Below are 47,026 nucleotides of genomic sequence, written 5' to 3' on the forward strand. Positions count from 1 at the left end.
GAGCATTGGAACCACCTGATCCCATCCCGAACTCAGCAGTGAAACGATGCATCGCCGATGGTAGTGTGGGGTTTCCCCATGTGAGAGTAGGTCATCGTCAAGATTAAATTCCGAAACCCCAATTGCGTAAGCAGTTGGGGTTTTGTTTTGCCCGCAGGAAAGTTGCCGCATCGGTTTTCTATGCAACGGCTCGGGCCATGGCTATCATGCGGGCCTCATTGTGAGGCGAGACTTGCATGCTGACGTTGTTAAAGCTTCTTAAAGATGGCCGGTTCCATTCGGGTCAGGCCTTGGGCAATGCCTTGGGCGTCAGTCGTAGTGCTGTATGGAAGCAGCTTCAGCACTTGGAAGCTGAGCTGGGCTTATCTATTCACAAGGTGCGGGGGCGCGGCTATCAGCTGGCTGCACCGCTCACGTTGCTTGATCCGGCGCAAATAAGGGCGCAGGAGTCTTCTTGTGAGTGGCCCATTTTGGTCTTTGACTCCATTGACTCCACGAATGCTGAGGCGTTACGTGCAATAGATCGGGGCCAAGCTGCGCCATTTCTGGTGCTGGCCGAGCGCCAGACTGCAGGTCGTGGTCGGCGGGGGCGGAAGTGGGTAAGCCCCTTCGCGGAAAACATCTATTACAGCTTGGTTCTGCGCATTGACGGTGGTATGCGCCAGCTGGAAGGCTTGAGTCTTGTTGTCGGGCTCGCTGTGATGCAGGCCATGAGAGCCTGTGGCGTATCAGGCGCTGGTTTAAAGTGGCCTAATGACGTTTTGGTCGGGCAGAAAAAAATCGCTGGCATATTACTTGAGCTGGTCGGGGACCCTGCTGACGTTTGTCATGTGGTCCTGGGTGTTGGAATAAACGTAAACATGCAGATGACCGACGAAGTTGATCAGCAGTGGACTTCCATGCGGCTAGAGTCAGGCAAGGTGTTTGATCGCAATCATCTTGTCGCAGAGCTAGGCGCGATGCTCGAGAAATATTTGAAACGTCATCAGGTCGAGGGGTTTTCCGCTATCCACAAGGAGTGGGAGCAAAACCATCTATGGCAGGGGCGTGCTGTGTCGTTGATTGCTGGAGTTAACCAGATTGATGGCGAAGTGCTGGGTATTGATAGTCAGGGTGCGCTGCGTCTGAAGGTGGGTGGTGTGGAGAAAGTCTTTAGTGGTGGCGAGCTGAGCTTGAGGTTGCGCGATGATTCTTGAGCTCGACTGCGGAAACAGTTTTATCAAGTGGCGTGTGCTGGGTGCGGATGTCCGACGGGTGATCGGTGAGGGGGTTGTAGATTCCGATCTCGCGTTGCTGGAGAGTTTGAACGCACTCAAGGGCTTGGCGCTCAGGTTTTGCCGTTTGGTCAGTGTCAGAACCACTGAAGAAACCAGTACGTTGACTTCAATGCTTGAAAACACTTTCGGTGTCTCGGCGGTGTGCGCCGCTCCAGCTCGTGAAATGTCTGGCGTTCGTAATGGCTATGAAGAATTTGAGCGTCTGGGGTTGGATCGCTGGCTGGCGATGCTTGGCGGTTTTCATCTCTCATCAGGCGCGTGTCTTGTTCTCGATTTTGGCACCGCTGTTACAGCGGACTTCATCTCGGCTGACGGGGAGCATCTCGGCGGGTTTATCTGTCCTGGTATGCCCCTGATGCGAAACCAGTTGCGTACTCATACTCGTAAAATTCGGTATGGGGATGTTGCTGCTGAGCGCGCCCTGGAAAGCCTCGTCCCTGGTCGTTCAACCGTTGAGGCGGTGGAGCGCGGGTGTCTGCTGATGATGAGGGGCTTTGTCCTGACTCAATTGGAATTGGCGCACAGTTACTGGGGGGATGACTTTGATGTTTTTCTTACCGGCGGAGATGCGGAAATGGTCTCTGAAATCGTGCCGAGGCCCAGGATGGTTCCTGATTTGGTGTTTGTAGGTTTGGCTATGGCGTGTCCACTGCCCTGAGGTCTCTATGCGTTGGTTGTTCCTGCTCCTGCTTGTTCTTAACGTGTTCTATTACGTCTGGCACCAACAAGAAGCTCCTCTGCGTGCCAAGGATGTGACGCCTTTGAGTTTGTATCGCGGCTCGCAGCAAGATATCCGCTTGTTGAGCGAAACCACCGACCCGGCTCGCGATAAAGGAAAGGCTGCGCCGCAAGTGGATAGTGGTTGCCTCTATCTCGGTGGGTTTACTCGTCAAGAGGTCTCTCAGGCTGTTGAGCGGCGATTGACCGGTATGGATATCAAGTTTCAATCCTTGCCCAAGGATTCAGCTGAATCGGCTGCTTACTGGGTGCGAGTAGCCCCGGAAAGTCGGCGTTGGCTGGATGATGCGCAGCTGAAAAACCTTTCCAGAGAATTCAATGAGTTAAAACATAAAATAATGCCGTGCGAGGGGGTTGCACCCACTGAATAGTTTGAATAGAATGGCGCCCGCTCCGCAGTGAACACCTTTAACGGTAAGCGCTACGAAGCGAAGTCAACGCAGCTAACCTCAGGTTTTTAATGAGAAAAATGCTTGACAGAAGGCTGGCATGATGTAGAATGCCGGCTCGCTTAGGAGGGGTTCCCGAGCGGCCAAAGGGATCAGACTGTAAATCTGACGTCTACGACTTCGAAGGTTCGAATCCTTCCCCCTCCACCATTTTTAGCGAGAGCTGCAAGCCTCGCGGGTATAGTTTAGTGGTAGAACCTCAGCCTTCCAAGCTGATGATGCGGGTTCGATTCCCGCTACCCGCTCCACGTTTGCAGGTCAAGCGCAGTGTTACGCTCTTGTAGCTCAGTTGGTAGAGCACACCCTTGGTAAGGGTGAGGTCAGCGGTTCAAATCCGCTCAAGAGCTCCATATAACAAGGCAGATATGAAAATATCTGCCTTTGTTTTAAGGGTTGCGATCATGCTTTGTCGTGTTTTGTTGGCTGATCGTGCGGATAGCTTTGGTGTTAGCGCTAAGGCTGTCGAGTAAGGTGTTGTAATGTCTTTTTCGGGTCGGCATAATGGTCGGCCTGATTTTGTTTTAGGTCAGTAGCTCAATTGGCAGAGCGACGGTCTCCAAAACCGTAGGTTGGGGGTTCGATTCCCTCCTGACCTGCCAGATTCACTCGGTGTGTCTGGCTTTCTTTTCACAGGATCTTCATAGATGACTCCTAAAGCTGAAGCTCAAGGCTCTCGCTTCGATCTGCTCAAGTGGCTAGTAGTAGTCGCTTTGGTGGTTGTTGGCGTTGTTGGTAATCAGTATTACTCTGCTTCGCCGATCCTGTACCGCGTACTTGCATTGCTCGTCATTGCTGCTGTAGCTGCCTTTGTAGGTCTGCAGACGGTTAAGGGCAAGTCTTTCTTTGCGCTGGTTAAGGAAGCTCGCACCGAGATTCGTAAAGTCGTATGGCCAACTCGCCAAGAAACCACGCAGACCACGCTGATTGTTGTGGCTGTTGTTCTGGTTATGGCGTTGCTGTTGTGGGGACTTGATTCCCTGCTCGGCTGGCTTGTCTCCTTGATTGTCGGCTAAGGGTGTCCCGTGGCTAAGCGTTGGTACGTTGTGCATGCTTACTCCGGTTACGAGAAGCATGTCATGCGCTCGTTGGTAGAGCGCGTAAAGCTGGCTGGCATGGAAGATGGCTTTGGCGAAATTCTGGTTCCCACTGAAGAAGTGGTTGAAATGCGTAATGGCCAGAAACGCAAAAGCGAACGTAAATTCTTCCCAGGTTACGTGCTGGTGCAGATGGACATGAATGAGGGTACTTGGCACTTGGTCAAGGATACTCCTCGGGTGATGGGTTTCATTGGCGGTACTGCCGACAAGCCTGCGCCAATCACTGATAAAGAGGCAGAAGCGATTCTGCGTCGTGTTGCTGATGGTAGCGACAAGCCGAAGCCGAAGACATTGTTCGAGCCTGGTGAGTCGGTGCGTGTCAACGATGGACCGTTCGCGGATTTCACTGGCACGGTCGAAGAAGTTAACTACGAAAAGAGCCGGATCCAAGTGGCAGTGCTCATTTTCGGTCGCTCTACTCCGGTAGAGCTTGAGTTCAGCCAGGTCGAAAAAGTCTAGCTGAGCAAGCATCCCAACCCCGCAGCCCTAGGCTGTGGGGTTTTGTCGTCACTGGGATAAACGCGCAAGTAACCGGGGAGCCTTTCGAGGCGTTCGAACCCGTAATTGGAGTGCCTCATGGCCAAGAAGATTACCGCTTACATCAAGCTGCAAGTGAAGGCCGCTCAGGCTAACCCAAGCCCACCTGTTGGTCCTGCTCTGGGTCAGCACGGCGTGAACATCATGGAGTTCTGCAAGGCTTTCAACGCCCGTACTCAGGGTATTGAGCCAGGTCTGCCGACTCCAGTGATCATCACTGTCTACAGCGACCGTAGCTTCACTTTCGAAACCAAATCCACACCTGCTTCGGTTCTGCTGAAGAAGGCGGCTGGTCTGACTAGCGGTTCCGCTCGTCCGAACACCGTTAAGGTTGGCACCGTGACTCGTGCTCAGCTGGAAGATATCGCGAAAGTCAAAAACGCGGATCTGACTGCAGCTGATATGGAAGCAGCCGTGCGTACCATCGCCGGTTCTGCTCGTAGCATGGGCCTTAACGTGGAGGGTGTGTAATGGCTAAGTTGACCAAGCGTCAAAAGGCTATCGCCGGCAAAATCGAAGCAGGCAAGTCCTACAATTTTGTAGACGCTGCTGCTCTGCTGGCTGAGCTGTCGACCGTCAAGTTCAGCGAGTCGTTCGACGTTGCTGTGAACCTGGGTGTTGACCCACGTAAATCCGACCAGGTTGTTCGTAGCGCTACTGTGCTGCCACACGGCACTGGCAAGACCGTTCGTGTTGCTGTGTTCACCCAGGGTCCAGCTGCTGAGGCCGCTCTGGCTGCCGGCGCTGACCGTGTAGGTATGGACGACCTGGCTGCCGAAATGAAAGGCGGCGACCTGAACTATGACGTAGTTATCGCATCCCCGGATGCAATGCGCGTTGTAGGTCAGTTGGGTCAGATCCTCGGTCCACGTGGCCTGATGCCTAACCCTAAAGTCGGCACCGTAACTCCAGACGTAGCTACAGCGGTTAAAAACGCCAAGGCTGGTCAGGTTCGTTATCGCACCGACAAAAACGGCATCATCCACACTTCCGTTGGCAAGATCGGCTTCGATGCCGTCAAGCTGAAGGAAAACGTTGAAGCCCTGATCGCTGATCTGAAGCGTATCAAACCAGCTTCCTCGAAAGGCATTTACGTCAAGCGCGTTACCCTGAGCACCACTATGGGCCCAGGTCTGGTCATCGACCAAAGCTCGCTCGACGCGTAAGACACAAGTTGGCGCAAGCGATTGCGCCAATTGAAAGATTGGGGTCCCTGCCTGGCGGGGGCTATCCAAGACCGTAGGCGACGCAAGTCTTAAACCTCAAGCCTACGCAGATGGTGCTCCCGGTTCCTTACCGAATCAGACACCAAAACGACATCAGGTTTCGACCCGATGAAACGGTAACAAGCAGGAGTTAAACCCGTGGCAATTAAACTCGAAGACAAGAAGGCCATCGTCGCTGAAGTCAACGAGGCTGCCAAAGTCGCTCTGTCCGCTGTCGTGGCTGATGCCCGTGGCGTAACAGTAGGCGCAATGACCGGACTCCGTAAAGAGGCTCGTGAAGCTGGCGTTTACGTACGCGTTGTACGTAATACCCTGCTCAAGCGCGCTGTTGCCGACACTGAATACAGTGTCCTCAACGACGTGTTCACCGGCCCGACCTTGATTGCATTCTCCAAAGAACATCCGGGCGCTGCTGCTCGTATCTTCAAAGAGTTCGCAAAGGGTCAGGACAAGTTCGAGATCAAGGCAGCTGCGTTCGAGGGCAAGTTCCTCGCAGCTAACCAAATCGACGTACTGGCAACTCTGCCGACCCGTGACGAAGCAATTTCTCAGCTGATGAGCGTGATTCAAGGCGCTACCAGCAAATTGGCTCGTACTCTGGCGGCAATTCGCGACCAGAAAGAAGCTGCTGCAGCCTAAGGCTCGTCAACTTCTCGCGTTTTTTGTTTTTTTCGATGGTCGCGTAGGCCGTCCCCAATATCAGGAATTAGATTCATGTCTATCTCTCAGAACGATATCCTTGAAGCAGTTGGCAACATGTCCGTAATGGAAGTTGTTGAGCTGATCAAAGCTTTCGAAGAAAAATTCGGTGTTACCGCTGCTGCTGCATCGGCTGGTCCAGCTGCTGCTGCCGCTGTTGTTGAAGAGCAAACTGAATTCAACGTCATGCTGACCGAAGCTGGCGAGAAGAAAGTTAACGTGATCAAGGCAGTACGTGAACTGACCGGTCTGGGCCTGAAAGAAGCCAAGGCTGTAGTTGACGGCGCTCCTGCCATGGTTCTGGAAGCTGTTGCCAAAGACGCAGCTGACAAAGCCAAAGCAACACTGGAAGAAGCAGGCGCTAAAGTCGAGCTGAAGTAAGCATCGACTTTGCTCCTCCAGCCCGAGCGTAAAGCGAAAGGCTGATGGCTGGTGGCTCTTGCCACCGGCCTTTTTCCGTTATTGGCAACCGACTGGGTCGGTGCTGGTAGCGAGCTGTAACCACCCGATGCGGTGGCGCAAACCATGGGGTTTGCACGATTTTCTGGCTGCTCCCGTCGGGAGGGGCCAAACAAGCAGGTGACCAAGCTGGGGAACGCTGATGGCTTACTCATATACTGAGAAAAAACGTATCCGCAAGGACTTTAGCAAGTTGCCGGACGTCATGGATGTGCCGTACCTCCTGGCCATCCAGCTGGATTCGTATCGTGAATTCTTGCAAGCGGGAGCGACTAAAGATCAGTTCCGCGACGTGGGCCTGCATGCGGCCTTCAAATCCGTTTTCCCGATCATCAGCTACTCCGGCAATGCTGCGCTGGAGTACGTCGGTTATCGCCTGGGCGAACCGGCATTTGATGTCAAAGAATGCGTATTGCGCGGTGTAACTTACGCCGTACCTTTGCGGGTAAAAGTGCGCCTGATCATTTTCGACAAAGAATCGTCGAACAAAGCGATCAAGGACATCAAAGAGCAAGAAGTCTACATGGGTGAAATCCCCCTGATGACTGAGAACGGTACCTTCGTAATCAACGGTACCGAGCGTGTAATCGTTTCCCAGCTGCACCGTTCCCCGGGCGTGTTCTTCGACCACGACCGTGGCAAGACGCACAGCTCCGGCAAACTGCTGTACTCCGCGCGCATCATTCCTTACCGCGGTTCGTGGCTGGACTTCGAGTTCGACCCAAAAGACTGCGTGTTCGTGCGTATCGACCGTCGTCGCAAGCTGCCTGCATCGGTATTGCTGCGCGCGCTGGGTTATACCACTGAAGAAGTGCTGGACGCGTTCTACACTACCAACGTTTTCCATCTGAGCGGCGAAACCCTCAGTCTGGAACTGATTGCTTCGCGTCTGCGTGGTGAAATTGCTGTTCTGGATATTCAGGACGAGAAAGGCAAGGTCATCGTTGAGGCTGGTCGTCGTATTACTGCCCGCCACATCAACCAGATCGAAAAAGCCGGTCTCAAGACCCTGGAAGTTCCTCTGGACTACGTCCTGGGTCGCACTACTGCCAAGGCCATCGTGCATCCGGCAACCGGTGAAATCCTGGCAGAGTGCAACACCGAGCTGAACACCGAGATCCTGGCAAAAATCGCCAAGGCTCAGGTCGTTCGCATCGAAACTCTGTACACCAACGATATCGACTGCGGTCCGTTCGTCTCCGACACGCTGAAGATCGACTCCACCAGCAACCAATTGGAAGCGCTGGTAGAGATCTATCGCATGATGCGTCCAGGCGAGCCGCCAACAAAAGACGCTGCCGAGACTCTGTTCAACAACCTGTTCTTCAGCCCTGAGCGCTATGACCTGTCTGCGGTCGGCCGGATGAAGTTCAATCGTCGTATCGGTCGTACCGAGATCGAAGGTTCGGGCGTGTTGTGCAAAGAAGACATCGTCGCGGTACTGAAGACTCTGGTCGACATCCGTAACGGTAAAGGCATTGTCGATGACATCGACCACCTGGGTAACCGTCGTGTTCGCTGTGTAGGCGAAATGGCCGAGAACCAGTTCCGCGTTGGCCTGGTACGTGTTGAGCGTGCGGTCAAAGAGCGTCTGTCGATGGCTGAAAGCGAAGGCCTGATGCCGCAAGACCTGATCAACGCCAAGCCAGTGGCTGCGGCGGTGAAAGAGTTCTTCGGTTCCAGCCAGCTTTCCCAGTTCATGGACCAGAACAACCCGCTGTCCGAGATCACTCACAAGCGTCGTGTGTCTGCACTCGGCCCTGGCGGTTTGACCCGTGAGCGTGCAGGCTTCGAAGTCCGTGACGTACACCCGACTCACTACGGTCGTGTATGCCCGATTGAAACGCCGGAAGGTCCGAACATCGGTCTGATCAACTCCTTGGCCGCGTATGCGCGCACCAACCAGTACGGCTTCCTCGAGAGCCCGTACCGTGTGGTGAAAGACGCCCTGGTCACCGACGAGATCGTGTTCCTGTCCGCCATCGAAGAAGCTGATCACGTGATCGCTCAGGCTTCGGCCACGATGAACGACAAGAAAGTCCTGATCGACGAACTGGTAGCTGTTCGTCACTTGAACGAGTTCACCGTCAAGGCGCCGGAAGACGTCACCTTGATGGACGTATCGCCGAAGCAGGTAGTTTCGGTTGCTGCGTCGCTGATCCCGTTCCTCGAGCACGACGACGCCAACCGTGCGTTGATGGGTTCGAACATGCAGCGTCAAGCTGTACCAACCCTGCGCGCTGACAAGCCGCTGGTAGGTACTGGCATGGAGCGTAACGTAGCCCGTGACTCCGGCGTTTGCGTCGTGGCTCGTCGTGGCGGTGTTATCGATTCTGTCGACGCCAGCCGTATCGTGGTTCGTGTTGCGGATGACGAAGTTGAAACCGGCGAAGCTGGTGTCGACATCTACAACCTGACCAAGTACACCCGCTCCAACCAGAACACCTGCATCAACCAGCGTCCGCTGGTGCGTAAAGGTGATCGGGTTCAGCGTAGCGACATCATGGCTGACGGTCCGTCCACCGATATGGGTGAGCTGGCTTTGGGTCAGAACATGCGCATCGCGTTCATGGCATGGAACGGCTTCAACTTCGAAGACTCCATCTGCCTGTCCGAGCGTGTGGTTCAGGAAGACCGTTTTACCACGATCCACATTCAGGAACTGACCTGTGTGGCGCGTGACACCAAGCTTGGGCCAGAGGAAATCACTGCAGACATCCCGAACGTGGGTGAAGCTGCACTGAACAAGCTGGACGAAGCCGGTATCGTTTACGTAGGTGCTGAAGTAGGCGCAGGCGACATCCTGGTGGGTAAGGTCACTCCGAAAGGCGAGACCCAACTGACTCCGGAAGAAAAACTGCTGCGTGCGATCTTCGGCGAAAAAGCCAGCGACGTTAAAGACACTTCCCTGCGTGTACCTACCGGTACCAAAGGTACTGTCATCGACGTACAAGTCTTTACCCGCGACGGCGTTGAGCGTGATGCTCGTGCACTGTCGATCGAGAAGACTCAACTCGACGAGATCCGCAAGGACCTGAACGAAGAGTTCCGTATCGTTGAAGGCGCCACTTTCGAACGTCTGCGTTCCGCTCTGGTCGGCCACAAAGCCGAAGGCGGCGCCGGTCTGAAGAAAGGTCAGGACATCACCGACGAAGTTCTCGACGGTCTTGAGCATGGTCAGTGGTTCAAGCTGCGCATGGCTGAAGATGCTCTGAACGAGCAGCTCGAGAAGGCTCAGGCCTACATCGTTGATCGTCGCCGTCTGCTGGACGACAAGTTCGAAGACAAGAAGCGCAAACTGCAGCAGGGCGATGACCTGGCTCCAGGCGTGCTGAAAATCGTCAAGGTTTACCTGGCAATCCGTCGCCGCATCCAGCCGGGCGACAAGATGGCCGGTCGTCACGGTAACAAGGGTGTGGTCTCCGTGATCATGCCGGTTGAAGACATGCCGCACGATGCCAATGGCACCCCGGTCGACGTTGTCCTCAACCCGTTGGGCGTACCTTCGCGTATGAACGTTGGTCAGATCCTTGAAACCCACCTGGGCCTCGCGGCCAAAGGTCTGGGCGAGAAGATCAACCGGATGATCGAAGAGCAGCGCAAAGTCGCCGAGCTTCGCAAGTTCCTGCACGAGATCTACAACGAGATCGGCGGTCGCAACGAAGATCTGGACAGCTTCTCCGACCAGGAAATCCTGGACCTGGCGAAGAACCTGCGTGGCGGTGTCCCAATGGCCACTCCAGTGTTCGACGGCGCGAAGGAAAGCGAAATCAAGGCCATGCTGAAACTGGCAGACCTGCCGGAAAGCGGCCAGATGCAGCTGACTGACGGCCGTACCGGCAACAAGTTCGAGCGCCCGGTTACTGTTGGCTACATGTACATGCTGAAGCTGAACCACTTGGTAGACGACAAGATGCACGCTCGTTCTACCGGTTCGTACAGCCTGGTTACCCAGCAGCCGCTGGGTGGTAAGGCGCAGTTCGGTGGTCAGCGTTTCGGGGAGATGGAGGTCTGGGCACTGGAAGCATACGGTGCTGCTTACACTCTGCAAGAAATGCTCACAGTGAAGTCGGACGATGTGAACGGCCGTACCAAGATGTACAAAAACATCGTGGATGGCGATCACCGTATGGAGCCGGGCATGCCCGAGTCCTTCAACGTGTTGATCAAGGAAATTCGTTCCCTCGGCATCGATATCGATCTGGAAACCGAATAACACGTGACGCGAATCGAGAGCGGGGCAGGATTGCCCGCTCTCTGCTCCGCCAGGAGGAAAGGCCTTGAAAGACCTACTGAATTTGCTGAAAAACCAGGGTCAAGTCGAAGAGTTCGACGCCATCCGTATTGGATTGGCATCGCCTGAGATGATCCGTTCGTGGTCGTTCGGTGAAGTTAAAAAGCCGGAAACCATCAACTACCGTACGTTCAAACCTGAGCGTGACGGCCTGTTCTGCGCCAAGATCTTTGGCCCGGTAAAGGATTACGAGTGCCTGTGCGGTAAGTACAAGCGCTTGAAGCACCGTGGTGTGATCTGCGAGAAGTGCGGCGTTGAAGTCGCGCTGGCCAAAGTTCGTCGTGAGCGCATGGCGCACATCGAACTGGCTTCGCCAGTTGCCCACATCTGGTTCCTGAAATCGCTGCCGTCGCGTATCGGCTTGCTGATGGACATGACCCTGCGTGATATCGAACGCGTTCTCTACTTCGAGAGCTACGTCGTTATCGATCCAGGCATGACCACCCTTGAAAAAGGTCAGCTGCTGAACGACGAGCAGTACTTCGAAGCGCTGGAAGAGTTCGGCGACGATTTCGATGCCCGCATGGGTGCCGAAGCTGTCCGTGAACTGCTGCACGCTATCGACCTGGAACACGAGATTGGCCGTCTGCGTGAAGAAATTCCGCAAACCAACTCCGAAACCAAAATCAAGAAGCTGTCCAAGCGTCTGAAGTTGATGGAAGCCTTCCAGGGTTCCGGCAACCTTCCAGAATGGATGGTGCTGACCGTTCTGCCGGTTCTGCCGCCAGATCTGCGTCCACTGGTCCCGCTGGATGGCGGTCGCTTCGCGACTTCCGACCTCAACGATCTGTATCGTCGAGTGATCAACCGTAACAACCGCTTGAAGCGTCTGCTCGATCTGTCCGCTCCGGACATCATCGTGCGCAACGAAAAGCGTATGTTGCAGGAAGCTGTCGATGCACTGCTCGACAACGGTCGTCGTGGCCGCGCTATCACCGGTTCGAACAAGCGCCCTCTGAAATCCCTGGCTGACATGATCAAGGGTAAGCAGGGTCGTTTCCGTCAGAACTTGCTCGGTAAGCGTGTTGACTACTCGGGTCGTTCGGTAATTACCGTAGGTCCGACCTTGCGTCTGCACCAGTGCGGTCTGCCGAAGAAAATGGCTCTCGAGCTGTTCAAGCCGTTCATTTTCGGCAAGCTGGAAATGCGTGGTCTCGCTACCACCATCAAAGCTGCGAAGAAGATGGTTGAGCGCGAACTGCCGGAAGTTTGGGACGTTCTCGCTGAAGTTATCCGCGAACACCCAGTGCTCCTCAACCGTGCACCGACCCTTCACCGTCTGGGTATCCAGGCGTTTGAACCGGTTCTGATCGAAGGTAAGGCTATCCAGCTGCACCCGTTGGTCTGTGCTGCGTACAACGCCGACTTCGACGGCGACCAAATGGCCGTGCACGTACCGCTGACACTGGAAGCCCAGTTGGAAGCGCGTGCGTTGATGATGTCGACCAACAACATTCTGTCGCCAGCCAACGGTGAGCCAATCATCGTTCCGTCGCAGGACGTTGTATTGGGTCTGTACTACATGACTCGTGAAGCGATCAACGCCAAGGGCGAAGGTCGTGTGTTCGCGGACCTGCAAGAAGTTGACCGTGTGTTCCGTGCCGGCGAAGCCGCACTGCACGCCAAAGTTAAAGTGCGGATCAACGAAACCGTTAACGATCGTGATGGCGGCAGCGTGACCAACACCCGTATCGTCGACACTACTGTCGGCCGTGCGCTGTTGTTCCAGGTTGTGCCAAAAGGCCTGTCCTTTGACGTCGTTAACCTGCCAATGAAGAAAAAGGCGATCTCCAAGCTGATCAACCAGTGCTACCGCGTGGTTGGTTTGAAAGAGACGGTGATCTTCGCTGACCAGTTGATGTACACCGGTTTTGCTTACTCGACCATTTCCGGCGTTTCCATCGGTGTTAACGACTTCGTTATCCCGGATGAAAAAGCCCGCATCATCGGTGCTGCTACCGACGAAGTGAAAGAGATCGAAAGTCAGTACGCCTCCGGCCTGGTAACCCAGGGCGAGAAGTACAACAAAGTGATCGACCTTTGGTCCAAGGCGAACGACGAAGTTTCCAAGGCAATGATGGCCAACCTCTCGAAAGAGAAAGTCATCGACCGTCATGGCGTCGAAGTCGACCAGGAATCGTTCAACTCGATGTACATGATGGCCGACTCGGGCGCACGGGGTTCTGCTGCGCAGATCCGTCAGCTCGCCGGTATGCGTGGTCTGATGGCCAAGCCGGACGGTTCCATCATCGAAACGCCGATTACTGCGAACTTCCGTGAAGGTTTGAGCGTACTTCAGTACTTCATCTCCACTCACGGTGCTCGTAAAGGTTTGGCGGATACCGCGTTGAAAACTGCGAACTCCGGTTACCTGACTCGTCGTCTGGTAGACGTGGCGCAGGATCTGGTTGTGACCGAGATCGATTGCGGCACCGAGCATGGCTTGGTTATGACTCCGCACATTGAAGGCGGTGACGTTGTTGAGCCGTTGGGTGAGCGCGTATTGGGTCGTGTCATTGCCCGTGACGTGTTCAAGCCAGGTACCGAAGAAATCATCGTTCCTGCCGGCACGCTGGTAGACGAGAAGTGGGTCGAGTTCATCGAGCTGAACAGCATCGACGAAGTGATCGTGCGTTCGCCGATCAGCTGCGAAACCCGCTATGGCATTTGCGCCAAGTGCTACGGCCGTGACTTGGCTCGTGGTCACCAGGTGAACATCGGTGAAGCGGTCGGCGTAATCGCTGCCCAGTCCATCGGTGAGCCGGGTACCCAGCTGACCATGCGTACGTTCCACATTGGTGGTGCGGCAAGCCGGACCTCCGCAGCCGATAGCGTTCAGGTGAAGAATGGCGGTACCGTCCGTCTGCATAACCTGAAGCACGTTGAGCGAGTGGATGGTTGCCTGGTTGCTGTGTCCCGTTCCGGTGAGCTGGCAATCGCTGATGACTTCGGTCGTGAGCGCGAGCGTTACAAGCTGCCGTACGGTGCTGTGATTTCGGTTAAAGAAGGTGACAAGGTCGACGCTGGCGCAATCGTGGCCAAGTGGGATCCGCACACTCACCCAATCGTTACCGAAATGAAAGGTACCGTGACCTACGTGGGCATGGAAGAAGGCATCACGATCAAGCGTCAGACTGACGAATTGACCGGTATGACCAACATTGAAGTACTCGACGCCAAAGACCGTCCAGCTGCCGGTAAAGATATCCGTCCTGCAGTGAAGATGGTTGATGACAACGGCAAGGATCTCTTGCTGCCGGGTACTGACGTAATCGCTCAGTACTTCCTGCCTGCCAACGCCCTGGTCGGTGTAGCGGACGGTGCGAAAATCGCGATCGGTGATGTTATCGCTCGTATTCCGCAAGAGACTTCGAAGACCCGTGACATCACCGGTGGTCTGCCGCGTGTTGCCGACTTGTTCGAAGCACGTCGTCCGAAAGAAGCTTCGATTCTGGCTGAAGTCAGCGGCACCATCGCGTTCGGTAAAGAGACCAAAGGCAAGCGCCGTCTGGTCATTACTCCGAACGACGGTAGCGATCCGTACGAAGAGCTGATTCCGAAGTGGCGTCACCTGAACGTCTTCGAAGGCGAACAGGTAAACCGCGGCGAAGTTATCTCCGACGGCCCGAGCGATCCACACGACATCTTGCGTCTGCTGGGTGTGAGTGCGCTGGCGAAGTACATCGTGAACGAGATCCAGGACGTTTACCGTCTGCAAGGCGTGAAGATCAACGACAAGCACATCGAGACCATCCTGCGTCAGATGCTGCGTAAAGTTGAAATCGCTGAATCCGGCGATTCCAGTTTCATCAAGGGCGACCAGATGGAATTGACTCACGTTCTGGTAGAGAACGAGCGTCTGGCTGGTGACGAGAAATTCGTTTCCAAGTTCACTCGCGTGCTGTTGGGTATCACTAAGGCGTCGTTGTCCACCGAATCGTTCATCTCGGCGGCTTCCTTCCAGGAAACCACTCGCGTACTGACCGAAGCGGCGGTAACCGGCAAGCGCGATTACCTGCGCGGCCTGAAAGAAAACGTAGTCGTGGGTCGTCTGATCCCGGCAGGTACCGGTCTGGCTTATCACAGCGAGCGTAAGCGCCGCCGTGATGCTGACAAACCGTTGCGCGTAAGCGCCAGTGAAGTGGAAGCTGCACTGACCGAAGCGCTGAACTCTAGCGGTAACTGAGTTCTGCGATAAATGAGCGTGAGGCCTCGATCGTTCCGTTCATCGAATCAAGACACTATGTCGAGGTTCGATGAGCGGGAAGGTCGGGGCCTTGCCTTGACTGGGGACAAGATCCTCTTTAGACTCTTGTACCCCTAAATTTGGCGGGAATTCGTTCCTGCCATTTTGCTTTTCTTGCAAGACAATAGCGTCGCAAGACAACAGTGGAGCTAGTAGATGGCAACTATCAACCAGCTGGTACGTCAGCCGCGTAAGCGTATCGTCGAGAAATCCGACGTACCTGCGCTGCAGAACTGCCCGCAACGTCGTGGCGTATGCACCCGTGTGTATACCACCACGCCGAAAAAACCTAACTCGGCACTGCGTAAAGTATGCCGTGTGCGCCTGACCAACGGTTTCGAGGTTTCCTCGTACATCGGCGGTGAAGGCCACAACCTGCAAGAGCACAGCGTCGTACTGATTCGTGGCGGCCGTGTAAAAGACTTGCCAGGTGTTCGTTACCACACCGTTCGCGGCTCTTTGGATACTTCCGGCGTTAAAGGTCGTAACCAAGGTCGTTCGAAGTACGGTACCAAGAAGCCTAAGTAGTAGTGGCTTTTTGTAAAACTGATTTTCTATTTTTCTGAGTCGATAAGAGTAAGGTCGGAGGCGTCCCGAAAGGGCACCGATTCCGAGCGAACCTGAAGACCGTTTGAGGGCTTATCCATGCCAAGAAGACGCGTAGCAGCCAAGCGCGAAGTGCTTGACGATCCAAAATACGGCAGCCAGATCCTGGCCAAGTTCATGAACCACGTGATGGAAAGCGGCAAGAAAGCCGTTGCCGAGCGTATCGTTTATGGCGCGCTGGAAAAGGTTAAAGAACGCAAGAACAGCGATCCCCTGGAAATCTTCGAGAAAGCTCTCGACGCCATCGCTCCGCTGGTCGAAGTAAAGTCGCGCCGTGTAGGCGGTGCTACTTACCAGGTTCCGGTCGAAGTTCGTCCGTCCCGTCGTAACGCTCTGGCAATGCGCTGGTTGGTAGACTTCGCCCGTAAGCGCGGCGAGAAGTCTATGGCTCTGCGTTTGGCTGGCGAACTGTTGGACGCCGCTGAAGGCAAAGGTGCTGCAGTTAAGAAGCGTGAAGACGTGCACCGTATGGCTGAGGCCAACAAGGCTTTCTCGCACTACCGCTTCTAATTTTAGCGTCACTCATTTTGCGAGGGCTTTATGGCTCGTACAACACCGATTAACCGCTACCGTAACATTGGTATCGTTGCTCACGTGGATGCTGGTAAGACCACCACCACCGAGCGCGTCCTTTTTTACACTGGCAAAAGTCACAAAATGGGCGAGGTGCATGACGGCGCCGCGACCACAGACTGGATGGTTCAGGAGCAGGAGCGTGGTATTACCATTACTTCTGCTGCCATTACCGCCTTCTGGCAGGGTTCCGAGAAGCAGCACAAGGACCAATACCGCTTCAACGTCATCGACACCCCGGGCCACGTTGACTTCACTATTGAAGTTGAGCGTTCCCTGCGTGTTCTCGACGGCGCGGTTGTTGTGTTCTGCGGCACCTCGGGTGTTGAGCCTCAGTCGGAAACCGTATGGCGTCAAGCCAACAAGTACGGCGTTCCACGTCTTGTTTACGTAAACAAGATGGACCGTGCTGGTGCGAACTTCCTGCGCGTGATCGGTCAGATCAAGCAGCGTCTGGGTCACACCCCGGTGCCAATCCAGTTGGCTATCGGTTCCGAAGACAATTTCCAGGGTCAGATCGATCTGATGGCCATGGAAGCTGTTTACTGGAACGATGCTGACAAAGGCATGACTCCTCGTCGCGAGCCTATCCCTGCTGAATTGCAGGATCTGGCTGACGAGTGGCGCGCCAACATGGTTGAGGCTGCGGCCGAGGCCAGCGAAGAGCTGATGAACAAGTACCTCGAAGGTGAAGAACTCACCAACGCGGAAATCAAGGCCGCTCTGCGTCAGCGTACTATCGCTGGTGAGATCGTTCTGGCTGTTTGTGGTTCTTCCTTCAAGAACAAGGGTGTTCCCCTGGTTCTCGACGCCGTTATCGATTACCTGCCTGCTCCAACTGATATTCCTGCCATCAAGGGTACTGACCCGGATGACGAGGAAAAACAAATGGAGCGTCACGCAGATGACAGCGAGCCGTTCTCGGCTCTGGCGTTCAAAATCGCTACCGACCCATTCGTGGGTACCTTGACCTTTGTTCGAGTTTACTCGGGCGTGTTGGCCTCCGGCGACGGCGTGATCAACTCGGTTAAGGGCAAGAAAGAGCGCGTGGGCCGTATGGTGCAAATGCACGCAAACGCCCGTGAAGAAATCAAGGAAGTACGCGCTGGTGACATCGCGGCCTTGATCGGCATGAAGGACGTCACCACTGGCGAAACCTTGTGCAGCGCTGACAAGCCAATCATCCTGGTTCGCATGGACTTCCCGGAGCCGGTTATTTCGGTTGCCGTTGAACCTAAGACCAAGGATGACCAGGAAAAAATGGGTATCGCTCTGGGCAAACTTGCTCAGGAAGATCCATCTTTCCGCGTCAAAACTGATGAAGAGACTGGTCAAACGATCATCTCCGGCATGGGCGAGTTGCACTTGGACATCCTGGTTGACCGGATGCGCCGTGAGTTCAACGTCGAAGCCAACATCGGTAAGCCTCAGGTTTCCTATCGTGAGCGAATCACGAAGAACTGTGAGATTGAAGGCAAGTTCGTTCGTCAATCCGGCGGTCGTGGTCAGTTCGGCCACTGCTGGATCCGTTTTGCTCCTGCTGACGAAGGTCAGGAAGGTCTGCAATTCGTGAACGAAGTAGTGGGTGGTGTGGTTCCTAAGGAATACATCCCGGCTATCCAGAAGGGCATCGAAGAGCAGATGAAGAACGGCGTTGTTGCCGGCTATCCGCTGATCGGCCTCAAGGCTACCGTGTTTGATGGTTCTTACCACGACGTCGACTCTAACGAGATGGCGTTTAAGGTGGCTGCTTCCATGGCGACCAAGCAACTGGCCCAGAAGGGCGGTGGTGAGTTGCTTGAGCCGATCATGGCTGTAGAGGTTGTTACACCTGAAGACTATATGGGTGACGTGATGGGCGACCTTAACCGTCGTCGCGGCATGATCCTGGGTATGGAAGATACGGTTTCCGGTAAAGTAATTCGTGCCGAGGTTCCGTTGGGCGAGATGTTCGGTTATGCGACCGACGTTCGTTCCATGTCCCAAGGTCGCGCAAGCTACTCTATGGAATTCAAAAAATACAATACAGCTCCGTCGCACATCGTCGAAACTGTAACCAAAAAACAAGGCTGATTCAGTCCTTTAGGCTAGGAGTTAATTGTCGTGGCTAAAGAAAAATTTGATCGTTCCCTTCCGCACGTCAACGTTGGCACCATTGGTCACGTTGACCACGGTAAAACCACTCTGACTGCTGCTCTGACTCGTGTTTGCTCCGAAGTTTTCGGTTCGGCTCGTGTTGACTTCGACAAGATCGACAGCGCACCAGAAGAGAAAGCTCGTGGTATCACCATCAACACCGCGCACGTTGAATACAACTCGCTGATCCGTCACTACGCTCACGTTGACTGCCCAGGTCACGCTGACTATGTGAAGAACATGATCACCGGTGCTGCTCAGATGGACGGCGCTATCCTGGTTTGCTCGGCCGCTGATGGTCCGATGCCACAAACCCGTGAGCACATCCTGCTGTCCCGTCAGGTAGGCGTTCCGTACATCGTGGTTTTCCTGAACAAGGCTGACCTGGTAGACGACGCTGAGCTGCTGGAACTGGTTGAGATGGAAGTGCGCGATCTGCTGAGCACTTACGACTTCCCAGGTGACGACACTCCGATCATCATCGGTTCTGCTCGTATGGCTCTGGAAGGCAACGACGAAAACGAAATGGGCACCACTGCCGTTCGTAAACTGGTTGAAACTCTGGACAGCTACATCCCAGAACCAGTTCGTCTGACCGACAAGCCGTTCCTGATGCCAATCGAAGACGTATTCTCGATCTCCGGTCGCGGTACTGTTGTGACTGGTCGTATCGAGCGCGGTATCGTTCGCGTTCAAGACCCACTGGAAATCGTTGGTCTGCGTGACACCACCGTCACCACCTGCACCGGTGTTGAAATGTTCCGCAAGCTGCTCGACGAAGGTCGTGCTGGCGAGAACTGCGGCGTTCTGCTGCGTGGTACCAAGCGTGACGACGTTGAGCGTGGCCAGGTTCTGGTTAAGCCAGGTTCGGTTAAGCCGCACACCAAGTTCACCGCAGAAGTTTACGTTCTGAGCAAGGAAGAAGGCGGTCGTCACACTCCGTTCTTCAAAGGCTACCGTCCACAGTTCTACTTCCGTACTACTGACGTGACTGGTAACTGCGAGCTGCCAGAAGGCGTTGAAATGGTAATGCCAGGTGACAACATTCAGATGACTGTTACCCTGATCAAAACCATCGCAATGGAAGACGGTCTGCGCTTCGCTATTCGTGAAGGCGGCCGTACCGTTGGTGCTGGCGTTGTAGCTAAAATCATCGAGTAAGCATCTCTTTTGAGATAGCTTCGATGCTTTGAAAAGGCCCCCGCTCAGCGGGGGCCTTTTTTATTGGGTTGACACCTATATGGGGCGTCTATAGAATTGCGCCTCCTTTTAACGGGCGTATTGCGCTCGGTGGGAATAGCAGCCGGAGTCTGAAATCCAATGCAAAATCAGCAAATCCGTATCAGGTTGAAGGCTTTTGACCATCGCCTGATCGACCAATCCACCCAGGAAATCGTGGAAACCGCGAAACGTACTGGTGCTCAAGTGCGTGGTCCAATTCCACTGCCTACCCGTAAAGAGCGGTTCACCGTTCTGGTCTCCCCGCACGTCAACAAAGACGCGCGTGACCAGTATGAGATCCGTACTCATAAGCGCGTTCTGGACATCGTCCAGCCAACGGATAAAACCGTTGATGCTCTTATGAAGCTTGATCTTGCGGCCGGTGTGGAAGTGCAGATCAGCCTCGGCTAAGACTCGGTCTTAGTCGTGTAACGCTCTGAAATGGGCGGCCATAGCGGGTGAAAGCCCCGTACACTCATGAGGTTTACAACATGACTATTGGTGTAGTCGGTCGTAAATGCGGTATGACCCGTATTTTCACCGAAGAAGGTGTCTCCATTCCGGTCACGGTCATTGAGATCGAGCCGAATCGCGTCACCCAGTTCAAAACTGAAGAAACCGATGGCTATCGTGCAGTGCAAGTCACTGTAGGCGAGCGTCGTGCTTCGCGTGTTACAGCTGCTCAGGCTGGCCACTTCGCTAAGGCGAACGTAGCCGCTGGTCGTACCGTAATGGAATTCCGTCTTGAAGAAGGCGAGTACCAGGCCGGCGATCTGATCAACGCTGAAATCTTCGCCGCTGGTCAACTGGTTGATGTAACCGGTCAGTCCAAAGGTAAAGGCTTCCAGGGTACGATCAAGCGTTGGAACTTCCGCGGGCAAGATAACACCCACGGTAACTCCGTGTCCCACCGCGTTCCAGGCTCTATCGGCCAGTGCCAGACTCCTGGTCGTGTATTCAAGGGCAAAAAAATGTCCGGTCATATGGGCGCTGAGCGCGTGACCGTGCAGTCCCTCGAAGTAGTGCGCGTGGACGCTGAACGCAATCTGTTGTTGGTCAAGGGCGCTGTTCCTGGCGCTACTGGCGGCAACTTGGTTGTACGTCCAGCAGCCAAGGCTCGCGGTTAAGGGGAAGCTGACATGCAATTAAATGTAAATGACGCTCAAGCGATCGAAGTTTCCGAACTGACATTTGGCGGCGAATTCAACGAGACGCTGGTTCACCAAGCAGTCGTGGCCTACATGGCCGGCGGCCGTCAAGGTAGCAAGCAGCAAAAGACCCGTTCCGACGTTCGTGGTGGCGGTAAGCGCCCATGGCGTCAGAAAGGTACTGGCCGTGCTCGTGCCGGTACTATCCGTAGCCCAATCTGGCGTGGCGGCGGTACCACTTTCGCAGCTCGTCCTCAGGATCACTCCCAGAAGCTGAACAAGAAGATGTATCGCGCAGCAATGCGTTCCATCCTTGCTGAGCTGGTGCGTACTGATCGTCTGGTAGTAGTTCAGGATTTCGCTGTTGAAACGCCGAAAACCAAAGATCTGCTGGGCAAGCTGAACAACATGAGTCTGACCGACGTTCTGATCGTGTCCGACGCTGTTGATCAGAACCTGTACCTGGCTGCTCGTAACCTGCCACACGTTGATGTACGTGACGTGCAAGGTTCCGATCCAGTTAGTCTGATCGCATACGACAAGGTGTTGATCACCGTGTCGGCCGTGAAGAAATTCGAGGAGCTGCTGGGATGAACCAGGAACGCGTATTTAAAGTTCTGCTTGGCCCGCACGTTTCCGAGAAGGCTACGGTTCTGGCTGACAAGAAAGGCCAGTTCGTTTTCAAGGTTGCCACTGACGCAACCAAGCTGGAAATCAAGAAGGCCGTCGAAAGCCTGTTCAGCGTGAAAGTAGAGCGTGTTACTACCCTGAATGTTCTGGGTAAGAGCAAGCGCACTGCTCGCGGTCTGGGCAAGCGTAATGACTGGAAGAAGGCAGTTATCTCCCTTCAGCCAGGCCAAGATCTCGATTTCAGCAGCAGTGCTGAGTAAGGAAGGGGTGCATCATGGCAATCGTTAAATGCAAACCGACTTCCCCTGGCCGCCGTTTTGTGGTCAAGGTGGTCAACCAGGAGCTGCATAAAGGCGCTCCTCACGCACCGCTGCTCGAGAAAAAATCGAAGACTGGTGGTCGTAACAACAATGGTCGTATTACCACTCGTCACATTGGTGGTGGCCATAAGCAGCATTATCGTCTGGTCGATTTCCGTCGCAACGACAAAGATGGCATCTCTGCCACTGTCGAGCGTATCGAATACGATCCAAACCGTACTGCTCACATCGCTCTGCTGCTGTACGCAGATGGCGAGCGTCGCTACATCATCGCCCCTAAAGGCGTGAGCGCTGGCGACCAGCTGATCGCAGGTGCTTTGGCGCCGATCAAGCCGGGCAACGCTCTGCAACTGCGTAACATTCCAGTTGGTAGCACCGTACACGGCATCGAATTGAAGCCAGGTAAAGGCGCGCAAATCGCTCGTTCCGCTGGTGCTTCGGCTCAGCTGATCGCTCGTGAAGGTGTCTACGTGACCCTGCGTCTGCGTTCTGGTGAGATGCGTAAAGTGCTGGCTGAATGCCGCGCGACCCTGGGTGAAGTCTCGAACTCCGAGCACAGCCTGCGTTCGCTGGGTAAAGCTGGTGCCAAACGCTGGCGTGGCGTTCGCCCAACCGTTCGTGGTGTTGCCATGAACCCGGTTGACCACCCGCATGGTGGTGGTGAAGGTCGTACCTCTGGTGGTCGTCATCCGGTATCGCCATGGGGCTTCCCGACTAAGGGCGCGAAGACTCGTGGTAATAAGCGTACCGACAAAATGATCGTCCGTCGTCGCAAGTAAATAGAGGGATACGACAGTGCCACGTTCTCTGAAAAAAGGTCCTTTTATCGATCTTCACCTACTGAAGAAGATCGAAGTGGCGGCGGAAAAGAATGATCGCAAACCGGTGAAAACCTGGTCGCGTCGTTCGATGATCCTGCCACAAATGGTCGGTTTGACCATCGCAGTACACAACGGTCGTCAACACGTCCCAGTTCTCGTTAACGAAGACATGGTCGGCCACAAACTGGGCGAGTTCGCCGGTACCCGCACTTATCGCGGGCACGTGGCAGACAAGAAAGCCAAGCGTTAAGGGGTTAGGAAATGGAAGTAGCCGCTAAGTTGTCGGGCGCTCGAATCTCCGCCCAGAAAGCCCGCTTGGTCGCCGACCAGATCCGCGGGAAGAAGGTGGGCGAAGCGCTCAACTTGTTGGCTTTCAGCAGTAAGAAAGCCGCCGAGATCATGAAGAAAGTGCTGGAGTCGGCCGTAGCCAACGCCGAGCATAACGAAGGCGCAGACGTTGATGACCTTAAAGTCAGCACCGTTTTCGTTAACGAAGGGCGTTCGCTGAAGCGCATCATGCCACGTGCCAAAGGCCGTGCTGATCGCATCGTCAAGCGGTCTTGCCATATCACTGTCAAGGTTGCTGACAAGTAACGGAGTCGAAGAGATGGGTCAGAAAGTACATCCCATTGGCATTCGCCTGGGAATCGTCAAGGAGCACACCTCCGTCTGGTACGCAGACGGTCGGACTTATGCGGACTATTTGTTCGCTGATCTGAAGGTGCGCGAGTATCTCCAAGACAAACTAAAAAGCGCGTCCGTAAGCCGTATCGATATCCATCGTCCGGCCCAAACTGCACGTATCACCATCCACACCGCTCGTCCAGGTATCGTTATCGGGAAGAAAGGTGAAGATGTTGAGAAACTGCGTCAGGACCTGACCAAGCAAATGGGTGTGCCTGTGCACATCAATATCGAAGAGATCCGCAAGCCGGAGCTCGACGGTATGCTGGTTGCGCAGAGCGTAGCTCAGCAGCTGGAGCGTCGCGTAATGTTCCGTCGCGCTATGAAGCGCGCTGTTCAGAACGCCATGCGCATTGGTGCCAAAGGCATCAAAATCCAAGTGAGCGGTCGTCTCGGCGGTGCTGAAATCGCACGTACTGAATGGTATCGCGAAGGTCGTGTGCCATTGCACACCCTGCGTGCCGACATCGACTATGCCAACTACGAAGCTCACACCACTTACGGTGTGATCGGTGTAAAGGTTTGGATCTTCAAAGGCGAAGTAATTGGTGGTCGCCAAGAAGAACTGAAACCACAAGCACCAGCGCCTCGTAAAAAAGCTGCTAAGTAAGGGGTACGCCAAATGTTGCAACCAAAGCGTACGAAGTTCCGCAAGCAGATGACAGGCCACAACCGTGGTCTGGCACAGCGCGGTAGCAAAGTCAGCTTCGGCGAATATGCGCTGAAGTCTGTAGCTCGTGGTCGTCTCACCGCTCGTCAGATCGAGTCAGCGCGTCGTGCACTGACCCGTCACGTTAAACGTGGCGGCAAGATCTGGATCCGTGTATTCCCGGACAAGCCTATTTCCAAAAAGCCCCTCGAAGTTCGGATGGGTAAAGGTAAGGGTAGTGTGGAGTACTGGGTTGCCCAGATTCAGCCAGGCAAAGTCCTGTATGAAATCGAGGGTGTTACTGAAGAGCTGGCGCGTGAGGCTTTTGCCCTGGCTGCTGCAAAGCTGCCGCTCGCCACCGCCTTTGTTAAACGGACGGTGATGTGATGAAAGCGAATGAACTTCGTGAAAAATCCGCACAGCAGCTGAACGAGCAACTGCTCGGCCTGCTGCGCGACCAGTTCAATCTGCGTATGCAGAAAGCAACTGGCCAGTTGGGGCAGTCTCATCTGCTCTCGCAAGTTAAACGTGACATCGCTCGCGTGAAGACTGTGCTCAACCAGCAGGCAGGTAAGTAATCATGGCTGAAGCCGAAAAAACTGTCCGTACGCTGACTGGCCGTGTTGTCAGCGACAAGATGGACAAAACCATCACCGTTCTGATCGAGCGTCGCGTTAAGCACCCGATCTACGGTAAATACGTTAAGCGTTCGACTAAGCTGCACGCGCACGACGAAACCAATCAGTGCCACATCGGCGACAAAGTCACTATTCGTGAAACTCGTCCTTTGGCCAAGACTAAGTCTTGGGCGCTGGTTGATGTTCTCGAACGCGCTGTGGAAGTCTAAGGACTAGGGGTCGGAGAAATTATATGATTCAGACTCAATCCATGCTCGATGTGGCCGATAACAGCGGCGCTCGCCGTGTTATGTGCATCAAGGTGCTGGGTGGCTCCCATCGTCGTTACGCTGGTATCGGTGACATCATCAAAGTTACCGTCAAGGAAGCAATTCCTCGCGGTAAAGTGAAAAAAGGCCAAGTGATGACTGCTGTTGTAGTCCGCACTCGTCACGGCGTACGTCGTGCTGATGGCTCCATTATCCGCTTTGATGGCAACGCTGCTGTTCTTCTGAACAACAAGCAAGAGCCGATCGGCACCCGTATCTTTGGGCCAGTGACCCGTGAACTTCGTACTGAGAAGTTCATGAAGATCGTCTCGCTCGCCCCAGAAGTGCTGTAAGGAGATCCGACATGCAAAAGATTCGTCGTGACGACGAGATCATCGTGATCGCCGGCAAAGACAAAGGTAAGCGCGGTAAGGTGCTTAAGGTTCTCGCTAATAACCGTCTGGTTATCGGCGGTCTGAACCTGGTCAAGCGTCATACCAAGCCTAACCCGATGTCGGGCGTACAAGGCGGTATCGTCGAGAAAGAAGCTCCACTGGACGCTTCTAACGTAGCCATTTTCAACGGCGAAACCAACAAGGCTGATCGCGTTGGTTTCAAAGTAGAAGACGGCAAGAAAATTCGTGTCTTCAAGTCGACCCAAAAAGCGGTTGATGCTTGAACACTGCTAGGTAGATGAGACCATGGCACGACTAAAAGAGATTTACTGGAAAGAAATCGCACCGAAGCTTAAGGAAGAACTTAAGCTCTCGAACGTGATGGAAGTTCCACGCGTTACCAAAATCACCCTGAACATGGGTCTGGGCGAAGCGGTCGGTGACAAAAAAGTCATCGAGCACGCTGTTGCCGACCTGGAAAAGATCACCGGCCAGAAAGTCGTTGTGACCTACGCTCGGAAATCCATCGCTGGCTTTAAAGTCCGTGAAGGTTGGCCGATCGGCGTCAAAGTGACCCTGCGCCGTGAGCGTATGTACGAGTTCCTGGATCGTCTGCTGTCGATCTCCCTGCCTCGGGTTCGCGACTTCCGCGGCCTGAATGCCAAGTCCTTCGATGGTCGTGGTAACTACAGCATGGGCGTTAAAGAGCAGATCATCTTCCCGGAAATCGACTACGACAAGATCGATGCTCTCCGCGGTCTGGACATTACCCTGACCACCACTGCCAAGAACGATGATGAAGGTCGCGCCCTGTTGCGTGCTTTCAAATTCCCGTTCCGCAACTGATTGGAGTAGGAAAATGGCCAAGATGAGCATGAAAAACCGCGAGCTGAAGCGTCAGCTCACGGTTGCCAAGTACGCCAAAAAGCGTGCAGCACTGAAAGCTATCATCGTTGATCTGAACGCAAGTCCAGAAGCGCGTTGGGAAGCTACAGTAGCTCTGCAAAAGCAGCCACGTGACGCAAGCGCTTCCCGCATGCGTAACCGCTGCCGCCTGACCGGTCGTCCACACGGCGTTTACCGCAAGTTCGGCCTCGGCCGTAACAAATTGCGTGAAGCTGCAATGCGTGGTGACGTACCTGGTCTGGTTAAAGCCAGCTGGTAAGCACTGTCAAAGTCTCGGTGGCCAGGATCGCAAGATCCTGACCGCCGGTGACCTTGAACTTGAATCAAGCCCCTTTTGGGGCTTGATTCATTTGTGGGGTGTGTCTAGAATACCCGGCTCGCCTGAGCCCGTGCTTTTTTCGCATGGATGACCTCGGCGACACGTAGTAGCCGCAAGGCTAATTTTTTTGTATTAGGAGCGTCTAGCCCATGAGTATGCAGGACCCGTTAGCGGACATGCTAACTCGAATCCGTAATGCCCAGATGGCTGAAAAGTCCGTCGTAAGCATGCCATCTTCTACTTTGAAGGTAGCTGTTGCCAAAGTCCTGAAGGACGAAGGTTACATTGCGGGTTATCAGATCAGCAGCGAAATCAAACCACTGCTGTCCATCGAGCTGAAGTACTTCGAAGGCCGTCCGGTCATCGAGGAAGTGAAGCGCGTTAGCCGTCCAGGCCTGCGTCAGTACAAGTCCGTCGATGATCTGCCAAAAGTTCGTGGCGGTCTCGGTGTGTCTATCGTCTCCACCAACAAAGGTGTGATGACGGATCGTGCTGCGCGCGCTGCCGGTGTCGGCGGCGAAGTTCTTTGCACTGTGTTCTAAGGGGGGATAAGCATGTCACGCGTCGCTAAGAACCCCGTTAAGCTGCCAGCCGGTGTCGAAGTCAAATTCGCAGGCCAACAGCTTTCGGTGAAGGGTGCCAAGGGCACTCTCGAACTGAACATCCATTCGTCCGTTGAGATCGTTGAAGAAGCTGGTGAGCTGCGTTTCGCTGCTCGCAATGGCGATCAACAAACTCGCGCAATGGCTGGTACCACTCGTGCGTTGGTAAACAACATGGTCCAAGGCGTAAGCCAAGGCTTCGAGCGCAAGCTCCAGCTGGTCGGTGTTGGTTACAAAGCGCAAGCAAAAGGCACAGTGCTGAACCTGGCTCTTGGCTTCTCGCACCCAGTGGATTATGAACTGCCGGAAGGCATCACCGCTGAGACTCCTAGCCAGACCGATATCCTGATCAAGGGCATCGATAAGCAGCTGGTAGGTCAAGTGGCCGCCGAGATCCGCGACTTCCGTCCACCAGAGCCGTACAAAGGCAAAGGTGTGCGCTACGCGGACGAAGTCGTCCGTCGTAAAGAAGCCAAGAAGAAGTAGGGCATAGCAAATGACCGACAAAAAAGTTACTCGACTGCGTCGCGCTCGCAAAGCACGCCTGAAAATGCACGAACTCGAAGTCGTGCGTCTCTGCGTGTTCCGCTCGTCGCAGCACATCTACGCCCAGGTCATTTCGGCCGACGGCAACAAAGTCCTGGCATCTGCCTCGACTTTGGATAAAGAACTGCGTGATGGCGCCACTGGCAACATCGACGCGGCCACTAAGGTTGGCCAGCTGGTCGCTACGCGTGCAAAAGCCGCTGGCGTCTCGCAGGTGGCTTTCGACCGCTCTGGCTTCAAGTACCACGGCCGCGTCAAGGCGCTGGCTGATGCTGCTCGTGAAGCTGGGCTGGAGTTCTAAGTTATGTCAAATAACGACCAAAAGCGCGACGAAGGCTACATCGAGAAGCTGGTTCAAGTTAACCGCGTAGCCAAAACCGTAAAAGGCGGCCGTATCTTCACTTTCACCGCGTTGACCGTGGTTGGTGATGGTAAAGGGCGTGTTGGCTTCGGCCGTGGCAAGTCACGTGAAGTGCCTGCTGCGATCCAGAAGGCAATGGAAGCTGCTCGTCGCAACATGATCCAAGTTGATCTGAACGGCACCACTCTGCAGTACGCAATGAAGTCCGGTCACGGCGCTTCGAAGGTGTACATGCAGCCTGCTTCTGAAGGTACCGGTATCATCGCTGGCGGCGCTATGCGTGCTGTCCTCGAAGTTGCTGGCGTTCAGAACGTTCTGGCCAAGTGCTACGGCTCGACTAACCCGGTAAACGTGGTTCACGCCACTTTCAAAGGTTTGAAAGCTATGCAGTCTCCTGAATCCATTGCCGCCAAGCGTGGCAAAAGCGTCAAGGAGATCTTCTGATCATGGCTACCGTTAAAGTTACGCTGATCAAAAGCATGACCGGCCGCATCCCTAACCACAAATTGTGTGTTAAGGGTCTGGGTCTGCGTCGCATCGGTCACACTGTAGAAGTCCAGGATACTCCCGAGAATCGCGGGATGATCAACAAGGCTTACTACATGCTGCGTGTCGAGGGTTAATCGATGAAACTCAATGATCTGAGTCCAGCGCCGGGTTCCCGTCGCGAAAAGCATCGTCCGGGCCGTGGTATCGGTAGTGGTTTGGGCAAGACCGGTGGCCGTGGCCACAAAGGTCAGTCCTCCCGCTCTGGTGGCACCATTGCTCCAGGCTTTGAAGGCGGTCAACAGCCGCTGCATCGTCGCCTGCCGAAGTTCGGTTTCGTTTCCCTGAAAGCCATGGACCGCGCAGAAGTGCGTTTGTCCGAGCTGGCTAAAGTGGAAGGCGACATCGTCACCGTGCAGTCCCTGAAAGATGCCAACGTGATCAACGTCAACGTTCAGCGTGTGAAAATCATGCTGTCCGGCGAAGTTACTCGCGCTGTTACCATCGGAAAGGGAATCGGCGCCACCAAAGGTGCGCGTGCGGCTATCGAAGCAGCTGGCGGCAAGTTCGAGGAATAAATGGCTAAGCAAGGTGCTCTCTCTGCGCTCGGCAAAGGCGGTATGTCTGAACTCTGGGCTCGTCTGCGTTTTCTGTTCCTGGCGATTATCGTCTACCGAATAGGCGCACACATCCCGGTTCCAGGTATCAACCCGGACCGACTCGCGGACCTGTTTCGACAGAATGAGGGGACCATTCTTAGCTTGTTCAACATGTTTTCCGGCGGCGCGCTGGAACGGATGAGCATCTTTGCACTGGGGATCATGCCGTACATTTCGGCATCGATCATCATGCAACTGATGACCGCCGTCAGCCCGCAGCTGGAGCAGTTGAAGAAGGAAGGTGAAGCTGGCCGTCGCAAGATCAGCCAGTACACCCGCTACGGCACTGTCGTCCTCGCTCTCGTTCAGGCAATTGGCATGTCCATTGGTCTGGCGGGGCAGGGCGTTGCGTTCACTGGTGACTTTGGCTTCCATTTCGTCGCGGTATCCACTTTTGTGGCTGGTGCGATGTTCATGATGTGGCTGGGTGAGCAGATTACTGAGCGTGGTGTTGGCAACGGTATCTCGATGTTGATTTTTTCGGGTATCGTCGCCGGTCTTCCGAGAGCGATCGGGCAGTCTTTCGAGTCTGCACGTCAGGGTGATATCAACATCTTCGCCCTGGTTGCCATCGGTTTGCTGGCAGTAGCGATTATCGGTTTTGTGGTGTTCATTGAGCGTGGTCAGCGTCGTATCGCTGTTCACTACGCCAAGCGTCAGCAGGGCCGCAAGGTCTTCGCTGCGCAGACTAGCCACTTGCCGCTGAAGGTGAACATGGCCGGTGTTATTCCGGCCATTTTCGCGAGCAGCATTTTGCTGTTCCCGGCTTCGTTGGGTGCCTGGTTCGGCCAGTCTGAAGGTATGGGCTGGTTGCAGGACATCTCGCAGTCGATCGCTCCTGGTCAGCCGTTGAATATTCTGCTGTTTAGTGCAGGGATTATTTTCTTCTGCTTCTTCTATACGGCGTTGATGTTCAATCCGAAAGACGTAGCGGAAAACCTGAAGAAGTCCGGTGCCTTTATTCCGGGTATCCGTCCAGGTGAGCAGTCTGCGCGCTACATTGATGGCGTTCTGACTCGCTTGACCATGTTCGGTGCTCTTTACATGACGGCCGTGTGCCTGCTTCCCCAGTTCCTGGTGGTTGCGGCAAACGTACCGTTCTACCTTGGCGGGACCTCGTTGCTGATCGTCGTCGTGGTTGTGATGGACTTCATGTCCCAAGTACAATCGCACCTCGTTTCGCACCAGTACGAATCCCTGATGAAGAAAGCCAACCTGAAGGGTTACGGCAGCGGCATGTTGCGCTGAGTACCCATAAGGTTCGAGGAGTTGGTGATGAAAGTTCGTGCATCGGTGAAAAAGCTGTGCCGTAACTGCAAGATTATTCGCCGCGAAGGTGTTGTTCGAGTAATTTGCAGCGCGGAACCGCGTCACAAACAGCGCCAAGGCTGAGTGTGATTGTGCTTCAAGCCCGGTAGCTAGTGCGCTACCGGGTTGATTATTTGTTATTACAGCGATATTATCTCGCGCCCTATTTCTTGGCTTCCGGGGCGTAGGTAGCTGTCAATTGGAGTCCCACTGAATGGCCCGTATTGCAGGCGTTAACATTCCAGATAACAAGCATACTGTTATCTCGCTGACCTACATCTATGGTGTTGGTCGCACTACTGCGCAGAAGATCTGTGCAGTGACTGGGGTAAACCCAGCCGCAAAGATCAAGGATCTGAGCGACGAGCAGATTGAACAGCTGCGTGGCGAAGTGGCGAAGTTCACCACTGAAGGTGACCTGCGTCGCGAAATCAACATGAAAATCAAGCGTTTGATGGACCTCGGTTGCTATCGCGGTCTGCGTCATCGTCGTGGTCTTCCAGTACGCGGTCAGCGTACCAAGACTAACGCGCGTACCCGTAAAGGTCCGCGTAAGCCGATCCGCAAGTAATCGCCCCAGCGAATCGACAGGAAATTAATCATGGCTAAACCTGCTGCTCGTCCTCGTAAAAAAGTCAAAAAGACAGTGGTTGATGGCATCGCCCACATCCACGCGTCTTTTAACAACACAATCGTGACCATCACCGACCGTCAAGGCAACGCTCTTTCCTGGGCTACCTCCGGTGGTTCGGGTTTCCGCGGTTCCCGCAAGTCCACCCCGTTTGCTGCTCAAGTAGCTGCTGAACGTGCTGGTCAAGCTGCGCTGGAATACGGTCTGAAAAACCTCGACGTCAACGTCAAAGGTCCAGGCCCAGGTCGTGAATCCGCAGTCCGCGCTTTGAACGGCTGTGGCTACAAGATCGCCAGCATCACCGACGTGACGCCAATCCCGCACAACGGGTGCCGTCCGCCGAAGAAGCGCCGCGTGTAATCCAGGAGATTGTAAAGAATGGCTCGTTACATTGGTCCAAAATGCAAACTCGCTCGTCGTGAAGGCACCGATCTCTTTCTGAAGAGCGGCGTGCGCGCGATCGAATCGAAGTGCAACATTGAAGCAGCACCTGGTATCCACGGCCAACGCCGCGGTCGCCAGTCCGATTACGGCACCCAATTGCGTGAAAAGCAGAAGGTCCGTCGTATCTACGGCGTTCTCGAGCGTCAATTCAGCGGCTACTACAAAGAAGCTGCTGGCAAGAAAGGTGCAACCGGTGAAAACCTGCTGCAACTGCTCGAATGCCGTCTGGACAACGTTGTATACCGTATGGGCTTTGGTTCGACTCGTGCCGAATCCCGTCAGCTGGTATCGCACAAATCCGTAAGCGTTAACGGTCAAACCGTAAACGTGCCGTCGTACCAGGTTCGTGCTGGTGACGTGGTCGCGATTCGCGAGAAAGCAAAGAACCAACTTCGCATTGTCCAAGCTCTCGATCTGTGTGCCCAACGTGGCCGCGTAGAATGGGTAGAAGTAGACACTGAGAAGAAGTCGGGCGTTTTCAAGAACGTTCCAGCTCGCAGTGATCTGTCCGCCGACATCAACGAAAGCCTGATTGTCGAGCTCTACTCCAAGTAAGGGCTAGAAAATAGGTGCATCCATGCAGATTTCGGTAAATGAGTTCCTGACACCCCGCCATATTGATGTGCAGGTTGTCAGTCCAACCCGCGCCAAGATCACTCTCGAGCCTCTCGAGCGTGGTTTCGGCCACACCCTGGGCAACGCGCTGCGCCGCATCCTGTTGTCCTCAATGCCCGGCTGTGCAGTAGTCGAGGCCGAGATTGACGGTGTACTCCATGAGTACAGCGCCATCGAAGGCGTACAGGAAGACGTAATTGAAATCCTGTTGAACCTTAAAGGTCTGGCTATCAAGCTGCACGGTCGTGACGAAGTTACGCTGACCTTGTCGAAGAAGGGTTCGGGGGTGGTTACCGCTGCCGATATTCAGCTGGATCATGATGTCGAGATCGTTAATCCCGATCACGTAATCGCTAACCTGGCGTCTAACGGCGCCCTGAACATGAAGCTCACCGTAGCTCGTGGTCGTGGTTATGAACCGGCAGACTCGCGTCAGAGCGATGAAGACGAAAGCCGCAGCATCGGTCGCTTGCAGCTTGACTCTTCGTTCAGCCCGGTTCGCCGTATCGCATACGTGGTGGAAAACGCCCGTGTCGAGCAGCGTACTAACCTGGACAAGCTGGTTATTGATCTGGAAACCAACGGTACTCTGGATCCTGAAGAGGCTATTCGCCGCGCTGCAACCATTCTGCAACAGCAGTTGGCTGCGTTCGTCGACCTCAAAGGTGACAGCGAACCAGTGGTTGTCGAGCAGGAAGACGAGATCGATCCGATCCTGCTTCGCCCGGTTGACGATCTGGAACTGACTGTACGTTCGGCTAACTGCCTTAAGGCGGAAAACATCTACTACATCGGTGACCTGATTCAGCGTACCGAAGTAGAGCTGTTGAAGACTCCGAACCTTGGCAAGAAATCCTTGACTGAAATCAAGGACGTTCTGGCCTCCCGCGGTCTGTCCCTCGGCATGCGCCTCGACAACTGGCCGCCTGCAAGTCTTAAGAAGGACGACAAGGCGACTGCCTGATCGTCGTAATCACCGAACGTTGTGTTTGGTAAGGAATGAACCATGCGTCATCGTAAAAGTGGTCGTCACCTGAGCCGCACCAGCTCGCACCGCAAGGCCATGTTTCAAAACATGGCGGTGTCGCTGTTCGAGCACGAGCTGATCAAAACTACACTGCCAAAAGCTAAAGAACTGCGTCGCGTTGCTGAGCCGCTGATCACTTTGGCCAAGACAGACAGCCTGGCTAACCGCCGTCTGGCTTTCGACCGTACTCGTTCGAAAGCTATCGTTGGTAAGCTCTTCAACGACCTGGGCAAGCGTTACGCTACCCGTGAGGGTGGCTACCTGCGCATCCTCAAGTGCGGTTTCCGCGCTGGCGACAACGCGCCTATGGCGTACGTCGAGTTGGTTGATCGTGCTACTGCTGGCGAAGCTGTATCCGCCGAGTAAGACGTCAGTCTGAAACAAGGAACCGGGCCTAGTGCCCGGTTTTTTGTGCCTGTAAGAAACGCGCTGTTCATACAAGCATCTCTTCGGTGTATGCCGTCAGTATGTGAACGGGATTGCTGTTAGTAATTTTCTATTGATCATCGCAATTTAATAAATTTGTCGATGCTCCGATCAATGGTCAATACTCGTCCCAAGCCGATTAGCCGGCAGTTCCAAAACTGACAGAGGAAGAAGATCGCATGAGCCAAAATAAAACGCTTACTACCGCCAGTGGCGCTCCTGTCGCAGATAACCAGAATTCCCGCTCCGCCGGCCCTCGAGGCCCGCTGCTGCTCGACGACTTCCACCTGATCGAGAAGCTTGCCCACTTCAACCGTGAAAACATCCCTGAGCGCCGCGTGCATGCCAAAGGCTCCGGTGCTTACGGTACGTTCACCGTCACTCGTGATATCACCGAGTACACCAGCGCCAAACTGTTTGATTCGGTCGGCAAACAAACACCAACCTTCCTGCGATTTTCCACGGTGGGCGGTGAGCGAGGCTCGGCCGACACCGAGCGCGATCCACGCGGCTTTGCCCTGAAGTTCTATACCGAAGAAGGTAACTGGGACATCGTCGGAAACAACACGCCGGTTTTCTTCATCCGTGATCCGCTCAAGTTTCCGGACTTTATCCACACCCAAAAGCGCCTGCCGCAGAGCAACCTGAAAAGCGCGCAGATGATGTGGGACTTCTGGTCGCACTCGCCTGAGGCACTCCATCAGGTCACCATCCTGTTTTCGGACCGAGGCATTCCTGACGGCTACCGTCACATGCACGGCTTCGGCAGCCACACCTACAGTCTGATTAACGCAAGCGGCGAGCGTCACTGGGTGAAGTGGCACTACAAGACCCAGCAGGGGATCAAGAACCTCGCGCCAGCCGATGCTGCACGCCTGGCCGGTACCGACCCGGATTACGCCCAGCGCGACCTGTTCGGTGCGATTGAGCGCGGTGACTTCCCGAAATGGCGCGTGTGCATCCAGATCATGACTGAGGCACAAGCCGCGGCGCACTACGAGAACCCGTTCGACGTGACCAAGACCTGGTCGCAGAAGGAATTTCCGCTAATTGAAGTGGGTGAGCTGGAACTCAACCGTAATCCGCAGAACTACTTTGCTGAGGTCGAGCAAGCGGCGTTCGGCCCAAGCAACATGGTTCCGGGTGTCGGTCTCTCGCCTGATCGCATGCTGCAAGGTCGCGTGTTTGCCTACGCGGATGCGCACCGCTATCGCATTGGGACCAATCACCAGCAACTGCCGGTGAATGCGCCTCGCAGCCCGGTGAACAGCTACCAGCGAGATGGCTCGATGGCATTCGGCACAAACGGCGGTGCAGCTCCCAACTATGAGCCGAACAGCTACGTTGAGTCGCCGAAGCAAGCACCCCGCTATGCGGAGCCGCCGTTGGCATTGAGTGGTGCGGCTGATCGTTACGATCATCGCGAAGACACCGATTACTACAGCCACGCCGGTGCTCTGTTCCGGCTCATGAGTGACGAGCAGAAAGCGCTGCTGGTTAACAACATTGCCGGGGCGATGGCGGGTGTTTCCAGCGATGTGGTTGACCGCCAATTGCAGCATTTCTACAAGGCCGATTCAGCGTATGGAGAAGCAATCGCAAAGCTGCTCAACGTACAGCTTAACGAAGTCTAAATGAGAAGCAGAACCGCCCTTATTTTGGCGGTTTTTGCGTTATTTAAACCACTTTTCTCAGAATATCTTCGCTTTTATCGCGCAAACAAAGTGACCAAACAGTCGCCTTGGTTCAAACTACAGACTTTCAAGCAGGGAGATGTAGGGCGATGCAAGGCCACCCAGACGTAATCGATTACCTCAACACGTTGCTGACCGGCGAACTGGCTGCACGTGATCAATATTTCGTCCATTCGCGGATGTATGAGGACTGGGGTTTCACCAAGCTCTACGAACGTATCAGCCACGAAATGGAAGAAGAAGCTGGGCACGCTGATGCCCTGATGCGTCGCATTCTGATGCTCGAAGGCACCCCTCGCATGCGTCCGGACGACCTTGATGTCGGCACCACTGTGCCGGACATGCTCGCCGCTGACCTGCGACTTGAATACAAAGTGCGCGCTGCGCTCTGCAAGGGCATCAAACTCTGTGAGCAGCACAAGGACTATGTCAGCCGCGAAATGCTGCGGGTTCAATTGCATGACACCGAAGAAGACCACACCTATTGGCTTGAAAAGCAGATGGGTCTGATCAAGTTGATCGGCCTCGAGAACTATCTGCAATCTCACGCGTGATGACACCGATAAAAAAGCCCCTGTCACTCAGAAAGTGACAGGGGCTTTTTCATGGGCGCGATTCAGGCCTTGTCGCGTTCCAACAGCGGCTTGAGGTAGAAACCCGTGTGAGATTGCTTCATCTCGGACACTTCCTCCGGTGTACCGACCGCAATGATCTGTCCACCCTTGGAACCACCTTCCGGCCCGAGATCCACCAGCCAGTCGGCAGTCTTGATCACGTCGAGGTTGTGCTCGATCACCACCACCGTGTTGCCGTGGTCACGCAGGCGATGCAACACATCGAGCAATTGCTGAATATCCGCGAAGTGCAGACCCGTGGTCGGCTCATCAAGGATATACAGCGTCTTGCCGGTGTCGCGCTTGGACAGTTCGCGGGACAGCTTGACCCGCTGCGCTTCACCGCCGGACAGCGTGGTCGCCGATTGCCCCAGCTTGATGTACGACAAACCGACATCCATCAACGTCTGGAGCTTGCGCGCCAGTGCCGGCACCGCATCAAAGAACTCCCGGGCTTCCTCGATCGTCATCTCGAGGGTTTCGTGGATGCTCTTGCCCTTGTACTTGATCTCCAGGGTTTCGCGGTTGTAGCGCTTGCTCTTGCAGACGTCGCACGGGACATAGATGTCCGGCAGGAAGTGCATTTCGACCTTGATAAGGCCATCGCCCTGGCACGCTTCGCAGCGCCCGCCCTTCACGTTGAAGGAGAAGCGTCCCGGACCGTAGCCGCGTGAACGGGATTCGGGCACGCCGGCGAACAACTCGCGAATCGGCGTGAACAACCCGGTGTAAGTCGCCGGGTTGGAGCGCGGCGTACGACCGATCGGGCTTTGGTCGATGTCGACGACTTTATCCAGATGCTCAAGGCCTTTGATGCTGTCGTGCGCGGCAGCCTCAAGGGTCGTTGCGCCGTTGAGTGCCGTCGCGCTCAAAGGGAACAGCGTGTTGTTGATCAGCGTCGATTTGCCCGAGCCGGAAACGCCGGTCACGCAAGTCAGCAAGCCAATCGGAATCTCCAGATCGACGTTGCGCAAGTTGTTGCCGCGGGCGCCCTTCAGGGACAGCGACAGCTTCTTGTTTCGCGGCGTGCGTTTGGCCGGAACCGCGATTTTTACGCGGCCCGACAAGTACTTGCCAGTCAACGAATCTGGATGTGCCATGACCTCGGCCGGTGTGCCTTCAGCGACGATACGCCCGCCGTGAACGCCCGCACCCGGACCAATATCCACTACATAGTCCGCCAGGCGAATGGCGTCTTCATCGTGCTCGACCACGATCACCGTGTTGCCGATGTCCCGCAAATGCTTGAGCGTGCCGAGCAAACGGTCGTTATCGCGCTGGTGCAAGCCAATAGACGGCTCGTCGAGGATGTACAGGACACCCACCAGGCCCGCACCGATCTGGCTGGCCAGACGAATCCGCTGGGCCTCGCCGCCAGACAGCGTGTCGGCACTGCGATCCAGCGACAGATAGTCGAGGCCCACGTTGACCAGGAACTGCAGGCGCTCACGGATTTCCTTGAGAATCTTGTCGGCGATTTCGCCACGACGGCCCGTCAGTTTCAGCAAGCCGAAATACTCGCAGGCGTCGCCAATCGGCAGATTGGTCACCGCCGGCAGTGTCTTCTCGCCAACCCATACATGCCGCGCCTCGCGGCGCAGGCGGGTGCCACGGCAATCCGGGCAATGCTGGGTGCTGAGGAACTTGGCCAGCTCTTCGCGCACCGAGGCAGACTCGGTTTCGCGGTAGCGACGTTCCAGGTTCGGCACGATGCCTTCGAACGGGTGCGAACGTTTGACGATGTCGCCCCGGTCGTTCAGGTATTTGAAGTCGACGTTCTGCGAGCCGCTGCCGTGCAGGATGTACTTCTGTTGATCGGTCGGCAGTTCATTGAACGGCACTTCAAGGCTGAATTTGTAGTGCGAAGCCAGTGACCCGAGCATCTGGAAGTAATAGACGTTGCGCCTGTCCCAACCGCGAATCGCACCTTCGGCCAGCGTCAGTTCGCCGTTGACCAGTCGCTTGATGTCGAAGAACTGCTTCACCCCCAGGCCATCGCACGTCGGGCAAGCGCCCGCCGGGTTGTTGAAGGAGAACAGCTTGGGTTCCAGTTCGCTGATGGCGTGGCCGCAAATCGGGCAGGCGAAGCGCGCGGAGAAGATCATCTCTTCACCGGGTTCGTCGTCCATCGGAGCGACCAGCGCGATGCCGTCGGCCAGTTTCAGTGCGGTCTCGAACGACTCGGCCAGACGCTGTTGCAAGTCGGCGCGGACCTTGAAGCGGTCGACCACGACATCGATCGAATGCTTCTTCTGTTTATCCAGCTTTGGCAGTTCGTCCAGCTCGCAGAGCCGGCCGTTGACCCGGGCCCGTACGAAGCCTTGCGCGCGCAGCTCTTCGAAGACCGAAAGGTGCTCACCTTTACGCTCGCGGATAACCGGGGCCAGCAGCATCAGCTTGCTGCCTTCCGGTTGCGCCAGAACCAGGTCGACCATCTGGCTGACGGTCTGCGCTTCCAGAGGAATATCGTGATCCGGGCAGCGCGGAATACCGACGCGAGCGTAAAGCAGGCGCAGGTAATCGTAGATTTCGGTGATGGTGCCGACGGTCGAGCGCGGGTTGTGCGAGGTCGACTTCTGTTCGATGGAAATGGCTGGCGACAAACCTTCGATGGTGTCGACGTCCGGCTTTTCCATCATCGACAGAAACTGCCGGGCGTAGGCCGACAGCGATTCGACGTAGCGGCGCTGGCCTTCGGCGTACAGCGTGTCGAACGCCAGGGACGACTTGCCGGATCCGGACAAGCCGGTGATGACGATCAGCTTGTCCCGTGGCAGGGTCAGGTCGACGTTCTTCAGGTTGTGGGTTCGGGCCCCACGAATCAGGATCTTGTCCAAAGTGGCCTCGCTTGGCGGGCGTCGAAAACGTAGGAGTATACGGCCAAATACTGGATGGATGCACACTATCAAACGAGTGGGCTACTGTCTTAGATGAAGAGTCTGTCAGCAGAGCGCGGCAAAGCGTCGCGATATACCCTGTCAATCGATGGGACTGGTAGAATCGCCGCCGGTTCACATGAGGTTTTTCCATGCACGATCCCCACAGCGAACGCATGAGTGGCAGTGAGACCCGCGCAGCAAGCGGTCTGGCCCTGGTGTTCGCCTTCCGTATGCTTGGCATGTTCATGGTGTTGCCGGTATTGGCGACCTATGGGATGGATCTGGCAGGAGCGACCCCGGCCCTCATCGGGCTGGCGATTGGCGCTTATGGCCTGACCCAGGCGATCTTTCAGATTCCGTTTGGCTTTATTTCCGACCGTATCGGACGCCGTCCGGTGATTTACCTGGGGCTGATCGTCTTTGCACTTGGTAGCGTGCTGGCGGCCAATGCCGATTCGATCTGGGGCGTCATCGCCGGACGAATCCTGCAGGGGGCCGGGGCGATTTCCGCGGCGGTCATGGCCTTGTTGTCGGACCTGACCCGAGAGCAGCACCGGACCAAAGCCATGGCCATGATCGGCATGACGATCGGTCTGTCTTTCGCTGTCGCCATGGTGGTCGGGCCGTTACTGACCCGCGCGTTCGGGTTGTCCGGCCTGTTCCTCGCCACCGGCGGGATGGCGCTGTTTGGCATCGTGATCGTGATGTTCATGGTGCCGCGTGCTACCGGCCCGTTGCAGCACCGCGAGTCAGGCGTCGCGCGACAGGCGCTGATACCGACCCTCAAGCATCCGGACCTGCTGCGCCTCGACCTGGGCATTTTTGTGTTGCACGCGATGTTGATGTCGAGCTTCGTCGCATTGCCGCTGGCCCTGGTCGAAAAGGCCGGTCTGCCCAAGGAACAGCACTGGTGGGTCTACCTGACCGCGCTGTTGATCTCTTTCTTCGCCATGATCCCGTTCATTATCTACGGCGAGAAGAAACGCAAAATGAAACGAGTTTTATTGGGCGCAGTGCTGACGCTGATGCTCACTGAGCTATTCTTCTGGCAGTTCGGCGATAGCTTGCGGGCCCTGGTGATCGGTACGGTGGTGTTCTTCACCGCGTTCAATCTGCTGGAAGCTTCGTTGCCATCGCTGATCAGCAAAGTTTCACCGGCAGGCGGCAAGGGCACGGCAATGGGGGTTTATTCCACCAGCCAGTTCCTCGGTTCGGCACTGGGCGGGATCCTCGGCGGCTGGATGTTCCAGCATGGCGGTTTGTCGGTTGTGTTCCTGGGATGTGCCGGCCTGGCTGCCCTCTGGCTGGCCTTTGCTGTTACCATGCGCGAACCTCCCTACGTGACGAGTCTGCGCTTGCCGTTGTCGCCCGAGGCGATCCGCGAAGCGGGTCTGGTCGAGCGCCTGAAGGCCGTCGTAGGGGTAACAGATGCAGTGATCGTCGCAGACGAAGCGGCGATTTACATCAAACTGGACACAGAACTATTGGATCGCACCACCCTTGAGCGCCTGGTGAACAACCCGGCCGGGGCAGCGTGCGTAGCCTAGGAGAACGTTATGGCCCGTGGGGTTAACAAAGTCATATTGGTCGGCACTTGCGGCCAGGATCCCGAAGTTCGCTACCTGCCTAACGGTAACGCCGTGACCAACCTGAGTCTGGCGACCAGCGAACAGTGGACCGACAAGCAAACCGGTCAGAAGGTCGAGAAGACCGAATGGCACCGTGTGTCGATGTTCGGCAAGGTCGCCGAGATCGCCGGCGAATACCTGCGCAAAGGTTCGCAGGTCTACATCGAAGGCAAGCTGCAGACCCGCGAGTGGGAAAAAGACGGTATCAAGCGTTACACCACTGAAATCGTGGTCGACATGCAAGGCACCATGCAACTGCTGGGCGGCCGTCCACAACAGGGCGACCAACAAGGCGGGGGCAACAACTATCAGCAGTCCGCTCCAGCTCCACGCCAGCAGCAGGCGCCGCGTCCGCAGCAGTCGGCACCGCAGCAGTCGCGTCCAGCTCCACAGCAGGCCGCTCCGCAGCCGGCTCCGGATTTCGACAGCTTTGATGACGATATCCCGTTCTGATCCGCTGCTTTTTCAGAACCGTAAACAAAAAAAGCGAAGCCATATGGCTTCGCTTTTTTGTGGGCGCCGTTAACGGGAAACTGCGGTCACATTGGCCCGAGCCGCATGCAATTTCTTGTAGCTGTCGATCAGCCGCAGGTGTCTGTCGAGCCCTTCCAGTTTCATGCTCGTCGGCGTCAAGCCATGGAAGCGCACCGTGCCTTCTACCGAGCCGATCACGGCATCCATCCGCTCGTTGCCAAACATCCGGCGGAAATTGGCCTCGTAGTCTTCCAGCACCAGGTCTTCGTCCAGCTTCATCTCCAGCACGACATTGATGGCCTGATAGAACAAGCCACGCTCAACCGTGTTGTCGTTGTACTGCAGGAACATTTCCACCGCCTCTTTCGCCTCTTCGTATTGCTGCAAGGCTAGATAAATCAGCAGTTTCAGTTCCAGGATTGTCAGCTGACCCCAGGCCGTATTGTCGTCAAACTCGATGCCGATCAAGGAGGTGATGTCGGTGTAGTCGTCCAGCTCGCTTTCCACCAGACGTTCGACCAGCGATTGCAGTTCCTCTTCGTCCAGGCGGTGCAGGTTCAGGATGTCGGCGCGGAAGAACAGCGCTTTGTTGGTGTTGTCCCAGATCAGATCGTCGACCGGATAAATTTCCGAATAGTCCGGCACCAGGATGCGGCAGGCCTTCGCGCCGATGTGCTCGTAGACCGCCATGTACACTTGTTTGCCCATGCCTTCGAGAATGCCGAACAAGGTGGCGGCTTCCTCGGCATTGGAGTTTTCACCCTGGCCGGAGAAGTCCCATTCCACGAATTCGTAATCGGACTGGGCGCTGAAGAAACGCCACGACACCACGCCGCTGGAGTCGATGAAGTGCTCCACGAAGTTGTTCGGCTCGGTCACCGCATGGCCTTCGAAGGTCGGCTGCGGCAAATCGTTGAGGCCTTCGAAGCTACGGCCCTGGAGCAGCTCGGTCAGGCTGCGTTCCAGCGCCACTTCCAGGCTCGGGTGTGCGCCGAACGAGGCGAACACACCGCCGGTGCGCGGGTTCATCAAGGTGACGCACATCACCGGGAATTCACCGCCCAGGGACGCATCCTTCACCAGTACAGGGAACCCTTGCTCTTCCAGCGCCTGAATACCGGCCAGGATGGCGGGGTACTTTGCCAGCACGTGGGCCGGCACGTCCGGCAGTGCGAATTCACCTTCGATGATTTCGCGTTTTACCGCACGTTCGAAGATTTCCGACAGGCACTGCACCTGGGCTTCGGCCAGCGTGTTCCCGGCGCTCATGCCGTTGCTCAGGAACAGGTTCTCGACCAGGTTGGACGGGAAATACACCACCTCGCCGTCGGACTGACGTACGTAGGGCAGCGAGCAGATGCCGCGCTCTTCATTGCCCGAGTTGGTGTCGATCAGGTGGGAGCCACGCAGCTCGCCGTCGCGGTTGTAAATCTTCAGGCAGTATTCGTCGAGAATTTCAGTCGGCAACGCGTCTTTGCGGCCGGGCTTGAACCAGCGCTCGTCCGGGTAATGCACAAACGGCGCATTGGCGATGTCTTCGCCCCAGAACTGATCGTTGTAGAAGAAGTTGCAGTTGAGTCGCTCGATAAACTCGCCCAATGCCGACGCCAATGCGCCTTCCTTGGTCGCACCCTTGCCGTTGGTAAAGCACATCGGCGAGTGCGCATCGCGGATATGCAGCGACCACACGTTGGGCACGATGTTGCGCCACGAGGCGATCTCAATCTTCATGCCCAGGTCCGCCAGAATGGCCGACATGTTGGCGATGGTTTGCTCCAGCGGCAGATCCTTGCCCGCAATGTAAGTGCCTGTCTCTGACGTGGAGGCCGGCATCAACAACGCCTGGGCATCGGCGTCGAGGTTTTCCACTTCTTCGATGACAAACTCAGGCCCGGCTTGCACCACTTTTTTCACGGTGCAACGGTCGATGGAGCGCAGGATGCCCTGGCGATCCTTGTCGGAAATGTCAGCTGGCAATTCGACCTGGATCTTGAAAATCTGGTTGTAGCGGTTTTCCGGGTCAACAATATTGTTCTGCGACAGGCGGATGTTATCCGTGGGGATGTTGCGCGTGCTGCAGTACAACTTCACAAAGTAGGCTGCACACAATGCCGACGACGCCAGGAAGTAATCGAACGGACCCGGTGCCGAGCCATCGCCCTTGTAGCGGATTGGTTGATCGGCCACCACCGTGAAGTCATCGAACTTGGCTTCAAGCCGAAGGTTGTCGAGAAAGTTGACCTTGATTTCCATGGGGGATTACCAGAATACGGGCTAGACAATGGCCGCCATTATCCGGCTTTTCGGCCGTAAGTCTTGTGGTTGTCTGGCCCAGGAACAGGTTTGCCCCTGTTTCGCCGCCAACGCCCGATGCACGGCACCGGGCGTTCTCGGTTTTGCGAGCGCCGGATGGCAGCATCCTGCGCAGCAGCGTTGATCAGCGATGTGCGGCCAGGAACTCGTCAGTGGACACCACGCTGGCGTAGGCAAAACCCAAGGCCGACATGAACGCGGCGTGAACGTGAGCCGCCGGGACGGTGACACCGTTGAACTCCAGGTCGCGGGAGGCACAGGCGTCGTGGATCACGGTCACGGTATAGCCGAAGTCAGCCGCAGCGCGAGTGATGCCATCGACGCACATGTGGCTCATGCTGCCGACGACGACCAGTTCCTTGATGCCTTGTTCGTCGAGGATCGATTTCAGGTTGGTTTCGCGGAACGAGTTGACGAAGTGTTTGAGCACCACCGGCTCGTCGGCGCGGTTGAGGACTTTGGGGTGCAATTTCGCGCCTTCGGAGCCCGGGGTAAAGAAGGGCGCCGCGTCGGAGGCAAACTCGTGGCGGATGTGCACCACTGAATCCCCGGCGTCACGAAAGGCCGAGAGCAGACGGACGGCATTGTCGGCGGCGGCATCGGCGCCGACCAGCGGCCACTTGCCTTGCGGGAAGTAGTCGTTCTGGATATCAACTACGATGAGTGCTTGCTTGGCCATGACTGTTTCCTCGAAATGCTTGTTGGGTGTGGAATGAAGTATTGGCGCTGGCGGGCCGTCCGAGGATTGGCCACACCGACAATAGAAGGGGGAAAACTGACAATGAGTGTAGACAGGGCCATAGCCGAAATCGGCGTGCTGATTTATCCCGGCGCGCAGATGGCGGCGGTGCATGGGCTGACGGATTTGTTCGCGGTGGCCAACCGGATTGCCGCCGAGCATCAGGCTGCGCAATTGCCGTTATTGCGGATCAGTCATTGGCGGGTCGATGACGATCAAATGCCTGAACGTATATTTGACAGCCACCCCGCGTCGGGCGATGCCTTGGTGGCGGTGCTGATCCCACCCTCGATTGCCGGTTTTTCCGAAGGCCAGGCGCCACAAGGATTGCTGCGCTGGATTCGTCAGCAACACGCCCAGGGCGCGACCCTCGGCGGCGTCTGCGTGGGTTCGATATTGCTGGCGGAAAGCGGCCTGCTCGACGGCCGCAGTGCCACCACTCACTGGACATCGTCCAAGGCCTTTGCCGAGCGTTACCCGGCGATCAAACTCAAGGCCGATACGCCCATCGTCGATGACGGTGACTTGATCACGACCGCCGGATTGATGGCCTGGTCGGAGCTGGGTTTGCGCCTGGTTGACCGCCTGCTCGGGCCGAGCATCGCCACCGGCACCGCGCGGTTTCTGGTGGTGGAACACAGCGACAGCGCGAGTGAATGCGGCAGCAACTTTGCACCGATTCTCAGCCATGGGGACGCGTCGATTCTCAAGGTCCAGCACTGGCTGCAAAGCACCGGCGCGACCGATGTGTCGCTGACGGCGATGGCCGAGCGGGCCGGATTGGAGGAGCGCACTTTCCTGCGCCGATTCCGCGCGGCGACCGGGCTCAAACCCACGGAATATTGCCAGCACCTGCGGGTGGGCAAGGCGCGGGAAATGCTCGAGTTCACCAACGGCACCATCGATCACATTGCCTGGACGGTGGGCTATCAGGACCCGAGTGCGTTTCGAGCGACGTTCAGGAAGATTACCGGGTTGGCGCCGAGTGATTATCGAGCGCGGTTCGGGGCTCGGTAGGCCCATCACCGCATACCCTGTAGGAGTGGGCCTGCTCGCGATGCGGTGTGTCATTCCCATCAATGTTGAATGACACACCGCATCGCGAGCAGGCTCGCTCCTACAAGGGGACTGCGTCGTGCAAAATGCCGGAGTCTTGCGGGTTGTCGTGCAGAATAAGACAGGCGCGATGCCATCATTTTTCTCCCAACTGGCTGATTCGAAAGCCGTTCCTCTTCTTCACCGCTTGGCCTGATCCCTGCACCCCATTCCCTACATTCATCAAGCGCAGTTGGAAGGGGGACGCATGACCCCAACAAACCGCAAGAAACTGGTGGTCGCGCACTCGGTGCGCGGTGAGGCGCCGTTGCACGAAATTGAAACCAATCGCGCGCTCGCCCGCTGGCTGGCGCAAATTGTGGGCCTCAAATACGGCGGCAGTTACGACCCCGAACTTCACAGTGGTCGTGACCTGTATCTGTTACCCACCCAGACGCTGGTGGGTGCTGCTGCCGCCCGACAGTTTGGGGTCAAGGGGCCGGAAGATTTGTGGGGCGGTTACGTCGACCATGACTTCATCTGCACCAAAGCCATCAGCCACGGCTTGTACAACAAAAACGCTGTCGCACCGCAAGGCTGGTCATCGCTGTTTTCCGAGCGCGTGCGTGACGTTGTGTTGGACGGTCTCAGCGTGTTCTCCCTGGACGATGCAAGGCCCGCCGCAGAACAGTTGCTGCGCAGCGGCCCGATCCGCATCAAGCCGATTCATGCCTGCGCCGGTCGGGGCCAGGAAGTGATCCAAAGCCTTGATCAGTTCGATGCGATCCTCGCCAGGCCCGATGCAAAAGCGCTGTTCACCGAGGGTGTGGTGCTGGAACAGGACCTGGATAAAGTAATCACCCATAGCGTCGGCCAGAGCTTTATCGGCGACAGCGTGCTGAGTTACTGCGGTGATCAATACTTGACCGAAGATGCCCATGGCGAGCAGGTTTACGGAGGTTCAAATCTGCTGGTGGTGCAGGGCAGTTACCACGATTTGCTTAAACTGGAGTTGCCCGAAGAGGTGCAATTGGCAATCCGGCAGGCGCAAGTGTTCGACGCGGCCGCAGATGAGGCCTACCCCGGTTTTTATGCCTCGCGGCGCAATTACGACATTGCCCAGGGCCTGGACAATAACGGCCAGCAGCGCAGTGGCGTGCTGGAACAGTCGTGGCGCATGGGCGGTGCCAGCAGCGCCGAGGTCGCGGCTTTACAGAGTTTCGTCAACGACCCGGGCATGCGCGCGATTCGCGTTTCCTCGGTGGAAACCTACATCGATCAACCGCTGCCGGCGGACGCCATCGAGGTGTACCGCGGGCCGGCGGAAAACAGTGACTTTCTTCTCAAGTACGTAACGGTCAAATCCTATGACGGCTAGAAGCGAAACCATTCAGATCGACATCGATGATGAACAGATGACCGGGACCTTTCTCAGTCCCAAATCGAAAGTCCCCGGCGTGCTGTTCGTGCACGGTTGGGGTGGCAGCCAGGAGCGGGACCTGGAGCGGGCCAAAGGCATCGCCGGCCTCGGTTGTGTGTGCCTGACATTCGATCTGCGCGGGCACACGGGTGGCACCGGGATTCCATTGTCCAGGGTTACGCGCGAAGACAATCTGCGCGACTTGCTCGCAGCCTACGACCGCTTGCTGGCGCACCCGGCGCTCGACACGTCGGCCATCGCGGTGGTCGGCACCAGTTATGGCGGTTATCTGGCCTCGATCCTGACGACGTTGCGCCCCGTGCGCTGGTTGGCGCTGCGGGTGCCGGCGCTGTATCGCGACGATCTGTGGCACACGCCCAAGCGTGATCTGGACAAGGCTGACCTGCGCGATTACCGCAGCACGCTGATTCGCGCCGAAAGCAATCGGGCGCTGCATGCGTGCTCGCAATTTACCGGGGACGTGCTGCTGGTGGAGTCCGAGACCGACACGTATGTGCCGCACGCGACCATCATGAGTTACCGCGCAGCCTGCCAGCGGACACACTCGCTGACACACCGCATTATCGATGGCGCCGATCACGCTTTGTCTGACCCGATATCACAGCAGGCGTACACCTCGATCCTGGTGGACTGGATTACCGAGATGGTGGTGGGGGAGCGGTTGAGCATTATTCAATCCACATGATCTGTGGCAACCCAGTCGTGTGGCGAGGGAGCTTGCTCCCGTTGGGTCGCGAAGCGGCCCCGGAATGGGCCTGCTGCGCAGTCCAGCGGGAGCAAGCTCCCTC

At 55.9% G+C, this 47,026-nt stretch carries 53 protein-coding genes, 4 tRNA genes and 1 rRNA gene; 55 read left to right on the forward strand and 3 right to left on the reverse strand.

Annotation, left to right across the window (positions count from 1 at the left end):
• From rrf to bfr, 50 genes are all read left to right on the forward strand, one after another.
• A 5S ribosomal RNA gene (gene rrf / locus EJA72_RS19235) occupies window positions 1-103 on the forward strand; the annotation flags it as partial.
• A gap of 133 nt (window positions 104-236) precedes the next feature.
• Window positions 237-1,196 (forward strand): bifunctional biotin--[acetyl-CoA-carboxylase] ligase/biotin operon repressor BirA, encoded by a 960-nt coding sequence (gene birA / locus EJA72_RS19240; protein ID WP_157712992.1) that lies wholly within the window; start codon window positions 237-239, stop codon window positions 1,194-1,196.
• The gene (locus EJA72_RS19245) at window positions 1,186-1,935 is read left to right on the forward strand and encodes a pantothenate kinase (protein ID WP_157712993.1); all 750 of its coding nucleotides are present in this window, start codon (window positions 1,186-1,188) and stop codon (window positions 1,933-1,935) included. Before birA ends, EJA72_RS19245 begins: the two co-directional genes overlap by 11 nt.
• Before the next feature lie 7 nt (window positions 1,936-1,942).
• A complete protein-coding gene (locus EJA72_RS19250; RefSeq protein WP_157712994.1) occupies window positions 1,943-2,386 on the forward strand; it encodes a hypothetical protein in 444 nt (147 codons plus the stop codon).
• 143 nt (window positions 2,387-2,529) lie between these two features.
• Window positions 2,530-2,614, forward strand: a tRNA-Tyr gene (locus EJA72_RS19255).
• A gap of 24 nt (window positions 2,615-2,638) precedes the next feature.
• Window positions 2,639-2,712 (forward strand) — tRNA-Gly (locus EJA72_RS19260).
• 26 nt (window positions 2,713-2,738) lie between these two features.
• Window positions 2,739-2,814: transfer RNA gene (locus EJA72_RS19265), tRNA-Thr, on the forward strand.
• A gap of 173 nt (window positions 2,815-2,987) precedes the next feature.
• Window positions 2,988-3,063, forward strand: a tRNA-Trp gene (locus tag EJA72_RS19270).
• A gap of 45 nt (window positions 3,064-3,108) precedes the next feature.
• Entirely contained in the window at window positions 3,109-3,477 is a 369-nt protein-coding gene (secE, locus tag EJA72_RS19275) for a preprotein translocase subunit SecE (protein WP_157712995.1), read from the forward strand.
• 9 nt (window positions 3,478-3,486) lie between these two features.
• Window positions 3,487-4,020, forward strand: a complete 534-nt coding sequence (gene nusG / locus EJA72_RS19280; protein ID WP_007896622.1) for a transcription termination/antitermination protein NusG — start codon at window positions 3,487-3,489, stop codon at window positions 4,018-4,020.
• Between the two features lie 117 nt (window positions 4,021-4,137).
• Entirely contained in the window at window positions 4,138-4,569 is a 432-nt protein-coding gene (gene rplK / locus EJA72_RS19285) for a 50S ribosomal protein L11 (RefSeq protein WP_017341076.1), read from the forward strand.
• Window positions 4,569-5,264, forward strand: a complete 696-nt coding sequence (gene rplA, locus EJA72_RS19290) for a 50S ribosomal protein L1 (protein ID WP_008041297.1) — start codon at window positions 4,569-4,571, stop codon at window positions 5,262-5,264. The genes rplK and rplA overlap by 1 nt, the downstream gene beginning before the upstream one ends.
• A gap of 198 nt (window positions 5,265-5,462) precedes the next feature.
• Entirely contained in the window at window positions 5,463-5,963 is a 501-nt protein-coding gene (gene rplJ / locus EJA72_RS19295) for a 50S ribosomal protein L10 (protein WP_030131214.1), read from the forward strand.
• Window positions 5,964-6,038: 75 nt separating this feature from the next.
• A complete protein-coding gene (gene rplL / locus EJA72_RS19300) occupies window positions 6,039-6,404 on the forward strand; it encodes a 50S ribosomal protein L7/L12 (RefSeq protein ID WP_034148078.1) in 366 nt (121 codons plus the stop codon).
• Between the two features lie 220 nt (window positions 6,405-6,624).
• Window positions 6,625-10,698, forward strand: coding sequence for a DNA-directed RNA polymerase subunit beta (gene rpoB, locus EJA72_RS19305; protein ID WP_157712996.1), 4,074 nt, complete (start codon window positions 6,625-6,627; stop codon window positions 10,696-10,698).
• Between the two features lie 64 nt (window positions 10,699-10,762).
• Window positions 10,763-14,962 (forward strand): DNA-directed RNA polymerase subunit beta', encoded by a 4,200-nt coding sequence (gene rpoC / locus EJA72_RS19310; RefSeq protein ID WP_157712997.1) that lies wholly within the window; start codon window positions 10,763-10,765, stop codon window positions 14,960-14,962.
• Window positions 14,963-15,178: 216 nt separating this feature from the next.
• A complete protein-coding gene (gene rpsL / locus EJA72_RS19315; protein WP_002555494.1) occupies window positions 15,179-15,550 on the forward strand; it encodes a 30S ribosomal protein S12 in 372 nt (123 codons plus the stop codon).
• A 117-nt stretch (window positions 15,551-15,667) separates the two neighbouring features.
• On the forward strand, window positions 15,668-16,138 hold the full coding sequence (gene rpsG, locus EJA72_RS19320) for a 30S ribosomal protein S7 (protein ID WP_002555493.1): 471 nt from the start codon (window positions 15,668-15,670) through the stop codon (window positions 16,136-16,138).
• A gap of 30 nt (window positions 16,139-16,168) precedes the next feature.
• Entirely contained in the window at window positions 16,169-18,274 is a 2,106-nt protein-coding gene (gene fusA, locus EJA72_RS19325; protein WP_157712998.1) for an elongation factor G, read from the forward strand.
• 30 nt (window positions 18,275-18,304) lie between these two features.
• On the forward strand, window positions 18,305-19,498 hold the full coding sequence (tuf, locus tag EJA72_RS19330; RefSeq protein ID WP_008030895.1) for an elongation factor Tu: 1,194 nt from the start codon (window positions 18,305-18,307) through the stop codon (window positions 19,496-19,498).
• Window positions 19,499-19,657: 159 nt separating this feature from the next.
• Window positions 19,658-19,969, forward strand: a complete 312-nt coding sequence (gene rpsJ, locus EJA72_RS19335; protein ID WP_003186070.1) for a 30S ribosomal protein S10 — start codon at window positions 19,658-19,660, stop codon at window positions 19,967-19,969.
• A gap of 80 nt (window positions 19,970-20,049) precedes the next feature.
• On the forward strand, window positions 20,050-20,685 hold the full coding sequence (rplC, locus tag EJA72_RS19340) for a 50S ribosomal protein L3 (RefSeq protein ID WP_003186059.1): 636 nt from the start codon (window positions 20,050-20,052) through the stop codon (window positions 20,683-20,685).
• A gap of 12 nt (window positions 20,686-20,697) precedes the next feature.
• Window positions 20,698-21,300: a 50S ribosomal protein L4 gene (gene rplD / locus EJA72_RS19345; RefSeq protein ID WP_003228735.1), complete on the forward strand. Its 603-nt coding sequence runs from the start codon at window positions 20,698-20,700 to the stop codon at window positions 21,298-21,300.
• Entirely contained in the window at window positions 21,297-21,596 is a 300-nt protein-coding gene (gene rplW / locus EJA72_RS19350) for a 50S ribosomal protein L23 (protein WP_002555488.1), read from the forward strand. Before rplD ends, rplW begins: the two co-directional genes overlap by 4 nt.
• A gap of 14 nt (window positions 21,597-21,610) precedes the next feature.
• Window positions 21,611-22,435 carry a 50S ribosomal protein L2 gene (gene rplB, locus EJA72_RS19355; protein ID WP_003176423.1) on the forward strand — a complete coding sequence of 275 codons (825 nt, stop codon included), beginning with the start codon at window positions 21,611-21,613 and terminating at the stop codon, window positions 22,433-22,435.
• A 16-nt stretch (window positions 22,436-22,451) separates the two neighbouring features.
• Complete coding sequence (gene rpsS, locus EJA72_RS19360; RefSeq protein WP_002555486.1) at window positions 22,452-22,727, forward strand: 30S ribosomal protein S19; 276 nt, start codon at window positions 22,452-22,454, stop codon at window positions 22,725-22,727.
• Between the two features lie 11 nt (window positions 22,728-22,738).
• The gene (rplV, locus tag EJA72_RS19365) at window positions 22,739-23,071 is read left to right on the forward strand and encodes a 50S ribosomal protein L22 (protein WP_003103908.1); all 333 of its coding nucleotides are present in this window, start codon (window positions 22,739-22,741) and stop codon (window positions 23,069-23,071) included.
• Window positions 23,072-23,084: 13 nt separating this feature from the next.
• Window positions 23,085-23,771 carry a 30S ribosomal protein S3 gene (gene rpsC, locus EJA72_RS19370; RefSeq protein WP_003176422.1) on the forward strand — a complete coding sequence of 229 codons (687 nt, stop codon included), beginning with the start codon at window positions 23,085-23,087 and terminating at the stop codon, window positions 23,769-23,771.
• A 12-nt stretch (window positions 23,772-23,783) separates the two neighbouring features.
• Window positions 23,784-24,197, forward strand: coding sequence for a 50S ribosomal protein L16 (rplP, locus tag EJA72_RS19375; RefSeq protein WP_045057467.1), 414 nt, complete (start codon window positions 23,784-23,786; stop codon window positions 24,195-24,197).
• Complete coding sequence (gene rpmC / locus EJA72_RS19380) at window positions 24,197-24,388, forward strand: 50S ribosomal protein L29 (RefSeq protein WP_002555481.1); 192 nt, start codon at window positions 24,197-24,199, stop codon at window positions 24,386-24,388. The genes rplP and rpmC overlap by 1 nt, the downstream gene beginning before the upstream one ends.
• Before the next feature lie 2 nt (window positions 24,389-24,390).
• Window positions 24,391-24,657 carry a 30S ribosomal protein S17 gene (gene rpsQ / locus EJA72_RS19385; protein ID WP_003176419.1) on the forward strand — a complete coding sequence of 89 codons (267 nt, stop codon included), beginning with the start codon at window positions 24,391-24,393 and terminating at the stop codon, window positions 24,655-24,657.
• 23 nt (window positions 24,658-24,680) lie between these two features.
• Window positions 24,681-25,049 carry a 50S ribosomal protein L14 gene (gene rplN, locus EJA72_RS19390; protein ID WP_002555479.1) on the forward strand — a complete coding sequence of 123 codons (369 nt, stop codon included), beginning with the start codon at window positions 24,681-24,683 and terminating at the stop codon, window positions 25,047-25,049.
• Between the two features lie 11 nt (window positions 25,050-25,060).
• Window positions 25,061-25,375 (forward strand): 50S ribosomal protein L24, encoded by a 315-nt coding sequence (gene rplX / locus EJA72_RS19395; protein WP_003176416.1) that lies wholly within the window; start codon window positions 25,061-25,063, stop codon window positions 25,373-25,375.
• Window positions 25,376-25,397: 22 nt separating this feature from the next.
• Window positions 25,398-25,937, forward strand: coding sequence for a 50S ribosomal protein L5 (gene rplE / locus EJA72_RS19400; RefSeq protein ID WP_003176415.1), 540 nt, complete (start codon window positions 25,398-25,400; stop codon window positions 25,935-25,937).
• 13 nt (window positions 25,938-25,950) lie between these two features.
• Complete coding sequence (gene rpsN, locus EJA72_RS19405) at window positions 25,951-26,256, forward strand: 30S ribosomal protein S14 (RefSeq protein ID WP_003176414.1); 306 nt, start codon at window positions 25,951-25,953, stop codon at window positions 26,254-26,256.
• A 209-nt stretch (window positions 26,257-26,465) separates the two neighbouring features.
• Window positions 26,466-26,858 (forward strand): 30S ribosomal protein S8, encoded by a 393-nt coding sequence (gene rpsH, locus EJA72_RS19410; protein WP_003186040.1) that lies wholly within the window; start codon window positions 26,466-26,468, stop codon window positions 26,856-26,858.
• Window positions 26,859-26,870: 12 nt separating this feature from the next.
• Window positions 26,871-27,404, forward strand: coding sequence for a 50S ribosomal protein L6 (gene rplF, locus EJA72_RS19415; RefSeq protein WP_003176412.1), 534 nt, complete (start codon window positions 26,871-26,873; stop codon window positions 27,402-27,404).
• A 10-nt stretch (window positions 27,405-27,414) separates the two neighbouring features.
• Window positions 27,415-27,765, forward strand: coding sequence for a 50S ribosomal protein L18 (gene rplR / locus EJA72_RS19420; protein ID WP_003186037.1), 351 nt, complete (start codon window positions 27,415-27,417; stop codon window positions 27,763-27,765).
• A gap of 3 nt (window positions 27,766-27,768) precedes the next feature.
• The gene (gene rpsE, locus EJA72_RS19425) at window positions 27,769-28,269 is read left to right on the forward strand and encodes a 30S ribosomal protein S5 (RefSeq protein ID WP_007943782.1); all 501 of its coding nucleotides are present in this window, start codon (window positions 27,769-27,771) and stop codon (window positions 28,267-28,269) included.
• A 2-nt stretch (window positions 28,270-28,271) separates the two neighbouring features.
• On the forward strand, window positions 28,272-28,448 hold the full coding sequence (gene rpmD, locus EJA72_RS19430) for a 50S ribosomal protein L30 (RefSeq protein WP_003176408.1): 177 nt from the start codon (window positions 28,272-28,274) through the stop codon (window positions 28,446-28,448).
• 3 nt (window positions 28,449-28,451) lie between these two features.
• Complete coding sequence (gene rplO / locus EJA72_RS19435; RefSeq protein WP_007896782.1) at window positions 28,452-28,889, forward strand: 50S ribosomal protein L15; 438 nt, start codon at window positions 28,452-28,454, stop codon at window positions 28,887-28,889.
• Window positions 28,890-30,218 carry a preprotein translocase subunit SecY gene (gene secY / locus EJA72_RS19440; RefSeq protein ID WP_003228718.1) on the forward strand — a complete coding sequence of 443 codons (1,329 nt, stop codon included), beginning with the start codon at window positions 28,890-28,892 and terminating at the stop codon, window positions 30,216-30,218. It begins immediately after the preceding gene.
• Window positions 30,219-30,245: 27 nt separating this feature from the next.
• Complete coding sequence (rpmJ, locus tag EJA72_RS19445; RefSeq protein ID WP_002555468.1) at window positions 30,246-30,362, forward strand: 50S ribosomal protein L36; 117 nt, start codon at window positions 30,246-30,248, stop codon at window positions 30,360-30,362.
• A 130-nt stretch (window positions 30,363-30,492) separates the two neighbouring features.
• Window positions 30,493-30,849: a 30S ribosomal protein S13 gene (gene rpsM / locus EJA72_RS19450; protein WP_003186020.1), complete on the forward strand. Its 357-nt coding sequence runs from the start codon at window positions 30,493-30,495 to the stop codon at window positions 30,847-30,849.
• Window positions 30,850-30,879: 30 nt separating this feature from the next.
• Window positions 30,880-31,269: a 30S ribosomal protein S11 gene (rpsK, locus tag EJA72_RS19455; RefSeq protein WP_002555466.1), complete on the forward strand. Its 390-nt coding sequence runs from the start codon at window positions 30,880-30,882 to the stop codon at window positions 31,267-31,269.
• A gap of 18 nt (window positions 31,270-31,287) precedes the next feature.
• Window positions 31,288-31,908: a 30S ribosomal protein S4 gene (rpsD, locus tag EJA72_RS19460; RefSeq protein ID WP_003210056.1), complete on the forward strand. Its 621-nt coding sequence runs from the start codon at window positions 31,288-31,290 to the stop codon at window positions 31,906-31,908.
• A 22-nt stretch (window positions 31,909-31,930) separates the two neighbouring features.
• Window positions 31,931-32,932, forward strand: coding sequence for a DNA-directed RNA polymerase subunit alpha (gene rpoA, locus EJA72_RS19465; protein ID WP_003186012.1), 1,002 nt, complete (start codon window positions 31,931-31,933; stop codon window positions 32,930-32,932).
• 42 nt (window positions 32,933-32,974) lie between these two features.
• Entirely contained in the window at window positions 32,975-33,361 is a 387-nt protein-coding gene (gene rplQ / locus EJA72_RS19470; protein ID WP_003176402.1) for a 50S ribosomal protein L17, read from the forward strand.
• Window positions 33,362-33,600: 239 nt separating this feature from the next.
• Complete coding sequence (locus EJA72_RS19475) at window positions 33,601-35,055, forward strand: catalase (RefSeq protein ID WP_157712999.1); 1,455 nt, start codon at window positions 33,601-33,603, stop codon at window positions 35,053-35,055.
• 149 nt (window positions 35,056-35,204) lie between these two features.
• Window positions 35,205-35,669 (forward strand): bacterioferritin, encoded by a 465-nt coding sequence (gene bfr / locus EJA72_RS19480; RefSeq protein ID WP_157713000.1) that lies wholly within the window; start codon window positions 35,205-35,207, stop codon window positions 35,667-35,669.
• 62 nt (window positions 35,670-35,731) lie between these two features.
• Here the strand turns inward: bfr and uvrA are convergent, their stop codons facing one another.
• The gene (gene uvrA, locus EJA72_RS19485; RefSeq protein WP_157713001.1) at window positions 35,732-38,566 is read right to left on the reverse strand and encodes an excinuclease ABC subunit UvrA; all 2,835 of its coding nucleotides are present in this window, start codon (window positions 38,564-38,566) and stop codon (window positions 35,732-35,734) included.
• Window positions 38,567-38,757: 191 nt separating this feature from the next.
• On the opposite strand from uvrA, the gene EJA72_RS19490 reads away from it, so the two are divergent.
• Complete coding sequence (locus EJA72_RS19490) at window positions 38,758-40,155, forward strand: MFS transporter (protein WP_157713002.1); 1,398 nt, start codon at window positions 38,758-38,760, stop codon at window positions 40,153-40,155.
• 9 nt (window positions 40,156-40,164) lie between these two features.
• Complete coding sequence (locus tag EJA72_RS19495) at window positions 40,165-40,689, forward strand: single-stranded DNA-binding protein (RefSeq protein ID WP_008041307.1); 525 nt, start codon at window positions 40,165-40,167, stop codon at window positions 40,687-40,689.
• A gap of 69 nt (window positions 40,690-40,758) precedes the next feature.
• On the opposite strand, the gene EJA72_RS19500 is transcribed toward EJA72_RS19495, so the two are convergent.
• Both EJA72_RS19500 and EJA72_RS19505 read right to left on the reverse strand, forming a co-directional pair.
• Complete coding sequence (locus EJA72_RS19500; RefSeq protein WP_157713003.1) at window positions 40,759-42,963, reverse strand: OsmC domain/YcaO domain-containing protein; 2,205 nt, start codon at window positions 42,961-42,963, stop codon at window positions 40,759-40,761.
• Window positions 42,964-43,147: 184 nt separating this feature from the next.
• Window positions 43,148-43,702, reverse strand: a complete 555-nt coding sequence (locus EJA72_RS19505) for a cysteine hydrolase family protein (protein WP_157713004.1) — start codon at window positions 43,700-43,702, stop codon at window positions 43,148-43,150.
• 102 nt (window positions 43,703-43,804) lie between these two features.
• On the opposite strand from EJA72_RS19505, the gene EJA72_RS19510 reads away from it, so the two are divergent.
• The 3 genes from EJA72_RS19510 (at window position 43,805) to EJA72_RS19520 (ending at window position 46,923) form a co-directional block, all read left to right on the forward strand.
• On the forward strand, window positions 43,805-44,779 hold the full coding sequence (locus tag EJA72_RS19510) for a GlxA family transcriptional regulator (RefSeq protein ID WP_157713005.1): 975 nt from the start codon (window positions 43,805-43,807) through the stop codon (window positions 44,777-44,779).
• Between the two features lie 286 nt (window positions 44,780-45,065).
• Window positions 45,066-46,175: a DUF3182 family protein gene (locus EJA72_RS19515; protein ID WP_157713006.1), complete on the forward strand. Its 1,110-nt coding sequence runs from the start codon at window positions 45,066-45,068 to the stop codon at window positions 46,173-46,175.
• A complete protein-coding gene (locus EJA72_RS19520) occupies window positions 46,165-46,923 on the forward strand; it encodes a S9 family peptidase (RefSeq protein WP_157713007.1) in 759 nt (252 codons plus the stop codon). The genes EJA72_RS19515 and EJA72_RS19520 overlap by 11 nt, the downstream gene beginning before the upstream one ends.
• Window positions 46,924-47,026: the final 103 nt, after the last annotated feature.

It is taken from the genome of Pseudomonas sp. PB120 (assembly GCF_009761815.1).
In the GTDB taxonomy this organism is placed as follows: Bacteria; Pseudomonadota; Gammaproteobacteria; order Pseudomonadales; family Pseudomonadaceae; genus Aquipseudomonas.

Coding starts and splice junctions, on each gene's coding strand:
- birA (WP_157712992.1), top strand. CDS start 237: ATGCTGACGTTGTTAAAGCTTCTTAAAGATGGCCGGTTCCATTCGGGT.
- EJA72_RS19245 (WP_157712993.1), top strand. CDS start 1,186: ATGATTCTTGAGCTCGACTGCGGAAACAGTTTTATCAAGTGGCGTGTG.
- EJA72_RS19250 (WP_157712994.1), top strand. CDS start 1,943: ATGCGTTGGTTGTTCCTGCTCCTGCTTGTTCTTAACGTGTTCTATTAC.
- secE (WP_157712995.1), top strand. CDS start 3,109: ATGACTCCTAAAGCTGAAGCTCAAGGCTCTCGCTTCGATCTGCTCAAG.
- rplK (WP_017341076.1), top strand. CDS start 4,138: ATGGCCAAGAAGATTACCGCTTACATCAAGCTGCAAGTGAAGGCCGCT.
- rplA (WP_008041297.1), top strand. CDS start 4,569: ATGGCTAAGTTGACCAAGCGTCAAAAGGCTATCGCCGGCAAAATCGAA.
- rplL (WP_034148078.1), top strand. CDS start 6,039: ATGTCTATCTCTCAGAACGATATCCTTGAAGCAGTTGGCAACATGTCC.
- rpoB (WP_157712996.1), top strand. CDS start 6,625: ATGGCTTACTCATATACTGAGAAAAAACGTATCCGCAAGGACTTTAGC.
- rpsL (WP_002555494.1), top strand. CDS start 15,179: ATGGCAACTATCAACCAGCTGGTACGTCAGCCGCGTAAGCGTATCGTC.
- rpsG (WP_002555493.1), top strand. CDS start 15,668: ATGCCAAGAAGACGCGTAGCAGCCAAGCGCGAAGTGCTTGACGATCCA.
- fusA (WP_157712998.1), top strand. CDS start 16,169: ATGGCTCGTACAACACCGATTAACCGCTACCGTAACATTGGTATCGTT.
- rpsJ (WP_003186070.1), top strand. CDS start 19,658: ATGCAAAATCAGCAAATCCGTATCAGGTTGAAGGCTTTTGACCATCGC.
- rplC (WP_003186059.1), top strand. CDS start 20,050: ATGACTATTGGTGTAGTCGGTCGTAAATGCGGTATGACCCGTATTTTC.
- rplD (WP_003228735.1), top strand. CDS start 20,698: ATGCAATTAAATGTAAATGACGCTCAAGCGATCGAAGTTTCCGAACTG.
- rplW (WP_002555488.1), top strand. CDS start 21,297: ATGAACCAGGAACGCGTATTTAAAGTTCTGCTTGGCCCGCACGTTTCC.
- rplB (WP_003176423.1), top strand. CDS start 21,611: ATGGCAATCGTTAAATGCAAACCGACTTCCCCTGGCCGCCGTTTTGTG.
- rplV (WP_003103908.1), top strand. CDS start 22,739: ATGGAAGTAGCCGCTAAGTTGTCGGGCGCTCGAATCTCCGCCCAGAAA.
- rpsC (WP_003176422.1), top strand. CDS start 23,085: ATGGGTCAGAAAGTACATCCCATTGGCATTCGCCTGGGAATCGTCAAG.
- rplP (WP_045057467.1), top strand. CDS start 23,784: ATGTTGCAACCAAAGCGTACGAAGTTCCGCAAGCAGATGACAGGCCAC.
- rpmC (WP_002555481.1), top strand. CDS start 24,197: ATGAAAGCGAATGAACTTCGTGAAAAATCCGCACAGCAGCTGAACGAG.
- rpsQ (WP_003176419.1), top strand. CDS start 24,391: ATGGCTGAAGCCGAAAAAACTGTCCGTACGCTGACTGGCCGTGTTGTC.
- rplN (WP_002555479.1), top strand. CDS start 24,681: ATGATTCAGACTCAATCCATGCTCGATGTGGCCGATAACAGCGGCGCT.
- rplX (WP_003176416.1), top strand. CDS start 25,061: ATGCAAAAGATTCGTCGTGACGACGAGATCATCGTGATCGCCGGCAAA.
- rplE (WP_003176415.1), top strand. CDS start 25,398: ATGGCACGACTAAAAGAGATTTACTGGAAAGAAATCGCACCGAAGCTT.
- rpsN (WP_003176414.1), top strand. CDS start 25,951: ATGGCCAAGATGAGCATGAAAAACCGCGAGCTGAAGCGTCAGCTCACG.
- rpsH (WP_003186040.1), top strand. CDS start 26,466: ATGAGTATGCAGGACCCGTTAGCGGACATGCTAACTCGAATCCGTAAT.
- rplF (WP_003176412.1), top strand. CDS start 26,871: ATGTCACGCGTCGCTAAGAACCCCGTTAAGCTGCCAGCCGGTGTCGAA.
- rplR (WP_003186037.1), top strand. CDS start 27,415: ATGACCGACAAAAAAGTTACTCGACTGCGTCGCGCTCGCAAAGCACGC.
- rpsE (WP_007943782.1), top strand. CDS start 27,769: ATGTCAAATAACGACCAAAAGCGCGACGAAGGCTACATCGAGAAGCTG.
- rpmD (WP_003176408.1), top strand. CDS start 28,272: ATGGCTACCGTTAAAGTTACGCTGATCAAAAGCATGACCGGCCGCATC.
- rplO (WP_007896782.1), top strand. CDS start 28,452: ATGAAACTCAATGATCTGAGTCCAGCGCCGGGTTCCCGTCGCGAAAAG.
- secY (WP_003228718.1), top strand. CDS start 28,890: ATGGCTAAGCAAGGTGCTCTCTCTGCGCTCGGCAAAGGCGGTATGTCT.
- rpmJ (WP_002555468.1), top strand. CDS start 30,246: ATGAAAGTTCGTGCATCGGTGAAAAAGCTGTGCCGTAACTGCAAGATT.
- rpsM (WP_003186020.1), top strand. CDS start 30,493: ATGGCCCGTATTGCAGGCGTTAACATTCCAGATAACAAGCATACTGTT.
- rpsK (WP_002555466.1), top strand. CDS start 30,880: ATGGCTAAACCTGCTGCTCGTCCTCGTAAAAAAGTCAAAAAGACAGTG.
- rpsD (WP_003210056.1), top strand. CDS start 31,288: ATGGCTCGTTACATTGGTCCAAAATGCAAACTCGCTCGTCGTGAAGGC.
- rpoA (WP_003186012.1), top strand. CDS start 31,931: ATGCAGATTTCGGTAAATGAGTTCCTGACACCCCGCCATATTGATGTG.
- rplQ (WP_003176402.1), top strand. CDS start 32,975: ATGCGTCATCGTAAAAGTGGTCGTCACCTGAGCCGCACCAGCTCGCAC.
- EJA72_RS19475 (WP_157712999.1), top strand. CDS start 33,601: ATGAGCCAAAATAAAACGCTTACTACCGCCAGTGGCGCTCCTGTCGCA.
- bfr (WP_157713000.1), top strand. CDS start 35,205: ATGCAAGGCCACCCAGACGTAATCGATTACCTCAACACGTTGCTGACC.
- EJA72_RS19490 (WP_157713002.1), top strand. CDS start 38,758: ATGCACGATCCCCACAGCGAACGCATGAGTGGCAGTGAGACCCGCGCA.
- EJA72_RS19495 (WP_008041307.1), top strand. CDS start 40,165: ATGGCCCGTGGGGTTAACAAAGTCATATTGGTCGGCACTTGCGGCCAG.
- EJA72_RS19500 (WP_157713003.1), bottom strand. CDS start 42,963: ATGGAAATCAAGGTCAACTTTCTCGACAACCTTCGGCTTGAAGCCAAG.
- EJA72_RS19505 (WP_157713004.1), bottom strand. CDS start 43,702: ATGGCCAAGCAAGCACTCATCGTAGTTGATATCCAGAACGACTACTTC.
- EJA72_RS19510 (WP_157713005.1), top strand. CDS start 43,805: ATGAGTGTAGACAGGGCCATAGCCGAAATCGGCGTGCTGATTTATCCC.
- EJA72_RS19515 (WP_157713006.1), top strand. CDS start 45,066: ATGACCCCAACAAACCGCAAGAAACTGGTGGTCGCGCACTCGGTGCGC.
- EJA72_RS19520 (WP_157713007.1), top strand. CDS start 46,165: ATGACGGCTAGAAGCGAAACCATTCAGATCGACATCGATGATGAACAG.